At 52.7% G+C, this 47,327-nt stretch carries 39 protein-coding genes and 1 pseudogene (1 of these 40 only partly in view); 26 read left to right on the forward strand and 14 right to left on the reverse strand.

The window, feature by feature from the left end; genetic code table 11:
- Nucleotides 1-14, reverse strand: partial view of a zinc uptake transcriptional repressor Zur gene (zur, locus tag OGX67_RS04510; RefSeq protein WP_003031709.1) — the 5' end (the start) only. 505 nt of this gene lie to the left of the window's left edge; the window shows 14 of its 519 coding nt (coding positions 1-14); it begins with the start codon at nucleotides 12-14; its stop codon lies off the left edge, out of view.
- A 115-nt stretch (nucleotides 15-129) separates the two neighbouring features.
- Here zur and OGX67_RS04515 point away from each other — a divergent pair, with 115 nt between their 5' ends.
- The 3 genes from OGX67_RS04515 (at nucleotide 130) to pspG (ending at nucleotide 2,100) form a co-directional block, all read left to right on the forward strand.
- Nucleotides 130-618 (forward strand): cupin domain-containing protein, encoded by a 489-nt coding sequence (locus OGX67_RS04515; protein WP_003031710.1) that lies wholly within the window; start codon nucleotides 130-132, stop codon nucleotides 616-618.
- Nucleotides 619-725: 107 nt separating this feature from the next.
- Complete coding sequence (gene dusA, locus OGX67_RS04520) at nucleotides 726-1,724, forward strand: tRNA dihydrouridine(20/20a) synthase DusA (RefSeq protein WP_071696324.1); 999 nt, start codon at nucleotides 726-728, stop codon at nucleotides 1,722-1,724.
- Between the two features lie 133 nt (nucleotides 1,725-1,857).
- A complete protein-coding gene (gene pspG, locus OGX67_RS04525) occupies nucleotides 1,858-2,100 on the forward strand; it encodes an envelope stress response protein PspG (RefSeq protein WP_003031713.1) in 243 nt (80 codons plus the stop codon).
- Nucleotides 2,101-2,401: 301 nt separating this feature from the next.
- Here the strand turns inward: pspG and OGX67_RS04530 are convergent, their stop codons facing one another.
- A complete protein-coding gene (locus OGX67_RS04530) occupies nucleotides 2,402-3,385 on the reverse strand; it encodes a quinone oxidoreductase (RefSeq protein WP_257651898.1) in 984 nt (327 codons plus the stop codon).
- A 64-nt stretch (nucleotides 3,386-3,449) separates the two neighbouring features.
- On the opposite strand from OGX67_RS04530, the gene dnaB reads away from it, so the two are divergent.
- The 5 genes from dnaB to OGX67_RS04555 all read left to right on the forward strand — a co-directional run bounded on the left by dnaB (nucleotide 3,450) and on the right by OGX67_RS04555 (nucleotide 8,729).
- On the forward strand, nucleotides 3,450-4,865 hold the full coding sequence (gene dnaB / locus OGX67_RS04535; protein ID WP_003826610.1) for a replicative DNA helicase: 1,416 nt from the start codon (nucleotides 3,450-3,452) through the stop codon (nucleotides 4,863-4,865).
- 16 nt (nucleotides 4,866-4,881) lie between these two features.
- Nucleotides 4,882-5,961: an alanine racemase gene (gene alr, locus OGX67_RS04540; protein WP_003031716.1), complete on the forward strand. Its 1,080-nt coding sequence runs from the start codon at nucleotides 4,882-4,884 to the stop codon at nucleotides 5,959-5,961.
- Between the two features lie 128 nt (nucleotides 5,962-6,089).
- On the forward strand, nucleotides 6,090-7,283 hold the full coding sequence (gene tyrB / locus OGX67_RS04545) for an aromatic amino acid transaminase (RefSeq protein ID WP_257651897.1): 1,194 nt from the start codon (nucleotides 6,090-6,092) through the stop codon (nucleotides 7,281-7,283).
- Nucleotides 7,284-7,531: 248 nt separating this feature from the next.
- Nucleotides 7,532-8,245 (forward strand): acid phosphatase AphA, encoded by a 714-nt coding sequence (gene aphA / locus OGX67_RS04550; protein WP_003826615.1) that lies wholly within the window; start codon nucleotides 7,532-7,534, stop codon nucleotides 8,243-8,245.
- A 127-nt stretch (nucleotides 8,246-8,372) separates the two neighbouring features.
- The gene (locus OGX67_RS04555; protein WP_003031719.1) at nucleotides 8,373-8,729 is read left to right on the forward strand and encodes an MmcQ/YjbR family DNA-binding protein; all 357 of its coding nucleotides are present in this window, start codon (nucleotides 8,373-8,375) and stop codon (nucleotides 8,727-8,729) included.
- Between the two features lie 123 nt (nucleotides 8,730-8,852).
- Here OGX67_RS04555 and uvrA read toward each other — a convergent pair whose 3' ends face one another.
- Nucleotides 8,853-11,675 (reverse strand): excinuclease ABC subunit UvrA, encoded by a 2,823-nt coding sequence (uvrA, locus tag OGX67_RS04560; RefSeq protein WP_003031720.1) that lies wholly within the window; start codon nucleotides 11,673-11,675, stop codon nucleotides 8,853-8,855.
- 251 nt (nucleotides 11,676-11,926) lie between these two features.
- On the opposite strand from uvrA, the gene ssb1 reads away from it, so the two are divergent.
- Nucleotides 11,927-12,451 (forward strand): single-stranded DNA-binding protein SSB1, encoded by a 525-nt coding sequence (gene ssb1 / locus OGX67_RS04565; RefSeq protein WP_003826621.1) that lies wholly within the window; start codon nucleotides 11,927-11,929, stop codon nucleotides 12,449-12,451.
- 66 nt (nucleotides 12,452-12,517) lie between these two features.
- Here ssb1 and OGX67_RS04570 read toward each other — a convergent pair whose 3' ends face one another.
- The gene (locus tag OGX67_RS04570) at nucleotides 12,518-12,799 is read right to left on the reverse strand and encodes a YjcB family protein (protein ID WP_044715249.1); all 282 of its coding nucleotides are present in this window, start codon (nucleotides 12,797-12,799) and stop codon (nucleotides 12,518-12,520) included.
- A 552-nt stretch (nucleotides 12,800-13,351) separates the two neighbouring features.
- On the opposite strand from OGX67_RS04570, the gene pdeC reads away from it, so the two are divergent.
- Complete coding sequence (pdeC, locus tag OGX67_RS04575; RefSeq protein ID WP_048220046.1) at nucleotides 13,352-14,938, forward strand: cyclic di-3',5'-guanosine monophosphate phosphodiesterase PdeC; 1,587 nt, start codon at nucleotides 13,352-13,354, stop codon at nucleotides 14,936-14,938.
- A 2-nt stretch (nucleotides 14,939-14,940) separates the two neighbouring features.
- Here the strand turns inward: pdeC and soxS are convergent, their stop codons facing one another.
- Nucleotides 14,941-15,264, reverse strand: coding sequence for a superoxide response transcriptional regulator SoxS (soxS, locus tag OGX67_RS04580; RefSeq protein WP_003031731.1), 324 nt, complete (start codon nucleotides 15,262-15,264; stop codon nucleotides 14,941-14,943).
- 86 nt (nucleotides 15,265-15,350) lie between these two features.
- Between soxS and soxR the strand changes: the two genes are divergently transcribed.
- From soxR to OGX67_RS04595, 3 genes are all read left to right on the forward strand, one after another.
- Nucleotides 15,351-15,809, forward strand: coding sequence for a redox-sensitive transcriptional activator SoxR (soxR, locus tag OGX67_RS04585; protein WP_003031733.1), 459 nt, complete (start codon nucleotides 15,351-15,353; stop codon nucleotides 15,807-15,809).
- A gap of 724 nt (nucleotides 15,810-16,533) precedes the next feature.
- Nucleotides 16,534-17,883, forward strand: a complete 1,350-nt coding sequence (ghxP, locus tag OGX67_RS04590) for a guanine/hypoxanthine transporter GhxP (RefSeq protein ID WP_044715246.1) — start codon at nucleotides 16,534-16,536, stop codon at nucleotides 17,881-17,883.
- Between the two features lie 157 nt (nucleotides 17,884-18,040).
- A complete protein-coding gene (locus OGX67_RS04595) occupies nucleotides 18,041-19,687 on the forward strand; it encodes a Na+/H+ antiporter (RefSeq protein WP_003031737.1) in 1,647 nt (548 codons plus the stop codon).
- A gap of 83 nt (nucleotides 19,688-19,770) precedes the next feature.
- Here OGX67_RS04595 and OGX67_RS04600 read toward each other — a convergent pair whose 3' ends face one another.
- Nucleotides 19,771-20,661 (reverse strand): LysR family transcriptional regulator, encoded by an 891-nt coding sequence (locus OGX67_RS04600; RefSeq protein WP_286526026.1) that lies wholly within the window; start codon nucleotides 20,659-20,661, stop codon nucleotides 19,771-19,773.
- 101 nt (nucleotides 20,662-20,762) lie between these two features.
- Here OGX67_RS04600 and OGX67_RS04605 point away from each other — a divergent pair, with 101 nt between their 5' ends.
- Complete coding sequence (locus tag OGX67_RS04605; protein ID WP_044715240.1) at nucleotides 20,763-21,173, forward strand: CidA/LrgA family protein; 411 nt, start codon at nucleotides 20,763-20,765, stop codon at nucleotides 21,171-21,173.
- Nucleotides 21,166-21,855, forward strand: coding sequence for an LrgB family protein (locus tag OGX67_RS04610; protein ID WP_061067027.1), 690 nt, complete (start codon nucleotides 21,166-21,168; stop codon nucleotides 21,853-21,855). The genes OGX67_RS04605 and OGX67_RS04610 overlap by 8 nt, the downstream gene beginning before the upstream one ends.
- A 45-nt stretch (nucleotides 21,856-21,900) precedes the next feature.
- Here the strand turns inward: OGX67_RS04610 and actP are convergent, their stop codons facing one another.
- The 3 genes from actP to acs all read right to left on the reverse strand — a co-directional run bounded on the left by actP (nucleotide 21,901) and on the right by acs (nucleotide 26,131).
- Nucleotides 21,901-23,550: a cation/acetate symporter ActP gene (actP, locus tag OGX67_RS04615; RefSeq protein WP_003031747.1), complete on the reverse strand. Its 1,650-nt coding sequence runs from the start codon at nucleotides 23,548-23,550 to the stop codon at nucleotides 21,901-21,903.
- Nucleotides 23,547-23,861, reverse strand: a complete 315-nt coding sequence (locus OGX67_RS04620; RefSeq protein ID WP_003031750.1) for a DUF485 domain-containing protein — start codon at nucleotides 23,859-23,861, stop codon at nucleotides 23,547-23,549. Before OGX67_RS04620 ends, actP begins: the two co-directional genes overlap by 4 nt.
- Before the next feature lie 311 nt (nucleotides 23,862-24,172).
- Nucleotides 24,173-26,131: an acetate--CoA ligase gene (acs, locus tag OGX67_RS04625; protein WP_286526030.1), complete on the reverse strand. Its 1,959-nt coding sequence runs from the start codon at nucleotides 26,129-26,131 to the stop codon at nucleotides 24,173-24,175.
- A gap of 433 nt (nucleotides 26,132-26,564) precedes the next feature.
- Here acs and nrfA point away from each other — a divergent pair, with 433 nt between their 5' ends.
- The 7 genes and pseudogenes from nrfA to gltP all read left to right on the forward strand — a co-directional run bounded on the left by nrfA (nucleotide 26,565) and on the right by gltP (nucleotide 34,862).
- Nucleotides 26,565-28,001: an ammonia-forming nitrite reductase cytochrome c552 subunit gene (nrfA, locus tag OGX67_RS04630; protein ID WP_003844735.1), complete on the forward strand. Its 1,437-nt coding sequence runs from the start codon at nucleotides 26,565-26,567 to the stop codon at nucleotides 27,999-28,001.
- Nucleotides 28,002-28,045: 44 nt separating this feature from the next.
- A complete protein-coding gene (gene nrfB, locus OGX67_RS04635; RefSeq protein ID WP_003031758.1) occupies nucleotides 28,046-28,612 on the forward strand; it encodes a cytochrome c nitrite reductase pentaheme subunit in 567 nt (188 codons plus the stop codon).
- Nucleotides 28,609-29,280, forward strand: a complete 672-nt coding sequence (gene nrfC / locus OGX67_RS04640; RefSeq protein WP_003031761.1) for a cytochrome c nitrite reductase Fe-S protein — start codon at nucleotides 28,609-28,611, stop codon at nucleotides 29,278-29,280. Before nrfB ends, nrfC begins: the two co-directional genes overlap by 4 nt.
- On the forward strand, nucleotides 29,277-30,233 hold the full coding sequence (gene nrfD, locus OGX67_RS04645; protein ID WP_003031764.1) for a cytochrome c nitrite reductase subunit NrfD: 957 nt from the start codon (nucleotides 29,277-29,279) through the stop codon (nucleotides 30,231-30,233). The genes nrfC and nrfD overlap by 4 nt, the downstream gene beginning before the upstream one ends.
- A gap of 8 nt (nucleotides 30,234-30,241) precedes the next feature.
- Nucleotides 30,242-32,468, forward strand: a pseudogene (gene nrfF / locus OGX67_RS04650) (heme lyase NrfEFG subunit NrfF).
- Nucleotides 32,468-33,079, forward strand: a complete 612-nt coding sequence (gene nrfG, locus OGX67_RS04655; protein WP_003031771.1) for a heme lyase NrfEFG subunit NrfG — start codon at nucleotides 32,468-32,470, stop codon at nucleotides 33,077-33,079. Before nrfF ends, nrfG begins: the two are co-directional and overlap by 1 nt.
- 469 nt (nucleotides 33,080-33,548) lie before the next feature.
- Nucleotides 33,549-34,862, forward strand: a complete 1,314-nt coding sequence (gene gltP / locus OGX67_RS04660) for a glutamate/aspartate:proton symporter GltP (RefSeq protein WP_003031773.1) — start codon at nucleotides 33,549-33,551, stop codon at nucleotides 34,860-34,862.
- Between the two features lie 104 nt (nucleotides 34,863-34,966).
- Here the strand turns inward: gltP and yjcO are convergent, their stop codons facing one another.
- On the reverse strand, nucleotides 34,967-35,656 hold the full coding sequence (gene yjcO / locus OGX67_RS04665) for a Sel1 family TPR-like repeat protein YjcO (RefSeq protein WP_003031775.1): 690 nt from the start codon (nucleotides 35,654-35,656) through the stop codon (nucleotides 34,967-34,969).
- Between the two features lie 103 nt (nucleotides 35,657-35,759).
- On the reverse strand, nucleotides 35,760-37,907 hold the full coding sequence (gene fdhF, locus OGX67_RS04670; RefSeq protein WP_080602221.1) for a formate dehydrogenase subunit alpha: 2,148 nt from the start codon (nucleotides 37,905-37,907) through the stop codon (nucleotides 35,760-35,762).
- Nucleotides 37,908-38,194: 287 nt separating this feature from the next.
- Between fdhF and OGX67_RS04675 the strand changes: the two genes are divergently transcribed.
- Nucleotides 38,195-38,926 carry a response regulator gene (locus OGX67_RS04675; RefSeq protein ID WP_071696318.1) on the forward strand — a complete coding sequence of 244 codons (732 nt, stop codon included), beginning with the start codon at nucleotides 38,195-38,197 and terminating at the stop codon, nucleotides 38,924-38,926.
- An 87-nt stretch (nucleotides 38,927-39,013) separates the two neighbouring features.
- On the opposite strand, the gene OGX67_RS04680 is transcribed toward OGX67_RS04675, so the two are convergent.
- From OGX67_RS04680 to OGX67_RS04690, 3 genes are read right to left on the reverse strand one after another with little or no spacing between them, the layout of a single operon-like run.
- Nucleotides 39,014-40,018 (reverse strand): carbohydrate kinase family protein, encoded by a 1,005-nt coding sequence (locus tag OGX67_RS04680; RefSeq protein ID WP_086529675.1) that lies wholly within the window; start codon nucleotides 40,016-40,018, stop codon nucleotides 39,014-39,016.
- Nucleotides 40,015-40,875: a ketose 1,6-bisphosphate aldolase gene (locus tag OGX67_RS04685; RefSeq protein WP_003031787.1), complete on the reverse strand. Its 861-nt coding sequence runs from the start codon at nucleotides 40,873-40,875 to the stop codon at nucleotides 40,015-40,017. The genes OGX67_RS04680 and OGX67_RS04685 overlap by 4 nt, the downstream gene beginning before the upstream one ends.
- 14 nt (nucleotides 40,876-40,889) lie before the next feature.
- A complete protein-coding gene (locus OGX67_RS04690; protein ID WP_003031789.1) occupies nucleotides 40,890-41,573 on the reverse strand; it encodes a D-lyxose/D-mannose isomerase in 684 nt (227 codons plus the stop codon).
- A gap of 549 nt (nucleotides 41,574-42,122) precedes the next feature.
- Between OGX67_RS04690 and OGX67_RS04695 the strand changes: the two genes are divergently transcribed.
- The 3 genes from OGX67_RS04695 to OGX67_RS04705 all read left to right on the forward strand — a co-directional run.
- Nucleotides 42,123-44,663, forward strand: a complete 2,541-nt coding sequence (locus tag OGX67_RS04695) for a type VI secretion system Vgr family protein (protein ID WP_257651894.1) — start codon at nucleotides 42,123-42,125, stop codon at nucleotides 44,661-44,663.
- Entirely contained in the window at nucleotides 44,656-46,752 is a 2,097-nt protein-coding gene (locus tag OGX67_RS04700; RefSeq protein WP_286526038.1) for a T6SS effector phospholipase Tle3 domain-containing protein, read from the forward strand. Before OGX67_RS04695 ends, OGX67_RS04700 begins: the two co-directional genes overlap by 8 nt.
- A 9-nt stretch (nucleotides 46,753-46,761) precedes the next feature.
- Nucleotides 46,762-47,327, forward strand: a 566-nt coding sequence (locus OGX67_RS04705) for a T6SS immunity protein Tli3 family protein (RefSeq protein WP_286526040.1), incomplete at its 3' end; no start/stop codon positions are given.

The following is a 47,327-nucleotide window of genomic DNA, read 5'->3' on the forward strand; positions in this document are numbered from 1 at the left end:
GTGGTTTTGTCCATTTGGCGCCTCGATTTGCGTGGAAGGTTAATCCCTTACTTTAACATGTTCTGCTTAAAACGCCGAGATCCACCGCGGTGTGCTATACCTGACGCATCGCAATACTGGAAAATAACCATGAAAAGACCCGATTGTATTCGACACTGGCGTGAGGTTGAGGGGGCTGATGACTCCACTTATCCCGACAGCGATGAGCTATTTGCTATTGGCGCGCCGCTTGCCCGCAAGTTGGGGTTAGGACGACTCGGCATTCATCATGAACGCCTGCCGCCGGGTCGGCGCACGTCGTACCCGCACGCTGAAAGCGATGAGGAAGAGTTTATCTATGTGCTGGAAGGTTATCCTGAGGCCTGGATTAACGGGTATTTATGGAAGCTAGAACCGGGCGACAGCGTCGGTTTCCCGGCAGGTACGGGCGTGTGCCATACCTTTATCAATAATACCAGCGAAGAGGTGCGTCTATTAGTCGTGGGTGAGGCGAACAAAAAATATAACCGCATTTATTATCCGCTTAACCCGGTCTATGCCGCTACACGCGAGGATCGCTGGGTCGACCATCCGCCGCAGTTTTTCGGATCACACGACGGAAAACCGGGGCGTAAATAGCGTTTGTTGAGGGGCAGAGGGAGTGAGCCGCGAGGATGTGGCTCACTATCGTAACGGTCTATGCTATAGTAGCGCCCCTTTTTTAACCGGATGCTTGAATATTCGCCATGCTGCCTGAATCTCAGTCTACCGCTTTTCCCGCTCATCGTTTTTCTATCGCGCCGATGCTCGACTGGACGGACAGACACTGCCGCTACTTTTTGCGCTTACTGTCCAGCCAGACGTTGCTCTATACGGAGATGGTAACCACCGGCGCGATCATTCATGGTAAAGGCGATTATCTGGCGTATAGCGAAGAAGAGCATCCGGTCGCATTGCAACTGGGCGGGAGCGATCCGGCGGCGCTGGCGCAGTGCGCAAAGCTCGCTGAACAGCGGGGTTATGACGAAATCAATCTCAACGTGGGTTGTCCTTCCGACCGCGTGCAGAATGGCATGTTTGGCGCTTGCCTGATGGGGAATGCGCAACTGGTCGCCGATTGCGTCAAAGCAATGCGCGACGTGGTGTCGATTCCGGTAACGGTGAAAACGCGTATCGGCATTGATGACCAGGACAGTTACGAATTCCTCTGCGATTTCATTAACACGGTATCTGGCAACGGCGAATGTGAGATGTTTATCATTCACGCCCGCAAGGCCTGGCTGTCCGGGTTAAGCCCGAAAGAAAACCGCGAAATTCCACCGCTGGATTATGACCGTGTTTATCAGCTAAAGCGTGATTTCCCGCATCTGACGATGTCGATCAACGGCGGCATTAAATCGTTGGAAGAAGCGAAAATTCATCTGCAACATATGGATGGCGTGATGGTAGGGCGTGAAGCTTATCAAAACCCAGGAATTCTGGCGTCCGTTGACCGCGAGATTTTTGCAGTTACCAGCGAAGATACCGATCCGGTTACCGTGGTGCGCGCCATGTACCCGTACATTGAGCGTGAACTGAGTAAGGGAACCTATTTGGGACATGTGACGCGCCATATGTTGGGGCTGTTTCAGGGGATCCCTGGGGCTCGTCAGTGGCGTCGCTATCTGAGCGAAAATGCGCATAAAGCCGGGGCAGATATTAACGTACTGGAGCACGCGCTGAAGCTGGTGGCAGACAAGCGTTAAGTTTTCACCAAAAGTTAGTTAATTTCACCACGCCCTGCGCTTTGTCGCGGGGCGTTTTCTTTATAAATCAATGCATTATTTTTGGCATGTTTCTTGTAAAACAATGGAGAGAATTTCATTTCGGGAGAGAGCCATGCTGGAACTACTTTTTGTGATTGGATTTTTTATCATGCTGATGGTCACCGGCGTATCTTTGCTGGGCGTTCTGGCCGCATTGGTCGTAGCCACTGCAGTGATGTTTCTGGGCGGACTATTTGCCTTGATGATTAAACTGTTGCCCTGGCTGCTACTGGCTGTTGCCGTGGTGTGGGTTATCAAGGCGATAAAAGCGCCAAAAGTCCCACAGTATCAGCGCAATAACCGTCGATTTTACTAAGGTATTGAGCGGTGCGTCACAACCTGCAACATTGCCTTTAGAACCAAATAGGAATTGATTATCAAATCTGTCACTATTGCCAGGTTAACGAATTCATCGAGCTGTACCCTACATACAGCCGAACTAAAAAAAGAAAGGGCTTCCCACGGGAAGCCCTAATTCTTTACTTCCCCGTCATAATTCAAACCGCAGGTGTGTTGGCTGCTTTCATTCACCCCAGTCACTTACTCCAGTAAGCTCTTGGGGATTCATTCAATTGCCGCCTTCCTGCAATTTGAATTATTTAGGGGAAGTCGAAGCATTATGGGATTAGCAAACTCGATCCCTGCGTTGCCCGGCTTTCCAGTACTTCATGAGCACGCTGTGCATCGTGCAGTGCGAACGTCTGACCAGGCGCGACATCCACTTTGATTACTCCGCTGGCAATTAGCGAGAATAGCTCATTGCTGGCTTCGGTTAATTCGCGGTGATTGGTGATATACCCCTGGAGTGAAGGACGGGTCACGTACAGCGAACCTTTCTGGTTCAGAATACCTAAGTTCACGCCAGTCACCGGCCCGGAAGCATTACCAAAGCTGACCATTAGTCCCCGGCGCTGTAAACAATCCAGCGAGGCTTCCCAGGTATCTTTCCCCACCGAGTCATACACCACCCGTACTTTTTTCCCGCCGGTTATCTCTTTCACTCGCTCAACTATGCTTTCTTCACGATAGTTAATGACCTGCCATGCGCCGGCCTGCAGCGCAATTTGCGCTTTTTGCGCACTGCCGACGGTACCAATCAGCTTCGCGCCCAATGCTTTTGCCCACTGGCAGGCAATCATCCCGACGCCGCCCGCAGCCGCATGGAACAAAAACGGCTCATCAGGCTGAATTTCATAGGTTTTACGCAGCAGATAAAAAACGGTTAACCCTTTCAGGAATGAGGCTGCGGCTTGTTCAAATGAGATAGCGTTGGGTAGGATGGCGGCTTTATCGGCCGGAACGTTATGCACTGAGCTGTAGGCACCAAGGGCAGACTGGGCGTACACCACGCGATCGCCAGCTTTAATGTGTGTCACTTTGCTGCCGACTTTGCTGACTACGCCGGCAGCTTCGGTACCCAGGCCGCTGGGCAGAGATGGCGGCGGATAAAGACCACTGCGGATGTAGGTGTCGATATAGTTGATCCCAATAGCTTTGTTCTCGACCTGGATTTCGTTTTCCGCCGGGTCTACGGGGGTAAACTCCACCGCCTTGAGTACATCAGGGCTACCATGCTTGTGAAATTCAATACGTGTTGCCATGCTTCCTCCAAAAGAAATGTGGTAATCTTTCGACCCAATCATTATCTCGGTAACTCCATTCACTATGGCAGGAAATAAACCCTTCAACAAACAACAGACTGATGCTCGTGAGCGCGATCCCCAGGTCGCCGGGCTGAAAGTACCGCCGCACTCGATTGAAGCGGAACAGTCGGTGTTGGGCGGTTTAATGCTGGATAACGAACGCTGGGACGATGTCGCCGAGCGTGTGGTGGCGGAAGATTTTTATACCCGGCCGCACCGGCATATCTTCACGGAAATGCATCGCCTGCAGGAGATGGGGAAACCCATCGATCTGATTACGCTGGCAGAGTCGCTGGAGGTTCAGGGACAACTGGACAGCGTCGGCGGTTTTGCTTACCTGGCTGAGTTGTCTAAAAATACGCCAAGTGCGGCGAATATTAGCGCTTATGCGGATATCGTCCGCGAACGTGCCGTTGTTCGTGACATGATTTCGGTTGCGAACGAAATCGCGGAAGCCGGGTTTGATCCGCAAGGCCGTTCCAGTGAAGATCTGTTGGACCTTGCTGAATCCCGTGTCTTTAAAATCGCGGAAAGCCGCGCAAATAAAGACGAAGGGCCGAAAAATATTACTGATGTGCTCGACGCCACCGTCGCGCGTATCGAGCAGCTGTTCCAGCAGCCGCACGACGGCGTCACCGGGGTGAACACCGGTTATGACGACCTCAATAAAAAGACGGCGGGTTTGCAGCCGTCAGACTTAATTATCGTCGCCGCGCGTCCGTCGATGGGTAAAACAACATTTGCGATGAACCTCGTCGAAAATGCGGCGATGTTGCAGGATAAGCCGGTTCTTATCTTTAGTCTTGAAATGCCCTCGGAACAGATCATGATGCGTTCCCTGGCCTCGCTCTCACGCGTAGACCAAACCAAAATCCGTACCGGTCAACTGGATGATGAAGACTGGGCACGAATTTCCGGAACAATGGGTATTTTGCTGGAGAAACGAAACATCTATATTGATGACTCCTCCGGCCTGACGCCAACGGAAGTGCGCTCGCGTGCCCGTCGTATCGCCCGTGAACATGGCGGTATCGGACTTATCATGATCGACTACCTGCAGCTGATGCGCGTGCCGTCGCTCTCCGACAACCGTACGCTGGAAATTGCAGAAATCTCCCGCTCGCTGAAAGCGTTAGCGAAAGAATTGCATGTGCCGGTGGTGGCGCTGTCGCAGCTTAACCGCTCTCTGGAACAACGCGCCGACAAGCGCCCGGTTAACTCGGATCTGCGTGAATCCGGCTCCATCGAACAGGATGCCGACTTAATCATGTTTATCTATCGTGATGAGGTTTATCACGAAAACAGTGACTTAAAAGGCATCGCCGAAATTATTATTGGTAAGCAGCGTAACGGTCCGATCGGTACGGTGCGCCTGACGTTTAACGGACAGTGGTCCCGCTTCGACAACTATGCCGGTCCTCAATATGATGATGAGTAATTTCTAAGGAATACAAATGCAAGCGGCAACTGTAGTCATTAACCGCCGCGCTCTGCGACACAACCTGCAACGTCTGCGTGAACTGGCTCCTGCCAGTAAACTGGTTGCGGTCGTGAAAGCGAACGCCTACGGCCATGGTCTGTTAGAGACCGCGCGAACGCTCCCTGATGCGGACGCTTTTGGTGTCGCTCGTCTTGAAGAAGCCCTGCGGTTGCGAGCGGGAGGGATCACGCAGCCCATCCTGCTGCTGGAGGGATTTTTTGATGCCTCCGATCTGCCGACTATTTCCGCGCAGCGTCTGCATACAGCCGTCCATAACCAGGAGCAGCTCGAAGCCCTGGAAGCCGCTAATCTGGTTGAACCCGTTACCGTCTGGATGAAGCTCGACACCGGTATGCACCGCCTGGGCGTACGCCCTGAGCAGGCCGAGGCGTTTTATCAGCGCCTAACGCAATGTGAAAATGTGCGCCAGCCGGTCAATATCGTCAGCCATTTTGCGCGCGCAGACGAACCTGAATGCGGCGCGACCGAAAAACAGCTCGATATCTTCAACAGCTTTTGCGAGGGCAAACCTGGGCAGCGTTCGATTGCCGCATCGGGCGGTATTCTGCTGTGGCCACAGTCTCACTTCGACTGGGCGCGTCCGGGACTGATTCTGTATGGTGTGTCGCCACTGGAAAACCACTCTATCGGCGCCGATTTTGGCTGTCAGCCGGTGATGTCGTTGACCTCCAGCCTGATTGCGGTGCGTGAGCACAAAGCGGGCGAACCGGTTGGCTATGGTGGAACCTGGCAGAGCGAGCGCGACACGCGTCTGGGCGTGGTGGCAATGGGCTATGGTGATGGTTATCCGCGCGCGGCGCCGTCTGGGACGCCGGTACTGGTCAATGGCCGTGAAGTGCCGATCGTCGGTCGCGTTGCGATGGATATGATCTGCGTCGATTTAGGCCCCGAAGCGCAGGATAAAGCCGGCGATTCGGTGATTCTGTGGGGGGAGGGACTGCCCGTTGAACGCATTGCTGAAATGACGAAAGTAAGTGCTTACGAACTTATTACGCGCCTGACCTCAAGGGTGGCGATGAAGTATATCGATTAGCAGAATGATGTGCTGGACAGGCGGTTACGCCGCCTTCCGGCAATATTACCCTCAACATCCTCTCGATCTTCTCCCGCTTCCGGTTTATTGTGTTCTTAACCCTTGCCTGTAAACCTGGAGAACCACACGTGTTTCAGAAAGTTGACGCCTACGCCGGCGACCCGATTTTATCGCTCATGGAGCGCTTCAAAGAAGATTCACGTAGCGACAAAGTGAACCTCAGCATCGGCCTGTATTACAACGAAGACGGAATTATTCCTCAGCTTAAAGCGGTGGCGGAAGCGGAAGCTCGACTTAATGCCAAACCGCATGGTGCTTCGCTGTATCTGCCGATGGAAGGTCTGAACACGTATCGTCATACTATTGCGCCGCTGCTGTTTGGCGCAGATCATCCGGTTCTCCAGCAGCAGCGCGTCGCAACTATTCAGACGCTGGGCGGCTCCGGTGCGTTAAAGGTTGGCGCAGACTTCCTGAAACGCTATTTCCCTGATTCTGGCGTATGGGTCAGCGATCCGACCTGGGAAAACCATATCGCAATTTTTGAGGGGGCAGGATTCGAAGTAAGCACTTACCCCTGGTATGACGACACGACTAACGGCGTGCGTTTCAACGACCTGCAGGCAACGCTGAATACCTTACCGGCGCGCAGCATCGTGCTGCTGCATCCGTGCTGTCATAATCCGACGGGCGCGGATTTAACTCCTGCGCAGTGGGATAGCGTTATTGAGATCCTGAAAGCACGCGATTTGATTCCGTTCCTGGACATTGCTTACCAGGGCTTCGGTGGTGGAATAGAAGACGACGCCTATGCGATTCGCGCCATTGCCAGCGCCGGATTGCCCGCTCTGGTCAGTAACTCATTCTCGAAGATTTTCTCCTTGTACGGCGAGCGTGTCGGCGGACTGTCTGTAGTATGTGAAGATGCTGATACCGCCAGCCGCGTTCTGGGGCAGCTAAAAGCGACGGTGCGTCGTAACTACTCTAGCCCGCCAAACTTTGGTGCGCAGGTAGTTGCCGCGGTACTGGGTGATGACGCGCTGAAAGCCAGCTGGCTGGCGGAAGTCGAAGAGATGCGTACCCGCATTCTGGCGATGCGTCAGGAGCTGGTTAACGTATTGAATGCAGAGATCCCGGGCCGTAACTTTGACTACCTGCTGCAACAGCGCGGTATGTTCAGCTATACCGGGCTTAGCGCAGCCCAGGTTGATCGCCTGCGCGATGAGTTCGGTGTGTACCTGATCGCCAGCGGTCGCATGTGCGTAGCTGGGTTGAATCACGGTAACGTGCAGCGCGTGGCAAAGGCATTTGCCGCCGTCATGTAACCGGCTTTGTATGTTGCCGGATGGCGGCGTAAATGCCTTATCCGGCCTACAAAGGTATATGGATTTTCGTTTGGAGGCCTGATAAGCGTCGCGCCATCAGGCACGCTTTCCTGTGTGATCGTGCTCCTTTTCCAGGGCAAAACCAGAGAAAATCCTTCCTTTCCCTCCCCCTAAGGGGTAAGGTCAGATAGTTTTTTGACCAGTTGTTAATAAAAAAATGATAACTAACTGACTACTTAGGGAAAAATATGCGCAAGTTTACGTTGGCACTGAGTGCCGTTTGTTTATTGTTCACGCTAAATCAGCCAGCCCAGGCACTCGTTTCTTCTCCCTCTCAGCTCAATCCAGGCACCAATGTTGCAAAGCTCGCTGAGCAGGCTCCCATTCACTGGGTCTCCGTGGCACAAATTGAAAACAGCCTGACCGGACGTCCGCCGATGGCGGTCGGGTTTGATATCGATGACACAGTCCTCTTTTCCAGCCCTGGTTTCTGGCGCGGTAAAAAAACGTATTCTCCGGACAGTGAGGATTACCTGAAGAATCCGGCCTTCTGGGAAAAAATGAATAACGGCTGGGACGAGTTCAGTATTCCAAAAGAAGTCGCGCGCCAGCTAATTGATATGCACGTGCGTCGTGGTGACAGCATCTTTTTCGTGACCGGGCGTAGCCAGACGAAGACTGAAACGGTGTCGAAAACGTTGTCTGATAACTTTCACATCCCGGCTGGCAATATGAATCCGGTCATTTTTGCCGGCGATAAGCCGGGCCAGAACACCAAAACTCAGTGGTTACAGGATAAAAATATCCGCATGTTTTACGGTGACTCCGATAATGACATCACTGCCGCTCGCGACGTGGGTATTCGTGGTATTCGCATTTTGCGCGCCTCTAACTCCACTTATAAGCCGCTGCCACAGGCCGGTGCGTTTGGTGAAGAGGTGATCGTCAACTCGGAATATTGAGGACACTGGCTGCGGATTGCTGTTTTTTTAAACAAATTTACATTGCTGGCTTTTACCTTTTGCGGACTTGCTGCACACTGAATAAATGATGTTCTCATTAGGCAATATGCTGGTAAGGGGAATAAAGATGACTAATTCGGAGTTGCTGCAATACTGCATGGCAAAAATGGGCGCGGAACAGAGTGTTCACAGTGACTGGAAGGCCACGCAAATCAAAGTCGAAGATGTGCTTTTTGCCATGGTAAAAGAGGTGGAAGAACGCCCGGCGGTGTCTCTGAAAACCAGCCCAGAACTGGCAGAGTTGTTGCGCCAGCAGCATAGCGATGTTCGGCCAAGCAGGCATCTCAATAAGGCGCACTGGAGTACGGTGTATCTGGACGGCTCGCTGCCGGATTCACAGATTTATTATCTGGTTGACGCCTCTTATCAGCAGGCTGTGAACACGCTGCCTGCTGATAAACGGCGGATACTGACGCAGCCCTGAACGGTCTTGTAGGCCTGATAAGCGTAGCGCCATCAGGCACAACCGTTGCCTGATGCGGCGCAACCGTCTTATCAGGCCTACAAGCTTTACGCCTGTTCTGTGGGCCTGATAAGTGTTGCGTAGTTACAACAGTGGTTTGAGGAAACGTGCCGTGTGTGAGGCTTCACACTCAGCGACCGTTTCTGGTGTGCCGGAGACAAGAATTTCGCCGCCTCCGCTGCCACCTTCCGGACCGAGATCGACAATCCAGTCAGCGGTTTTAATCACGTCCAGATTGTGCTCAATCACCACGATGGTGTTGCCCTGATCCCGGAGCTGATGCAGCACGTCCAACAGTTGCTGAATATCCGCAAAATGCAGACCGGTGGTCGGCTCATCGAGAATATACAGCGTTTGCCCGGTACCGCGTTTTGACAGTTCGCGCGCCAGCTTCACGCGCTGCGCCTCGCCGCCCGAGAGTGTGGTAGCGGACTGACCCAGTCGGATGTACGTCAGGCCAACGTCCATTAGAGTTTGCAGCTTACGCGCCAGCGCCGGAACGGCATCGAAGAACTCGCGTGCTTCTTCAATCGTCATATCCAACACTTCGTGGATAGTCTTGCCTTTGTACTTAATTTCCAGCGTTTCGCGGTTATAGCGCTTGCCTTTACATTGATCGCACGGCACGTAGATATCCGGCAGGAAGTGCATTTCGACTTTGATCACGCCGTCGCCCTGACAGGCTTCACAGCGTCCGCCGCGGACGTTAAAGCTGAAACGCCCCGGGGTGTAACCGCGTGCACGTGACTCCGGCACGCCGGCAAACAGTTCGCGCACTGGCGTAAACACGCCGGTGTAGGTCGCCGGGTTAGAACGCGGCGTACGGCCAATCGGGCTTTGGTCAATGTCGATCACTTTGTCGAAATGTTCCAGGCCCTGAACGTCGCGATACGGCGCAGGTTCCGCCAGCGTCGCACCGTTCAGCGCCGTCTGCGCAATTGGGAACAGAGTATCGTTAATCAGTGTCGATTTACCCGAACCGGAAACCCCGGTAATGCAGGTAAATAAACCTACCGGCAGCGTCAGGGTGACATCTTTCAGGTTGTTGCCGCGTGCGCCGGTGAGCTTCAGCACTTTCTCTGGGTCAGCCGCAACGCGCTGTTTAGGCACTTCAATCTTGCGTTTACCGCTCATGTACTGGCCGGTCAGCGACTCAGGCACTGCCATGATGTCGTCGAGCGTCCCTTCGGCGACGACCTGACCGCCGTGAACACCCGCGCCGGGGCCGATATCGATAACGTGGTCAGCGGCGCGAATCGCATCTTCATCGTGCTCGACTACAATGACGGTATTACCCAGATTACGCAGGTGGATAAGCGTACCCAGCAGACGCTCGTTATCGCGCTGATGCAAACCGATAGACGGTTCATCCAGCACGTACATTACACCGACCAGACCCGCGCCGATCTGGCTTGCCAAACGAATACGCTGGGCCTCACCGCCGGATAGCGTTTCCGCCGACCGCGATAGCGTCAGATAGTTGAGGCCGACGTTGACCAGGAACTTCAGACGATCGCCAATCTCTTTAAGAATTTTCTCGGCAATCTTCGCCCGCTGACCCGCAAGCTTCAGATTGTTGAAGAAATCCATTGCATGACCGATGCTCATGTCAGAAATTGCAGGCAGCGGCGTATTTTCAACAAATACGTGGCGGGCCTCGCGACGTAAACGCGTCCCTTCACAGCTGGCGCACGGTCGGTTACTGATGAATTTGGCTAATTCTTCGCGTACCGCACTGGATTCCGTCTCTTTATAACGGCGCTCCATATTGTGCAGCACACCTTCAAACGGGTGACGACGTACGGAAGTATCGCCGCGATCGTTCATGTATTTGAATTCGATATTTTCTTTACCCGAACCGTACAGCACCACTTTATGCACGGTAGGGCTCAGGCTGGCCCATGGGGCTTCAACGTCGAATTTATAGTGTTCAGCCAGAGACTTAAGCATCTGGAAATAATAGAAGTTACGGCGATCCCAACCACGAATAGCACCACCGGCCAGCGACAGTTCCGGGTTTTGAATCACCCGGTCAGGATCGAAATACTGCTGTACGCCGAGACCGTCACAGGTTGGACACGCGCCCGCTGGGTTGTTAAACGAGAACAGCCGAGGTTCCAGTTCGCGCATGCTATAGCCGCAGATAGGGCAGGCGAAGTTAGCGGAGAACAGCAGCTCTTCCGCTTTCGGGTCGTCCATATCGGCGACCACCGCCGTACCACCGGACAGTTCCAGCGCGGTTTCAAAGGATTCAGCCAGTCGTTGGGTGAGATCGTCGCGTACTTTAAAGCGGTCAATCACCACTTCAATAGTGTGTTTCTTTTGCAGCTCAAGCTTGGGCGGATCGGAAAGGTCACACACTTCGCCGTCGATACGGGCGCGGATATAGCCCTGGCCCGCCAGGTTTTCCAGCGTTTTGGTGTGCTCGCCTTTACGCTCCTTAATTACCGGTGCCAGCAGCATCAGACGTTTGCCTTCCGGCTGGGACAGGACGTTGTCCACCATCTGGCTAACGGTCTGCGCTGCCAGGGGAACGTCGTGATCCGGACAGCGCGGCTCGCCAACGCGGGCAAACAGCAGACGCAGATAGTCGTGAATTTCGGTAATTGTACCTACCGTGGATCGCGGGTTATGGGACGTCGATTTTTGTTCAATTGAGATGGCAGGAGAGAGCCCCTCAATGTGGTCGACATCCGGTTTTTCCATCAGCGACAGAAATTGACGCGCGTACGCGGAAAGGGATTCAACGTAACGACGCTGCCCTTCGGCATATAAGGTGTCGAAAGCGAGCGAAGATTTGCCTGAGCCCGAAAGCCCGGTGACGACAATCAGCTTGTCGCGCGGGATGACGAGGTTGATGTTTTTGAGATTATGGGTGCGGGCGCCCCGAACTTCGATCTTATCCATTCATCTTTCCCGGATTAAACGCTTTTTTGCCTGGCTGCATGGTGCTACCGGCGATCACAAACGGTTAATTATGACACAACCTGACCTGAATGGATATACAGTATTGGAATGCAAAACGCATGTTCCTGTGCAACAATGTCTGGCGGGGGTTGTTTACTGGAATCAACTTCGCAACGTAGTAAAAGCGCTATTGGAAATGCTACAATCCCGCGCTTACACTTATTCAGTAACGTTTTTCAGGAGACACGATCATGGCCAGCAGAGGCGTAAACAAGGTGATTCTCGTCGGTAATCTGGGCCAGGACCCGGAAGTACGCTATATGCCGAATGGTGGCGCAGTTGCCAACATTACGCTGGCTACTTCCGAATCCTGGCGTGATAAAGCGACCGGTGAAATGAAAGAGCAGACTGAATGGCACCGCGTTGTGCTGTTTGGCAAACTGGCGGAAGTGGCCAGTGAATATCTGCGTAAAGGTTCCCAGGTCTATATCGAAGGTCAACTGCGTACCCGCAAATGGACCGATCAGTCCGGCGTAGAAAAGTACACCACTGAAGTTGTTGTTAACGTTGGCGGCACCATGCAAATGCTGGGCGGTCGTCAGGGCGGTGGTGCTCCGGCAGGTGGTGGCCAGCAGCAGGGTGGTTGGGGTCAGCCTCAGCAGCCGCAGGGCGGCAATCAGTTCAGCGGCGGTGCGCAGTCTCGTCCGCAGCAGTCCGCTCCGGCAGCGCCGTCTAACGAACCGCCGATGGATTTCGACGACGATATTCCGTTCTAATCCTTCTGCTTTTCGCTGAAAATTATGGCTACCTCAAGACCGGGGTAGCCATATGCAATTTTGTTATCAGTTCAACACCATCGGCCAGTCTGGCGGTGTGTGGCTCATCACATCAACCATCACGGTTTCAATGTTCTGCCAGATAGTGGACATATCCACCAGGGTTATGCCGAGCAATCCAGTCGCAAACCAGCAGGCAAACACCAGCCCCAAACCGCTGCTAATGACGGCCAGGCCAATATAATCTGATTTACGAAAACGGATATTGAGCGTACTGGCTAAAAACATCAGTACCGCGCTGAGTAGTTGCCACCGCAGAAGAACCACGCCAGTTGTTATTGTTGCCATGAAAAACGTCCTCAGAAAGTCTGGATGCCCAGGACAGCGCGGGGGTGTTCACCGAGGGTGTAGTACTCTGGCTATCGACGGGCAATAACATGAATGAAACATTGTTTCTGTTACATGATTTTTGTGAACTATATCACAAGTGCTCGTTTGTTCACCACTATTGGACGCTATTTTTGTAGACCTAAAGCCACTCTGATTGTGTGGTTTAATTTAATGAAGGGTTGATAATAAATAACCATGTTTTAAACATGTATTTAGTCTGCTTGTTATATTTATCCTAAATTAAACGTTAAAAAACTTTAATGAATTTCTTAAACGCAGCCAGGATAATGCTCATAAAAAATTACTCCGTGGGGATAATAACGTTATGAAATAAGCATAACTTTAAGTTTGCCTTACGGAAAAATAATATCATCATCAACTATTATCAGACTTTTACATAGAGAAGTCTGTTGCTAATACTGATAGATTCATGCAACTTAATCAGTCGGTGTTTATAGCATCCTGCCTTGATGGGTTCTGGCATATACGAAACAGGGAAATAGGGCTGACATGAATCACAGTGCGCGACGCAAGATGCTGAAGTTCCTGGGAACATTCATGGTGGTATTGTTCCCCGTGGTGCTGGCGATTTGGTTTGCACATATCCGGGCGATGACCGAAACCCATAACCAACTCCGCTCTTTTGCTCAACTGGTGTTAAATAAAACAGAATTGGTAATCCTACAAGCCGATTTGGCGCGTGATATGGCCCAGTTGTATCAGGGTAAGATGTGTACCCCGGCACATCAGAAAAGTATGCTGAATATTATTCGCGGTCGTTTATATATCAGTGAGCTAATTTATGCGCAGGGCGATCATTTTTTGTGCTCTACGTCTATGGCGCCGACTGTTACTTATATTATGCCGACAGCCGACTATAAACGTACGCCGGATATCGCCATCTATTACTACCGCGATACCCCTTTTTTCGCTGGCTACAGAATGACGTACATGCAACGTGGGAACTACGTCGCAGTCATAAATCCATTATCCTACAGCGAAGTCATGTCAGATGATCCGGATCTGTCCTGGGGCGTATATGACACAGTAACAGATACGTTTTTCTCTGCCAGCGAAGCGGCAAATATTGCGCAATTCGCGCCTCTCGTGCGAGGTGAAGCCTCGACCTTTCAACAAGACGATCGCTTTTACACCATCGTGCATTCAGAAAAACGCCCAATTGCGATCATTGTGTCGACCTCAGACAACCGCGTAAGTCAGATTTTCTATCACGAGGCGGTATTAACCATTCCCTTCGGGATTATCTGCAGCATCCTGATACTGCTAATGTGGTGGCGCACGCGCCAGGAATACTTATCTCCCCGACGCTTGCTAAAACGCGCGATCAAAAAACGTCAGCTTTGCCTGCATTACCAGCCGATCATTGATATTAAGAATGGACAATGTGTTGGTGCTGAAGCTCTGCTGCGCTGGCCGGGTTGTAAAGGTGAGGTGATGAGCCCGACGGAGTTTATTCCGTTGGCTGAAAAAGAGGGAATGATTGAGCGGATCACGGATTATGTCGTTGAAGAGGTATTCAACGATTTGGGGTATTTTCTTTCGGCGCATCCTCAGCTTTATATCTCGATTAACCTTTCCGCTTCTGACTTTCATTCATCCCGATTGATTGCTCTGATTAACGACAAAAATCGTGAGTACTCCGTGGCGGCCCAGCAAATTAAAGTCGAAGTGACGGAGCGGGGGTTCATAGATGTACATAAAATGACCCCAGTAATCCAGGCGTTCCGCAAGGCGGGTTATGAAGTGGCGTTTGATGATTTTGGCACGGGATATTCCAATCTGCATAATTTATCAGCGCTGAATGTCGATATCCTGAAGATCGACAAATCGTTTATTAGCACGTTGTCCACTAACAGCACCAGTCACTTGATTGCCGAACATATTATTGAGATGGCGCAAAGCTTACACCTGAAGACGATTGCGGAAGGGGTGGAAACGAAGGAGCAAATCGAATGGCTGCTTGAACGCGGCGTACAGTATTGTCAGGGCTGGTATTTTGCGAAGGCGCTACCGTCGCAGGAGTTCATGCACTGGATACAACGGTCGCCCGCCATACTGACGCAGAGCGGGCAATAAGCTTACAGGCGGTGGCGGTAATCGCTGGGGGTACGATCAAACTCGCGGCGAAACACGCGCGAGAAGGTTTGTTGCGATACATAACCAAGATCCATCGCGATATCGAAAATAGGTCGCTCAGTCGTCCTCAGTTCAACCGCCGCCAGCAGAAGTCGTCGCTGGCGGATGTAGTCACCCAGCGTCTGGCGCGTCACCGTGCGGAACATTCTCTGTAAATACCACTTCGAGTAACCTGATTTTTTCGCAACCGCCTCAATGTTCAGCGGCTGATCGATATGTTCATCAATCCATTCAATAAGGGTCTGAATAATCTGCTGATGGGACATAGGGCTGCCTCTTTCTCAGTATTCGATTCGTCGTTTTGTCTGTGGGCGAGTATAATTCCTCAAGTTAACTTGAGGTAAAGCGATTTATGGAAAAGAAATTACCCCGAATAAAAGCGCTGCTCACGCCAGGTGAAGTTGCAAAGCGTAGCGGCGTGGCAGTTTCGACCCTGCATTTCTATGAAAGCAAAGGGTTAATCAGCAGCATGCGCAACAGCGGTAATCAGCGTCGCTACAAACGTGATGTATTGCGTTACGTGGCGATTATCAAGATTGCTCAACGTATTGGGATCCCGCTGGCAACGATTGGCGACGCGCTGGGCGTATTACCTGAAGGACATTCACTTAGCGCTAAAGAGTGGAAACAGCTCTCTTCGCAATGGCGTGAAGAGCTGGACCGACGCATTCATACTTTGGTGTCGCTACGCGATGAGCTGGATGGATGTATTGGTTGCGGCTGCTTGTCGCGCAGCGATTGCCCGTTGCGTAACCCAGGCGATCAGCTGGGCGAGCAAGGAACCGGGGCGCGTCTGCTGGAAGATGATTGATTGGTTTAAATATATGACTGATATATACCCTAAATAATTCGCGTTGTGGGAAGGCGGCAAGAGCACGAATCCCGATGAGCTTAGTAAACTAAGTGATTCGGGTGAGTAAACGCAGCCAACACACCTGCAACGTGAAATATGACGGGTATAAAACTAAAGCGCCACAGAGGGCGCTTTAGTTTGGTTCCGGTCTTCGTCTTTCACTCTATCCCGCTGGTTCACGGGAGGGTTTCCCCCGACATCAACACCCCTCAGTCGAGCACATTAGGGGAGGTTCCGGCCTGTGTTGATAATGTAAGTGTAAGCTACCTCCCTCCATTTGCCAGTCAAATGATGATTTTTTAGCCAAAAAAATTACCGCATCTTCACCGGTTTTCTTGCGCGAGTTTGCGCGAAAAATAAGAACGATTGTTGCGACAATCTGGCGAAATTTGTTACCAGATTGCGCATTGACGATAACGTTTGCGCATCGACTGGTTGTTTATTGTGCGTTATAAGAAGAAATGAGTAAAAAGCGGCAAAGTTCAGTTGAAAACCGGCGTATGATCGCTGGATAATCGTTTGCTTTTTTTTACCACCCGTTTTTTATGCGCGGAGCTAAACGTTTGCTTTTTTGCGACACCCCTAATGACGCAAACCTGGCACATGGAGAAAACGTTTAGCAGGCAGTGGATTGTCCAGCACGCATAATGACGAAAAAATAAACTCTCAGGGGATGTTTTCTATGTCTACGCCTTCAGCGCGTACCGGCGGTTCACTCGACGCCTGGTTTAAAATTTCGCTTCGCGGCAGTACCGTTCGTCAGGAAGTCGTTGCCGGATTAACGACGTTCCTCGCCATGGTTTACTCCGTTATTGTGGTTCCAGGGATGCTGGGTAAAGCCGGATTCCCGCCTGCCGCTGTATTTGTGGCAACCTGTCTGGTCGCGGGCATCGGTTCTATTGTGATGGGCCTGTGGGCAAATCTGCCGCTGGCGATTGGTTGCGCCATTTCTCTGACGGCGTTTACCGCATTCAGCCTGGTATTGGGGCAACATATCAGCGTGCCCGTTGCGCTGGGCGCGGTGTTCCTGATGGGCGTCCTGTTTACCATCATTTCCGCGACGGGTATTCGTAGCTGGATACTGCGCAATCTGCCGCAGGGCGTTGCGCACGGTACGGGAATCGGTATCGGCCTGTTCCTGCTGCTGATTGCGGCAAACGGCGTTGGTCTGGTGATTAAGAATCCGCTGGACGGTCTGCCGGTTGCGCTGGGTGACTTCGATACCTTCCCGGTGATTATGTCGCTGGTTGGTCTGGCGGTGATTATTGGCCTCGAAAAACTGAAAGTACCGGGCGGCATCCTGCTGACTATTATCGGTATTTCCATTGTTGGCCTGATTTTCGACCCGGCCGTGCATTTCTCCGGTATTTTTGCCATGCCGTCTCTGAGCGACGAAAACGGCAACTCACTGATCGGCAGCCTGGATATTATGGGCGCACTGAATCCTATCGTTCTGCCGAGCGTGCTGGCGCTTGTTATGACCGCCGTCTTCGATGCGACCGGCACCATTCGTGCCGTAGCCGGACAGGCGAATTTGCTGGATAAAGACGGACAGATTATCGACGGCGGCAAAGCGCTGACCACCGACTCCCTGAGCAGCGTGTTCTCTGGTCTGGTGGGCGCTGCTCCTGCGGCGGTATACATTGAATCCGCAGCGGGTACGGCGGCAGGCGGTAAAACTGGCCTGACGGCGATCACCGTTGGCGTCCTGTTCCTGCTGATCCTGTTCCTCTCCCCGCTCTCTTATCTTGTACCGGTATACGCAACGGCGCCTGCACTGATGTATGTGGGCCTGTTGATGCTGAGCAACGTTGCGAAAATCGACTTTGCTGACTTTGTTGACGCAATGGCGGGTCTGGTAACGGCCGTATTTATCGTGCTGACCTGTAACATCGTTACCGGCATTATGATTGGCTTTGCTACCCTGGTGATTGGCCGTCTTGTCTCTGGTGAATGGCGCAAGCTGAACATCGGCACGGTGGTTATCGCTATCGCGCTGGTGGCCTTCTACGCGGGCGGCTGGGCTATCTGATTTTTATTCGATAAAGATCCTCAAAACGGGTGGCTTTGGCCGCCCGTTTTTATTTTCAGAACACACTCGTTGTCTTTTGCGTTACTCTCAATTAGATAGAATTGAGGCACGACGCCTCTCATCACCAATCATAAGAAACATCGCAAACAGGGAACGCATGGAAATCTTTTTCACCATACTCATCATGACCCTTGTGGTCTCGCTGTCGGGGGTATTTACTCGCGTATTGCCCTTCCAACTCCCTTTACCCCTAATGCAGATCGCCATCGGCGCCTTGCTGGCGTGGCCGACGTTTGGTTTGCATGTGGAATTCGATCCTGAGCTGTTTTTGGTGCTGTTCATCCCGCCGCTGCTCTTTGCCGATGGCTGGAAGACGCCAACGCGTGAGTTTCTCGAGCATGGGCGAGAGATCTTCGGCCTTGCGCTGGCGCTGGTGCTGGTCACGGTGGTCGGCATTGGATTTATGATTTACTGGCTGGTGCCGGGGATACCGCTTATCCCAGCCTTTGCGCTGGCCGCCGTCCTTTCACCAACCGATGCTGTTGCCCTTTCCGGCATTGTGGGGGAGGGGCGCATACCGAAGAAAATCATGGGCATCCTGCAGGGCGAAGCGTTGATGAACGACGCCTCCGGTCTGGTCTCTCTGAAGTTTGCCGTCGCCGTGGCGATGGGGACGATGGTATTCACCGTTGGTGGCGCAACGCTTGAGTTCTTCAAAGTGGCGATTGGCGGCATCCTGGCTGGTTTTGTCGTCAGTTGGCTGTACGGGCGCTCCCTGCGCTTCCTCAGCCGCTGGGGCGGTGACGAGCCGGCAACGCAAATCGTCCTGCTGTTCCTGCTGCCGTTTGCGTCTTACCTGATTGCGGAACACATCGGCGTTTCCGGTATTCTCGCGGCGGTCGCTGCCGGGATGACGATCACCCGTTCCGGGGTGATGCGCCGCGCACCGCTGGCGATGCGTTTACGTGCTAACAGTACCTGGGCAATGCTGGAGTTTGTGTTTAACGGCATGGTCTTCTTATTGTTAGGGCTACAGTTACCGGGGATTCTGGAGTCTTCTTTAGCGGCGGCAGAGGTCGATCCGAACGTTGAAATCTGGATGCTGTTTACCGATATCGTGCTGATTTACGTGGCGCTGATGCTGGTACGTTTTGGCTGGCTGTGGACGATGAAAAAATTCAGTCTGCGCTTTCTGAAGAAAAAACCAATGGAATTCGGCTCTTGGACAACGCGTGAAATCCTGATCGCCTCCTTTGCCGGTGTACGCGGAGCAATTACCCTCGCCGGTGTGCTCTCCATTCCACTGTTGTTACCGGATGGTAGCGGATTCCCGGCGCGATATGAGCTGATCTTCCTTGCCGCAGGCGTGATTCTGTTCTCGCTGTTTGTTGGCGTGGTGATGTTGCCGATTCTGCTACAACATCTGGAAGTGGCAGACCACTCGCAGCAGCAGAAAGAGGAACGTATTGCTCGCGCTGCTACGGCAGAAGTGGCGATTGTCGCGATCCAGAAAATGGAGGAGCGACTGGCCGCGGACACCGAAGAGAACATCGATAACCAGTTACTCACCGAGGTGAGTTCCCGCGTGATTGGTAACCTGCGTCGTCGCGCCGACGGACGCAACGATGTGGAAAGCTCGATGCAGGAAGAAAACCTCGAGCGACGTTTCCGCCTGGCAGCGTTGCGTTCAGAACGCGCAGAGCTTTATCACCTGCGCGCGACGCGGGAAATCAGCAATGAAACGCTGCAAAAGCTGCTGCACGATCTGGACTTGCTGGAAGCGCTGTTGATCGAGAACCAATAAACGAGAGTGCCTGATGCGCTACGCTTATCAGGCCTACAAAACCGATGTAGGCCGGATAAGGCGTTTGCGCTGCATCCGGCATTTTACGTCGCTTGCGGTAGCCAAAACCCTTCACAGCATTTGAGCCACGCCTGGGCGCTGTGCGACAGATACACGCCTTCGCGCCAAATCATGCCCAATTGCCAGCGTAAATCACTCTCCAGAGGGATCCAGCGCAACGTTTGCTTATCCAGGCGCTGGCAAATCGGCTCCGGTAAAATGGCAATCCCGACTCCGGCTTGTACCATCGCAGCCAGAAAATCCCACTGCCCGCTGCGCACCGCGATGCGGGGCTTGACGTTGTGTTGGCTAAACAGCTCAAGCAATTGGCGGCTCAACGCGAAATCTTCGTTGTAGATCAGTAGCGGATGTTCCGCCAGTGCCTCGGGGGAAATGGATTCGCATGTTGTCCACTGACCGGAGCGGGGGACCAGCACGCAGAGCGGATGACTGAAAAGCGGTAGGGTCGCCAGACCACTCTCTTCTTCAACCGGCAGCGCGGTCATCGCGACATCCAGATCGCCGTTCATCACCGCCTGCTGGACGGTTAAGCCGCCAAATTCAGAGACCTTCAGCTCAACGCCGGGATAGCGCTGGCGAAACAGGCTGATAGGCCCGGCCATCAACATACCGACCATCGGCGGGATACCGAGGCGCAGCACACCCCTGTTGAGGTGATTAATGTCGCTAAGTTCAGCTTCAAGCTGGCGAAACTCAGCGAGGATCGCCAGGCCGCGTTCGAAAACGACCTGCCCGGTGTCGGTTAACAACAACCGCCGCCCGTCGCGGATGAGCAACGTGCAATTAAGCTCGTCTTCAAGGTTCTTCAACATCTTGCTGATGGTGGGCTGGGTGACAAAAAGCTTCTCCGCTGCGCGAGTAAAGCTCTGCTGACGAACCACCTCAACAAAATATCGCAGCGTTCTGATATCCATGATTATTCCTTAAGACTATGCCTGCAATGAGTTTAATTCATTTCAGTCCTGGACGGGGGCTCTCTATACTGGCGCTCTCTATTTTTTAAGGACATACCCTCATGGCTGTGGCGATAAGCCGCGTGACGCCTGCTGTTATTCATCGACTCCAGATCCCCGTTCAGGTTCTGTTGTACGCAGGTCTCTTTGTATTAGCTCAATATCTTGTCTCCTGGCTGCATCTGCCGCTTCCTGCCAACCTGGTAGGGATGGTGCTGATGCTGGCGTTAATTGTCTGCCGGGTTATCCCGCTGAACTGGATTCGCGCAGGTGCTCGCTGGTTACTGGCTGAAATGCTGCTGTTTTTTGTCCCGGCGGTGGTCGCCGTTGTGAACTACACGCAGCTGTTGCTGGTTGATGGCTGGCGTATATTTGCCGTCATTGCGATCAGTACGCTGATGGTGCTCGGCGCAACGGCGTGGGTGGTGGATAAAGTGTATCGCTATGAAATGAGCAGGCTAAACCGTGAGTAATTTCCAGCTAAGCGTGTTGTGTCTGGTGATTACGCTGGGTATCTACTTTGCTAATAAGCGTTTGTATCGCCGTTTTCGTAAATTACCGCTGATGCCATTAGTTCTCACCCCGGCCCTGCTGGTGCTGATGCTAGTCTTCGGCCATATCTCCTGGCAAAACTATATTGGTGAATCGCACTGGTTGCTGTGGTTGTTAGGACCGGCGACCATCGCCTTTGCCGTTCCGGTGTATGACAACCTTGCGGTGATTAAGCGTCACTGGATGTCGCTGACGGCGGGCGTGATAACGGCAACGCTGGTGGCCGTCACCAGTTCCGTGTGGCTGGCGCGTCTGTTTATGTTGCCTGATGAGATCCAACGCAGTCTGGCGGTGCGTTCCGTCACCACGCCATTTGCGCTGGCAGCGGCAGAGCCATTGGGCGGGCAGCCGGACCTGGTGGCCTTGTTCGTGGTGGTGACCGGCGTATTCGGCATGGCGGTCGGCGATGTGCTGTTTTTACGCCTTTCCATTCGTGAAGGAATGGCGAAAGGCGCAGGATTTGGCGCAGCATCGCACGGGGCAGGCACGGCGCGCTCTTATGAGCTTGGTCAGCAAGAGGGCGTGGTTGCCAGTCTGGTAATGATGCTTTCCGGTGTGGTGATGGTATTGGTTGCGCCGTTGGTCGCGAGGCTGATGTTCTAAGAAAGGATGTAATCCTCCGGCCCGAAAGCCGGAGGAGAAGGGATGTTAGTGCGCGCGACCTTGTTCTACGCCGTACCCGGTCTGGGAGCGGATGAACTGAGCACGGAACTGCTCGCGTTCGCGGTTGCCTTCTTCTGAGTTGTCGGTAGCAGAGAAGAACCAGATCCCGAGGAACGCTATGCTGATGGAGAACAGCGCTGGATATTCATACGGGAAAATGGCTTTTTCGTGACCGAGGATCTGGACCCAAATGGTTGGGCCGAGAATCATCAATACTACCGCTGTTAACAGACCTAACCAGCCACCCAGCATTGCGCCACGGGTGGTCAGACGCGACCAGTACATGGAAAGCAGGATGATCGGGAAGTTGCAGCTGGCCGCGATGGCGAACGCCAGACCCACCATGAAGGCGATGTTCTGGTTCTCAAACAGCACGCCGAGCAGGATGGCTATCACACCCAGTACCAGTACGGTGATTTTTGACACCTTCAGCTCTTCACGTTCGGTTGCGCCTTTGCGGAATACGTTGGCGTACAGGTCGTGAGAAACTGCCGAAGCGCCCGCCAGCGTCAGCCCGGCAACCACCGCCAGGATGGTGGCAAACGCCACTGCAGAGATGAAGCCGAGGAACAGGTTACCGCCCACCGCATTCGCCAGGTGAACCGCCGCCATGTTGTTACCACCGATCAGTGCGCCTGCAGCATCTTTGTACTCTGGATTAGCGCCTACCAGCATGATCGCGCCAAAGCCGATGATAAAGGTCAGGATGTAGAAATAACCCATAAAACCGGTGGCATAGAATACGCTCTTACGCGCTTCGCGGGCATCGCTGACCGTGAAGAAACGCATCAGAATATGCGGCAAACCTGCTGTACCGAACATCAATCCAAGACCTAACGACAGGGCGGATATCGGATCTTTTACCAGACCGCCCGGGCTCATAATCGCGGAGCCTTTCGGGTGTACTGCCATCGCTTCGGTGAACAGGTTGTTGAAGCTGAAGCCGACGTGCTTCATTACCATGAAGGCCATAAAGCTGGCGCCGAACAGCAGCAGAACAGCTTTAATGATCTGTACCCAGGTGGTTGCCAGCATGCCGCCAAACAGAACGTACATCATCATCAGTACGCCAACCAGTACGACGGCGATGTGATAGTTCAGACCAAACAGCAGCTCAATCAGTTTACCTGCGCCGACCATCTGGGCGATCAGATACAGAGCGACCACCACCAGGGAACCACAGGCCGACAGAATACGGATTGGACCCTGTTTCAGACGATAAGAAGCAACGTCAGCAAAGGTGTAACGACCGAGGTTACGCAAACGCTCAGCAATCAGGAACAGGATAATTGGCCAGCCGACCAGGAAGCCGAGTGAGTAAATCAGCCCGTCATAACCGGAGGTAAATACCAGCGCGGAAATTCCAAGGAACGATGCCGCCGACATATAGTCGCCCGCAATCGCCAGCCCGTTCTGGAAACCGGTGATGTTACCGCCGGCGGTGTAGTAGTCATTACGCGAACGTACGCGCTTAGACGCCCAGTAGGTAATGCCGAGCGTAAAGATGACGAAAATCAGGAACATAACAATCGCCTGCCAGTTGGTTGGCTGGCGTTGAACTGCACCGCTAATAGCATCCGCCGCGTTTGCGGCGAAGGGCAGCGTGGCGGCAAGCGCCGTCAGGACTCTCTTCATGATGCTTTAACCTCGTGCAAAACCGCATTGTTCAGGCGATCAAATTCACCGTTTGCCCGCCAGATATAAATCCCGGTCAGAATGAAGGAGATAAGGATCACACCGACCCCAATCGGAATACCCCGGGTGACGCTGGTTCCCGCGTGGAGCGGCGTACCCAGCCAGCCAGGCGCAAAGGCAATCAGTAAAATAAAGCTGATATAAACTGCCAGCATGATGATGGACAGAATGGTGGCAAACCGTTGCCGTTTTTCTACTAACTCCCTGAAACGCGCACTGTCTTCTATCCGCTGATAAATTTGGTCATTCATCACAGAGTTCTCCAGAGGCCCCCTTCGTTTTTCACGCCGCAGGTGCGTTGGCCGCACTCGTTACTCGACCCATCCCTGGGTCTCGCCCCAGCGGGGCCGTTACAAGTAACGTTCAAATCTGTTCCGGACAGATTTGTCACCCCAGTCACATAGTGAACTATGCTCCTGGGGATGTGCTCGCTTGCCGCCTTCCTGCAACGCGAAATCCTTTGGGGGAGGGTTTTTATATTTCCCTCCCGGTCAGGGGAGGGGTAGGGATAGGATTTGTAGACCCGATAAGCTGCGCGCCATCGGGCATTTCACAGTTATGGTTATGATGGCATCGCGATGGCCTGCTTCTCTTCGAGCAGTTTCTCCACGACGCCAGGATCGGCGAGAGTCGAGGTATCGCCCAGATTGCTGGTATCGCCCGCCGCGATTTTACGCAGAATACGGCGCATGATTTTGCCGGAGCGGGTTTTCGGCAGTGAGTCGGTCCAGTGCAGCACGTCTGGCGTTGCCAGCGGGCCAATTTCTTTACGCACCCAGTTGCGAACCTCGGCGTACAACTCAGGTGACGGCTCTTCACCGTGATTCAGCGTGACGTAAGCGTAGATCGCCTGGCCTTTAATATTATGCGGAATCCCTACCACCGCGGCTTCGGCAATCTTCGGATGCGACACCAGCGCCGATTCGATTTCAGCTGTTCCCAGACGGTGGCCGGAGACGTTCAGCACATCGTCCACACGTCCGGTGATCCAGTAATAGCCATCTTCGTCACGGCGCGCACCGTCGCCGCTGAAGTACATATTCTTGAAGGTAGAGAAGTAGGTTTGCTCAAAGCGTTCGTGATCGCCAAACAGCGTTCTCGCCTGGCCCGGCCACGAGTCGGTAATCACCAGATTGCCTTCGGTCGCGCCTTCCAGCGGATTACCTTCGTTATCGACAATCGCAGGCTGTACGCCAAAGAATGGACGGGTTGCAGAACCGGCTTTCAGTTCGGTGGCGCCCGGCAGCGGGGTGATCATGAATCCACCGGTTTCAGTCTGCCACCAGGTATCGACGACCGGGCATTTTTCGTTGCCGATCTTCTTCCAGTACCACTCCCATGCTTCCGGGTTGATCGGCTCGCCAACTGAACCCAGGATACGCAGTGACGAACGGTCAGTGCCTTCAATCGCTTTATCGCCTTCCGCCATCAGGGCGCGAATGGCGGTCGGTGCGGTATACAGAATATTGACCTGATGCTTGTCCACAACCTGCGACATACGCGCCGGGGTAGGCCAGTTTGGCACGCCTTCGAACATCAGCGTGGTTGCGCCGCAGGCCAACGGACCGTACAGCAAGTAGCTGTGCCCGGTTACCCAGCCTACGTCAGCGGTACACCAATAGATATCGCCCTGATGGTAATCAAACACATACTTAAAGGTAGTTGCAGCGTAGACCAGATACCCGCCGGTAGTGTGCAGTACGCCTTTCGGCTTGCCGGTTGAGCCGGAGGTATACAGGATAAACAGCGGATCTTCCGCGTTCATCTCTTCCGGCTGGTGTTCTGAGCTGGCCTTCTCGATAAGATCGGACCACCACAGGTCGCGACCTTCCTGCCATTCCGTTTTTCCACCGGTACGTTTGAGAACGATCACATGTTCAACGGTTTTCACATTTGGATTTTTCAGCGCATCATCCACGTTCTTTTTCAGTGGGATAGCGCGCCCGGCGCGTACGCCTTCGTCGGCGGTGATCACCAGGCGTGAATTGGAGTCGATAATACGTCCGGCGACGGCTTCCGGTGAGAAACCACCGAAGATGACCGAATGCACCGCGCCAATACGGGCACAGGCCAGCATGGCGACCGCAGCTTCCGGCACCATCGGCATATAAATGGCCACCACGTCACCTTTTTTAATGCCTAAATCCAGTAGCGTATTGGCGAAACGGCAGACATCGCGATGCAACTCGCGATAGGTAATGTTTTTGCTTTGGGTTGCGTCATCGCCTTCCCAGATGATGGCGGTACGATCGCCGTTTGCCTGCAGGTGGCGGTCAAGGCAGTTTGCGGCCAGATTCAGGGTGCCGTCTTCGTACCATTTAATCGACACGTTGCCTGGTACGAAGGAAGTGTTCTTCACCTGGCTGTACGGCTTGATCCAATCAAGAATTTTTCCCTGTTCGCCCCAAAATGTGTCGGGTTCGTTAACGGATTGCTGGTATTTCTCTGCGTACTGCTCCGGATTTATCAGGCAACGATCCGCAATGTTTGCGGGAATAGCGTGTTTATGTATTTGGCTCATGGCTTTTGTTCTCCTTGTAGGATGTTAATAATATGTCTCATAAACGTTAAATGTAGGGGCTTTGAGAGTTTTGTTTAGTATTTGCGCGGCAGATCACGCAATAAACGAATTGTGCAAATTAGCGACAAACTGAATTTTGAAGGGAGCTAGCAAAATTGACTAAATCTCGCGATAACATGTAGTTATCTAAAGGATTGTTGAAAAGGTGATCTGTATCTGAATTAGACAAAAGAGGGAGCAATCAAAGGGTGTTACTAACTCTAAAGTGGTATTTTACATACACTTACAATTGATTAAAGACAACATTTTCAGTGTGGTTTCTTGTTACAAATAGGGTGGAGCAATGTCATGACAGTATTCGTGTGGTTGCTGTTATGGAAAACAATAAAAGAACCGCCATTGCAGATAATGGCGTCATCTGGATGAGACCCCTATGGCAAGGATAAAATCACGCGTACGCCGTTTCTTCAGCCTGTTAGTACCTTTATTATTTATCTCTGCAGTTCACGCTGAACAAACCCCCGTACCCGCAAAAACCGTCACCGTTGAAGCGAAGAATGAAGTCTTCGCCCCTCAGCATCCCGATCAATATCTCTCCTGGAAAGCCACGTCTGAGCAATCAGCCCGTGAAGATGCGCTGGCAGAAGATCCTCGTCTGGTGATCCTGTGGGCGGGATATCCCTTCTCGCGCGATTACAACAAACCGCGCGGGCACGCGTATGCAGTGACCGATGTTCGTGAAACCTTACGTACCGGCGCACCCAAAACGGCAGAAGATGGTCCGTTGCCGATGGCCTGCTGGAGCTGTAAAAGCCCGGATGTGGCGCGTCTGATCCAGAAAGACGGTGAAGATGGCTACTTCCACGGTAAATGGGCGCGCGGCGGTCCTGAAATTGTTAATAATCTTGGCTGCGGCGATTGCCATAACACCGCGTCACCAGACTTTGCCAAAGGCAAGCCAGAACTGACGCTGTCGCGTCCTTATGCTGAACGCGCGATGGAAACAATCGGCAAACCGTTTGAGAAAGCCGGTCGCTTTGACCAGCAATCCATGGTCTGCGGCCAGTGCCACGTGGAATATTACTTCGACGGTAAAAACAAAGCCGTTAAGTTCCCGTGGGACGACGGCATGAAAGTCGAGAACATGGAGAAGTACTACGACACCATCGCCTTCTCTGACTGGACCAACTCCCTGTCTAAAACCCCGATGCTGAAAGCGCAGCACCCGGAGTATGAAACCTGGAGCGCAGGCATTCACGGCAAGAACAATGTGACCTGTATCGACTGCCACATGCCGAAAGTGCAGAACGCGGAAGGCAAGATTTACACCGACCATAAGATTGGTAATCCGTTCGATAATTTCGCTCAGACCTGTGCGAACTGCCACACCCAGGACAAAGCGTCCCTGCAAAAAGTGGTCGCCGAGCGTAAACAGGCCATTCATGACCTGAAAATCAAAGTTGAAGACCAGCTTGTTCGTGCGCACTTCGAAGCGAAAGCCGCATGGGATGCGGGTGCGACCGAAGCGGAAATGAAGCCGATTCTGGAAGATATCCGTCACGCGCAATGGCGTTGGGACCTGTCTATCGCCTCACACGGTATTCACATGCACGCCCCGGAAGAAGGTCTGCGGATGCTGGGTAGCGCAATGGATAAAGCCGCTGACGCACGTACCAAACTGGTCCGTCTGCTGGCGACCAAAGGCATCACGCATGAAATCCCGTTACCGGATATCTCTACCAAAGAGAAAGCCCAGGCGGCGATTGGTTTGAACATGCAGCAAATCAATGCTGAGAAGCAGGACTTCATCAAAACGGTGATTCCGCAGTGGGAAGATCAGGCGCGTAAAAACGGTCTGTTAAGCCAATAACCCCATTTCGCCCCGCAAGGGGCGGATAACTCAACGGAGTGAATATGAGCGTATTACGTTCGTTATTAACTGCTGGGGTGCTGGCGTCAGGCTTGTTATGGAGCCTGAGTGGAATCACTGCCACGCCAACGCCGCAGGAGTCGGATCAACGCTGGACGGTTACCCAACAGCGTAATCCGGATGCCGCCTGTCTGGACTGTCACAAGCCGGATACCGAAGGTATGCATGGTAAGCATGCGGAAGCCATCAACCCGAATAACAAACTGCCTGTCACCTGCACCAATTGTCACGGCCAGCCGTCACCGAACCACCGCGAAGGGGTGAAAGATGTGATGCGCTTTAATGAGCCGATGTACAACGTGGAGCAGCAGAACAGCGTCTGTATGTCCTGTCACCTGCCTGAGCAGTTGCAAAAAGCGTTCTGGCCGCACGATGTCCACGTAACCAAAGTGGCGTGTGCCAGCTGTCACTCACTGCATCCGAAGCAAGACACGATGCAGACGCTGAGCGATAAAGGACGGATCAAGATTTGCGTCGATTGCCACAGCGATCAGCGTAACAATCCGAACTTTAACCCGGCGTCGGTTCCGTTGCTTAAGGAGCATCCATGAGTTGCTCTCGTCGCCAGTTTATCACCGGCGTCGGCGCGCTGGTGGCAGTGAGCGGGACGGCGGGGCGCGTTGTGGCGAAGACGCTGAACATCAATGGCGTGCGTTACGGTATGGTTCATGATGAGTCTTTATGCATTGGCTGTACGGCCTGCATGGATGCTTGTCGGGAAGTTAACAACGTGCCGGAAGGCGTATCGCGTCTGACGATTATTCGCAGCGAGCCGCAAGGGACATTTCCTGATGTGAAGTATCGCTTCTTCCGTCACTCGTGCCAGCATTGCGACCACGCTCCCTGCGTTGACGTCTGTCCGACGGGGGCATCGTATCGCGATGCCGCCAGCGGTATTGTGGATGTGAACCCGGACCTTTGCGTTGGCTGCCAGTACTGTATCGCCGCGTGTCCTTATCGCGTGCGGTTTATCCATCCGGTGAGCAAAACGGCGGATAAATGCGATTTCTGCCGGAAAACCAACCTGAAAGCGGGCAAACAGCCCGCCTGCGTTGAGTCATGCCCGACGAAGGCGCTGACGTTTGGTAATCTGGACGATCCCAACAGTGATATATCCCGTTTGTTGCAGCAGAAAACTACCTACCGTTACAAACTGGCGTTGGGTACAAAACCGAAGGTCTACCGCGTTCCCTTTAAATTTGGGGAGGTGAGCCAATGACATCCGCTTCTGCATTTCATTTTGAATCACTGGTGTGGGACTGGCCCATTGCCATCTATCTGTTCCTGATAGGTATCTCTGCCGGACTGGTCACGTTGGCGATTCTGCTGCGTCGCTTCCATCCGGAGGCGGGCGGTTCAGACAGCACGCTGCTGCGCACCACGCTGGTGTTAGGGCCGGGGGCAATTATCCTCGGTTTGCTGATTCTGGTGTTCCACCTGACGCGTCCATGGACTTTCTGGAAACTGATGTTCCACTACAGCTTCACTTCGGTGATGTCGATGGGGGTCATGCTGTTCCAGTTGTACATGGTGGTGTTAGTGCTGTGGCTGGCAAAAATCTTTGAAAAAGAGGTAATTGCCCTGCAACAGCGGTTCGTGCCGCGACTGACGATTGTGTCAAAACTCCTGACGCTAATCACGCCGTTCCATCGCGCACTGGAGACATTGATGCTGGTGCTGGCGGTCCTGCTCGGGGCGTATACCGGGTTCCTGCTGTCGGCGCTGAAATCCTATCCGTTCCTGAATAACCCGATCCTGCCGGTGCTGTTTCTGTTCTCCGGGATCTCCTCCGGTGCGGCAGTGGCGCTGATCGCCATGGCGTTACGTCATCGTAGCAATCCGCACAGTACGGAAGCGCACTTTGTGCATCGTATGGAAGTCCCGGTCGTATGGCTGGAGATCTTCCTGCTGGCGGCGTTCTTTGTTGGTCTGGCGCTGGGCGATGACGGAAAAATGCGTGCGCTGGCGGCGGCATTGGGCGGCGGATTCTGGACCTGGTGGTTCTGGCTTGGCGTGGCCGGGCTTGGGTTGATACTGCCGATGCTGCTAAAACCCTGGGCCAACCGCAGTTCGACGTTTCATGGTGTGCTGGCAGTGTGCGGCGCCAGCCTGACCGGCGTACTGCTGCTGCGCTTTTTTATCCTCTATGCGGGTCAGCTAACCGTTGCGTAAGGTGATATCTGGACGTTCTCCTTCCTGAAGCCGGTTTTCTGGCGCTGTTATTAAGCCTCGGGGTCAACGTGTTGACCCCGCTTGCCGTGTTGGTAGGTGTCCGCCAGCGCTGGCAGGGGATGATGCGCCTGGCAAGCGTGGGCGTGTGGACACAATTTGCCCTGCTGCTACTGGCCTTTACCATTCTGGTATTCTGCTTTTTGACCAGCGATTTTTCGGTGGTCTACGTTGCCCAGCACAGCTACAGCCTGCTGCCGTGGGGATTAAAACTGGCGGCGGTGTGGGGCGGTCATGAAGGATCGCTGCTGCTGTGGGTGCTGTTTCTTTCAGCCTGGAGCGCGCTGTTTGCTCTTCGCTATCGGCGTAATACCAACGCGCTGTTTCCGCTGACGCTCTGCGTCCTTTCAATGATAACGGCCCTGCTGCTGCTGTTTGTGGTGGTATGGTCCGATCCGTTCGTGCGTATCTTTCCGCCAGCCATTGAAGGGCGCGACCTTAACCCGATGCTGCAACATCTTGGGTTAATCCTCCATCCACCGCTGCTGTACCTGGGTTACGGGGGGTTAATGGTGGCGGCAGGCGTAGCGCTGGCCTCGCTGCTGCGCGGTGACTTTAATGCGCAGAGCGCCTGGGTGTGCTGGCGCTGGGCGCTGCCCGGCTGGTGCGCGCTGACGCTGGGGATTATCCTCGGCTCCTGGTGGGCCTACTGCGAGCTGGGTTGGGGCGGCTGGTGGTTCTGGGACCCGGTAGAAAACGCCTCCTTATTACCCTGGCTTTCCGCCAGCGCGCTGCTGCATAGCCTGTATATCACGCGCCAGCGCGGGATCTTCCGCCACTGGTCGCTGCTGCTGGCGATCGTCACGCTGATTTTATCGCTGCTGGGGACGCTGATTGTGCGTTCCGGCATTCTCGTTTCGGTGCATGCTTTCGCGCTGGATAACGTTCGTGCCGCGCCGCTGTTTGCGCTGTTTACCGTGTTGAGTCTGGCGTCGCTCGGGCTGTACGCCTGGCGGGGCCAGCAAGTCCGGCAGAATGCTCGTTTTGGCGGTTGGTCACGCGAGATGCTGATTCTGGTTGCGCTGCTGCTCTTTAGTGCGGTGCTGCTGATTGTGCTGATTGGCACGCTCTACCCGATGATTTACGGGCTGTTCGGCTGGGGGCGGCTTTCTGTGGGCGCACCGTACTTTAACCGCGCTACGCTGCCCTTTGGCCTACTGATGCTGCTGGTTATTGTGCTGGCAATGGTCAGAAGCCGCAAAGTGTCTTTCCGCATCCAACTTCCGGCACTGCTGGCGCATGCCGGGGTGCTGGTGTTTGCGGCGGGGATCGTCTTTTCCAGCGGTAGCCGTCAGGAGATAAGCCTGAACCTGAGCCCTGGGCAGCAGGTTGAACTGGCGGGTTACATTTTCCGTTTTGAGCGTCTCGACCTGGAAGCCAAAGGTAACTACACCAGTGAAAAAGCGCAGATCACGCTGTGGCACAATGAGAAACGCATTGGCAGCCTGCAACCTGAAAGGCGCTTCTATGCCGCGCGTCGTCAACAGATGATGGAGCCGGGGATCCGCTGGAACCTGATGCATGACTGGTATGCGGTAATGGGTGAAAAAACCGGACCAGACCGTTATGCCATGCGCTTGTACGTGCAGACCGGCGTGCGCTGGATTTGGGGTGGGGGACTATTAATGGTCTTTGGCGCACTGCTGAGCGGATGGCGAGGGAGGAAGCGTGATGCGTAAATTAATCACAGCGTTGCCGGATGGCGGCGTAAACGCCTTATCCGGCCTACAAGGTGCGCAAACCGTAGGCCGGATAAGCGCAGCTCCATCCGGCAGAAAGTTATTACTCTTAACGCTCGTCCTGTTTTTCATTACTTTCGCTACGCATGCCCAGGTTGTGGATACCTGGCGCTTTGAAAATCCGCAACAGCAAGAACAAGCGCTGTCTATTGCCAGCCAACTGCGTTGTCCACAGTGCCAAAACCAAAATTTGCTGGAATCAAATGCGCCGGTAGCGGTCAGTATGCGCCATCAGGTTTACAGCATGGTGGCGGAAGGGAAAAGTGAAGCCGAGATAACCACCTGGATGACCGAGCGTTACGGTGATTTCGTTCGTTATAATCCGCCGCTGAATGAGCAAACGCTGCTGCTGTGGGCGTTGCCGTGCCTGTTGTTGTTGCTGGTAGGTGTAGTGGTCTGGCGAGTGAGAAGACGTCAGCATACGGAGGAAGGTGAATAATGAGCCAGTGCGAGCCGCTGTTACGCCCAATGCCCGTGAAGCGGTTGACCGCTGCGGTGGTACTGATGGTTGTGGCCTGCATTGGAGGCTACCTGTTGACGCCAAAATGGCAGGCGGTTCGTCAGGAGCAGACGCGACTGGCGGACCCTTTACATGCTTTCTCTGATGAAAATATTCAGGAAAAACAGTTGCTTTTGCTGCAATCGCAGATTCGAGCCAATCCACAGGACGGCGTGAAATGGGCGCAACTCGGGGAGTACTATCTTTGGCAAAACGCGTATCATAATGCGCTGCTGGCCTACGAGCAGGCGCTGCGTGTCGGCGGTGAAAATGCTGAGATCTATTCAGCGATGGCAACGGTATTGTATTACCAGGCCGGACAACATATGGCGCCGCCCACTCGCGAGATGATTGATAAGGCCTTGGCGCTGGACCCGGCAGAGGTCACCGCGCTGATGTTGTTAGCCTCAGATGCGTTTATGCAAGCAGACTACGCCCAGGCTATTTCAGTTTGGCAAAAAGTTATGGATTTAAACTCGCCGAGGGTGAACCGGGCACAGCTCGTTGACTCTATTAATATGGCGAAGTTGTTGCAGAATCGGCAAAAATAAATTTGTTTTATTTGTGATTTGTATCATTTTGCCTGTTTAAAAAACAGGCAAACGAACAGGTGAGCGAAAAAAACTCACGCTATGACTTCTTCATTTTTGAACATATTAAAATTCTTTTATAACAAAAAGTTATTCATCAATACCGCGATAAAATTGCATTTTTATGCATAAATTCAGCCAAAAGCCCTGTTCTTAGAGGGTTGCGCTGAATGCCATGCAGATGATAATGATAATATACCCGTCATACTTCAAGTTGCAGGTGTGTTGGCTTTCCTCGCTCACCCCAGTCACTTACTGGCGTAAGCTCCTGGGAATTCGCTGCGTCGCCGCCTTCCTGCAACTCGAATTATTTAGGGCATAAGCGTTAAAAAACTCCATAAACGAACGCAACACAATTCATACCCTTTCAGTATGTACTATTCCCACACACCGCATGTGGAATAGCGCTCCATCGAGGAAGTCCGTTGTTATGAAAAATTTGAAAGTCAGCCTGGCATGGCAGATTCTAATCGCCATGGTGCTGGGCATTCTGCTAGGGAGTTACCTGCATTACCATAGCGACAGCCGCGAATGGCTGGTGGTCAACTTGCTGTCTCCGGCGGGCGATATCTTTATCCATCTGATCAAAATGATCGTCGTGCCGATTGTTATCTCCACGCTGGTGGTTGGTATTGCCGGGGTGGGTGATGCAAAACAGCTGGGCCGTATTGGCGCCAAAACCATTCTCTATTTCGAAGTGATCACCACCGTAGCGATTATTCTTGGCATCACGCTGGCGAATGTGTTCCAGCCGGGTTCCGGGATTGATATGTCGCAACTGGCGACCGTGGATATTTCGAAATATCAAAATACGACCGCAGAAGTGCAGAGCCACGCGCATGGCCTGATGGGCACGATTGTGTCGCTGGTGCCGACTAATATCGTCGCGTCGATGGCGAAAGGCGATATGTTGCCGATTATCTTCTTCTCGGTGCTGTTTGGTTTAGGCTTGTCTTCACTACCAGCAACCCACCGCGAGCCGCTGGTGACCGTGTTCCGCTCGATTTCAGAAACCATGTTTAAAGTGACCCACATGGTGATGCGTTATGCGCCAGTCGGTGTTTTTGCGCTGATTGCTGTGACCGTCGCGAACTTCGGTTTTGCCTCCCTGTGGCCGCTGGCGAAACTGGTGCTGTTGGTGCATTTTGCCATCCTGTTCTTCGCGCTGGTGGTGCTGGGGATTGTGGCGCGTATCTGCGGTTTGAGCATCTGGATCCTGATCCGCATTTTGAAAGATGAGCTGATTCTGGCTTACTCTACCGCCAGTTCCGAGAGCGTACTGCCGCGTATTATCGAGAAGATGGAAGCCTATGGCGCACCGGCTTCAATCACCAGCTTTGTGGTGCCGACCGGCTACTCATTCAACCTTGATGGTTCAACGCTGTACCAGAGTATTGCCGCGATCTTTATTGCGCAGCTGTATGGTATCGACCTGTCGCTGTGGCAGGAAATCGTGCTGGTGTTGACGTTGATGGTGACCTCGAAAGGGATTGCGGGCGTGCCGGGCGTCTCCTTCGTGGTACTGCTGGCTACGCTTGGCAGCGTGGGGATCCCGCTGGAAGGCCTGGCGTTTATCGCCGGTGTTGACCGTATCCTCGACATGGCGCGTACCGCGCTGAATGTGGTGGGGAATGCGCTGGCGGTGCTGGTTATCGCCAAGTGGGAGCATAAATTTGACCGCAAGAAGGCGCTGGCTTACGAGCGCGAGATGCTGGGTAAATTTGATAAGACCGCTAATCATTAATTAATGAAAGATTGCCGGATGGCGCTGCGCTTATCCGGCCTACGGAAGACGGTGAACTGTAGGCCGGATAAGGCGTTTATGCCGCCATCCGGCAATGCAAACCATTACCCGTTTGTTAACTTTTCAAACTCTTCACAGCCGGTATCGAACCCTTCCATACAGCTCAGATTCAGCCAGTGTAGCGCCTTCTGTTTATTCTTCACGATAAAACCCTGCTCGCCGTTTAAGAACATCATTCCGGCCCAGTACTCGGAATAACCGGTGCGGGAGATGGCGGAGCTGCGTTTGAAATACCACGTCGCTTTTTCATCGTCTGCGGGGATCCCCACGCCGTTGGCGTAAATCAGCCCGAGCAGCATTTGCGCGTCGACGGCTGAGTCATTTTCCAGATCTTCAGAGGCGTTTTGCAGCAAGGTAATGGCTTTGGGGTAATCTGTGTGTCCTGCCTGGGTGTTGACCAGAATCCGCGCCAGGGTGAGTTCTCCTGCTTTACTGCCCGCTTTGGCTGCCTTTTCCGCCAGCGTTTTGGCCTGGGGGTAATCCAGACTGACCGGATTCGTAATTTTGATTTGCGCCAGGAGCGCGCAGGCGTCGGCATCGCCATTGTCGGCGGCTTTTTGCGCCCAATACTCGGCTTTGCTCAAATCGCCCGAACTGAACCAGGTATCGGCAAGAAAGTACTGTGCACGACGGTCCCCTGCCTCAGCGGCCTGTAAGTACTGGCTTCCTGGCTCAGTATCACTGGCATGGGCAAAGAATGTCATAAAGAACATCAATGCAATGAGTTGTTTCATTTTGAGTTTTATTTAGGGTACGGAATGAACAGTATAAAGAGATCGTATGGATAAAAAAACAGCCTCCGGGCGGAGGCTGTTGCAGAACAGGTACGTAAACGGACTAACCCATCGCGCTTTCGCGCAGACTGGCTTTCAGCTTGTTGTACTCATCAATAACATACTGCTCGGCAGCGCGCTGATCGGCAATGCGTTCAACGTTAACGGCACAGTACTTATACTCTGGCGTTTTGGTAATCGGGCTTAAGTTCTCGGTTACCAGTTCATTACATGCGCCAATCCACCACTGGTAGGTCATGTAAATCGCGCCTTTGTTTGGACGATCGCTGACTGCCGCACGGGTAATGACCCGACCTTTACGCGAGTTAACCCACACCAGTTCTTCGTCCTGGATGCCCAGGCGTTCTGCGTCGGCGGTGTTGATTTGGGCATAGCCCGGTTCATCTGCCAGCGCGGCCAGCGCCGCACAGTTACCGGTCATCGAACGGCAAGAGTAGTGGCCGACTTCACGCACCGTAGACAGTACCATTGGGTACTCTGGGGTGAGTTTGTCGATTGGCGCTACCCAGTCGCAGGTGAAGAACTGCGCCAGGCCGTTCGGGGTGTCGAACTTCTCTTTAAAGAGATAAGACGTCCCCTGATCGGCTTCTGAGGTGTCGCGGCAAGGCCACTGGATATAACCCAGTTCGCCCATTTTCTCGTAAGTGGCACCGTAGAAATCCGGGCACAGATGACGCAACTCGTCCCAGATTTCCTGGGTGTTGTTGTAGTGCATCGGATAGCCCATACGGGTGGCGATTTCACTGATAATCTGCCAGTCCGTTTTCAGATCCCACTTCGGCTCAACGGCTTTAAAGAAGCGCTGGAAGCCACGGTCAGCCGCGGAGAATACGCCTTCATGCTCACCCCATGACGTAGACGGTAAAATAACGTCTGCGGCAGCGGCGGTTTTGGTCATGAAGATATCCTGCACGATGACCAGTTCCAGATCCTCAAAGCCTTTGCGCACTGCGGAGAGTTCAGCATCGGTCTGTAATGGATCTTCACCCATGATGTACGCCGCGCGTACTTCGCCATGCGCAGCACGGTGCGGCAGTTCGCTGATGCGATAACCGGTATGTGCAGGCAGACTTTCCACGCCCCAGGCTTTAGCGAATTTCTCGCGATTTTCCGGGAACTTAACGTACTGGTAACCCGGATAGGTATCCGGCAGCGCGCCCATGTCGCATGCACCCTGAACGTTGTTCTGGCCACGAACCGGGTTAACGCCCACGCTTGGCTTACCGAGGTTGCCGGTCAGCATTGCGAGGCTGGTCAGTGAACGCACGGTTTCCACGCCCTGATAGAACTGGGTAACACCCATGCCCCACAGGATAGCCGCGCTTTTTGCCGTGGCATACATACGTGCAGCCTGACGAATATCCTGCGCGCTAACGCCAGTGATATCTTCGACGGACTCCGGCGTGTAGCCTTCGACAATCTTGCTGTACTCTTCGAATCCTTCCGTACGGGAGGCGACGAACGCCTGGTCGTACAGTTTTTCTTCGATGATGACATGACCCATGGCGTTGAGCAGCGCGATGTTCGAGCCGTTTTTCAACGCGATGTGCATGTCGGCAATACGCGCGGTTTCAATTTTGCGCGGATCGCAGACGATGATTTTCGCCCCGTTACGTTTAGCGTTAATCACGTGATTCGCCACGATCGGGTGGGAATCCGCCGGGTTATACCCGAAGATGAACACTAAATCTGTGTTATCAATTTCATTGATAGCATTACTCATTGCGCCGTTACCGACCGATTGGTGCAGACCTGCAACCGATGGGCCGTGTCAGACGCGAGCGCAGCAGTCAACGTTATTGGTACCAATAACGGCGCGCGCGAATTTTTGCATTACATAGTTGGTTTCGTTACCCGTACCGCGAGATGAACCGGTCGTCTGAATAGCGTCCGGGCCATACTTCGCTTTGATGGCGCTCAGACGAGTGGCGACGTAATCAAGCGCTTCATCCCAGGAAACAGATTCCAGTTTGCCGCCACGCTGGCGACGGATCATTGGGGTTTTCAGACGAGGGGTCAGGATCTGGGTATCGTTGATAAAATCCCAGCCATAGTAGCCCTTCAGACACAGAGTACCCTGGTTGGTTTTCCCCTGCGCCGCTTCAGCCCGGACGATTTTGCCGTTATCGACCACCAGGTTGATTTTGCAACCTGATGCGCAATATGGGCAAACCGTGACGACTTTTTTCATCGGTCTCGCTCCAGTTAATCAAATCGCGCATACGCGCTGTCGCCCTCAGTATGCATCTTCTATGCCACTTTTTTATTGTGGGCATTCCCTGATATTACGGGTGATTTTTGGTCAAAACCCTGACGAAAAACAGGCTGTCGTCATATTTGACGTGTCGAATCTCCAATACGTGACGCCCCGGCAGTGTGACCGAGGTTATGTTTCCCACATATCCTTGTGCCTTATCGCTGTCACTCTGGGCAGAATCAATCACACTCATTTAAGTTGGCCAGAAATGGGGAAAAACAATGAAGCCAGCCATACTGGTTGTGGATGATGACGTGGCAGTCTGCTCGCTTTTACAGGATGTGCTGAACGAACACGTCTTTGCGGTGACCGCTTGTCACACCGGGCAGGAGGCGTTGCGCTGCATTGAGACTCAGCCGGAGATCGCGCTGGTATTGCTGGATATGATGTTGCCCGACATCAACGGTCTGATGGTGCTGCAGCAGGTGCAAAAGATGAGGCCCGGATTACCGGTGGTAATGCTGACCGGGCTTGGTAGCGAGTCGGATGTGGTGGTCGGGCTGGAAATGGGCGCTGACGACTATATCGGTAAACCGTTCAATGCGCGGGTGCTGGTGGCTCGGGTAAAGGCGGTGCTCAGACGCGTTGGCGTGTTAACGGCAGAAAGCGGCGGCCCACAGACCACGGGGCTTTCTTTCAATGGCTGGCATCTCGATACCGCCGGTTGCCAGTTACATAATCCCCAGCAGTTGAAGGTGGAGTTGACGCAGGGGGAATACAGCCTGCTGTTGGCGCTGGCCCAAAATGCCCGCCGGGTGCTGAGTCGGGAACAACTGCTGGAGCTGACGCGTAGCGACAGTGTTGAGGTGTTTGACCGCACTATTGACGTGTTAATCATGCGCTTGCGGCGAAAAATAGAGATTAACCCGCATCAACCTATGTTGATCAAAACCCTGCGCGGGTTGGGTTATGTGTTTGCCGCCGACGTGCAGCATCACGATAAGGCGGCGTGATCGTGTGCAGTTGCCGGATGCGGCGTAAACGCCTTATCCGGCCGACAAAAGCGACAACGACCGCGTAGGCCTGATAAGCGCAGCGCATCAGGCGTCAACCATTTCTGCTTTTAACTCTGCCAGCGTCTTCGCGCCGTCTATCGCATTGGCGCACAGCAAGCTTGCCCGCGCACATGCGTGTGCCAACCTGACGCTGTCCGTCAGCGACCAGCGCTCATGACAGCCATACAAAAATCCGGCGCAAAACGCATCACCCGCCCCGACGCTGCCAACGATCTCCTCCTGTGCCAGGTACTGCGATGGGATCCAGACGCCCGGCAGATCCGGCGCTTCACCCCAGGCACCTTCCGGACAGTGAATAACCACCCGCTGGCGTACGCCTGCATCCAATAATTCGCGCGCGGCGGTAGCGATATGCGGGATATGCAGCTCGCCGTTGGGCTGTCGGATCTCCAGCCCGCTAAATTCTCCGGCTTCCAGCTCGTTAATCACCAGATAATCGAGATGGCGCAAGGCTGGCATCACCAGTGGTTGGTAGCGCGGGTCGCCCTTGCGTGAGACCAGATCCAGCGATGTTTCAAAGCCGTTGTCGCGCATTTGCGCTAGCAGCCTTGCGCTACGCGTCCCGTACTCCTTATCCGGCATGTCCAGACTGTCGAGCAGCAGCAGATATCCCAGATGGAAGATTTTCATCGAGGTATCCAGTTGCTCAAAAGCGGGCAAATCCAGCAGTCTGTTGGCGCCCGGCGAGTGGAAAAAGGTGCGCTGACCGCTGGGATCGGTCATCACCTGCGACATTGACGTGGGCGCGAATGTCGTGCGCTGCACGTGTTGGCGATTAACGTGATACTGCTCCAGCATCGCCATGATGTAGTCGCCATCGCTGTCCTGACCGATTAACCCCACCGCCTGCAACGGCAGCCCAGTGTGCATTTTTGCCAGCGTCAGCAGCACATTAAGCGGCGCACCGCCCGTGGCGCGTTCGCTACGGGTGATTTCCGCCAACCAGCCGCGTTCCGGCCACTGCACAATTTGATGCACATGATCGACCAGCATGTTGCCTGCGGCGATAACGCCTTTGCGTTCCATCAGACCCGTCCCGCGCTGCCAAAAATGCGCATCTGTTCTGAAACGGTATCGGTAATGGCTTCCTCAATGCCGAGCAGCAGTTCGGCGAATTCGTCGTATAAGGGCTGACGATTCGCCATCCGCGTCTCCACTGCCGACAGCGCCGCCTGCGACATGCCGGTATAGAAGTTGATTTTGTGAATGCCGAGTTCAATTGCGCGCTTGAAATCGTCGTCGCTGATGCCGGAGCCACCGTGCAGTACCAGCGGGATTGCCGCCTGCTGGCGAATGGCGTCTAGACGCGGGAAGTCGAGCAGCGGTTCGCCTTTATATTTGCCGTGGGCATTGCCAATGGCGACCGCCAGCGCGTCAATCCCGGTTCTGTCAACGAAATCACGCGCCAGCATTGGGTCGGTAAACAGTGATTCGTCGGCATGACCGTACAGCGCACCGCCTTCATCGCCACCGACTGCGCCCAACTCAGCTTCCACCGACACGCCGACGGCGTGGCACATCTTCACCACTTCGCGGGTCTGACGGATATTTTCTTCGTACTCCAGCGTGGAGCCATCGAACATCACTGAGCTGAAACCTAAGCGTAACGCTCGCACCACCGACTCAAAGTGCAGGCCGTGGTCAAGATTCAGCACTACGGGAATGTCATGTCTGGCGGCTTCGAACTTGACCGCTTCGACCAGAGAATCTAGCGAGATATATTTAAAATGCACCTCGGCAATGTTGATAATAAACGGCGAACGTTCCTGCTTTGCCGCGGCAAACAACGCGCGCAGGAAATGTGAATCCAGAACGTTAAACGCCCCTAAGGCATAGCGGTGCTCGCGGGCATGGGCAAGGCCATCAGCGAGTGAGATCAACGGCATAATGTGCTCCTTGGTTAGCGGAACAGGCGATATTCGTTACACAGCACCAGCAGCGCCGGTTCGTCTTCTTCAATGTCGTTGTAGCGGGAAATCGGTTGCAGAAAATGGTTGTCGTGGTCGTCGTCATTAACAGAAGAGACCTCGCCAACCAGCACGTCACCAAAACCTTCTTCCGCCCAGAAGCTGTGATACAGGCCCGGCGGCAGGCAGATGCTTTCACCCGGCGTCAGGCGCAGTTGACTGCCTGCGGCATGGGTTTGCCGACAGCCGTCAATTACCACGCTAACGTCGCTGTCTTCCGTTTGCTCGCGGATCCCTGCATTCCACAGTTCTACAATGAGATTGCCGCCGCCGCGATTGATAATGTCTTCGCGTTTGCGCCAGTGAAAATGCATCGGCGTGACCTGTGCATCGCGAACATGCATGATTTTCTCGGCGTAGCATTTCTCGTAAGGCATGCCTTTCGGCGAACCATTACGCAGGGTGAACAGCGTTAATCCTTGCGCGGCGAAATTGTTGCCGCCAAACGCAGTGACATCCCAACCGAGCTTAAGGTCGAACACTTCGCTCCAGGCAGCGGCATCAAGCTTGCGCCATTGGGTCGGGGGGAAGCTGGCAAAAGGGGGGAGATGCACGTCGTGCTGAGAGAAAAACTGGCGCGTGTGGCCAAGGATCTCGTTTATTGCGGAGCGTTTCATTGATTCTCCTGTGGCTGATAAGATGACCTTTATGCGGCCCTCTCTCAAAGGGAGAGGGAGAAAATCAAAAGCTTTCCCATGGATCAAATGGGATACCATCCGGTTACCTCTCCCTCACAGCAGAACAGGGAATCGTTATATTTTATTGTGTTTTTTTATGGGGTGGTGTGATTCATTCAATAAAATGATAAATGAAAAGAATATTTTCATAAATGTTATTGTAAATCATTGGGTTAATGCGTTCGTTTTTTTAGTCATATCTCAGTTTTCTGGAACCATTTGGATATGAACGCTGGATTGTTGCCTCGCGGTGAAAAAACGAATGCGGCGTTTTATAAATCTTTTTGTTAAAAAATCAATTTCATTGAATATAAAATCTCGCCAGTTAATCGTTTATTTATATTCCAGGGTTATATTACGTGTTTGACTAATAATAATTAAATCACTTCCAGATTTTTTCAATAAAAAATAACCTTTTTTAGTTATTATTGATATGCTGACTGGACTTTATTTCTTATGTATTACTTTCTTTTGGCAAGGGATGCGATAATGAAAAAAGGTTCAGGGTTCTATAATCTGGAAGGTATAGTTTCAGAGGAGAGTATAAATGAATATTTATTCTCCGTAAGGGGCGAAGGTAAGTTAGGGTGGCTTGATGTTGAAACAATTGAAGGTCATGAAAATTTAAGTAAACCATACAGTTATAAGATTACATTTACATCAAAACTAAAAAACATCCCTCCTGATTCACTTCTAAATATTGAAGGCTCGCTGAAAATCAGAGCACCTAATCATAATTGGAGTAAATATATTCAGGGTTCTGAAATGTGGCTATATGAACGACAAATTGAAGGCGTCATTACATCATTTTCGCTTATTAGCACATCAGCGGATGAATCACTGTACGAAATCAGGCTGGAGCATAAGCTTGCATTACTCTCTCGACGCAAGCGATCGGCTATTTACCTGAACATAAATGTGCCGAATTTGGTCACGCAGATCCTCAAAGAACATGCTTTTGCCGATTATGAAATCGACTTTGATAATCTTGTTTGTATGTATCCTAACCGGGAAATGATCGTCCAGTGGGATGAGTCAGATTTAGCGTTTATCAGCCGCATCCTGTCAGAAGTTGGGATCTGGTTCAGAATTGAAAATCATCATGCCGTTCCGCACATTATGGTGCTTATCTTCAGCGATTCACAAAGCCGGTATATCTTCGATCAAAAGATTATGCATGCATCTCATGCGGGTCTGACAGCAAATGATTATTCGATCGATAAGCTGGTATCAAAGCACAACGTTGTTTCCGCAGCCGTTAAAGCAAAGAACTTTGACTATCGGCTTGCCAATTCGCTAATACTCAATGTTGATGCCGAGGGAGCTGAACAAACGTCGACGACGTATGGAGTGGATTATCGTTATGCGGATATTCATCACCAGCCGGGATCGAAATTTGCGGAGGAACAACCAGGCGAATCAAGCTGGTTCTACGCCAAACTGCATCACGAAATTATTCTTAATAATCAGTCCGTTTTAAGCGGCGTGACCACCAGTCCATCGATCGTGCCAGGTATGGTGCTTAAAATCGACGGTACCATTCCGCAGGCGTTCACTTCGGGCTTTGTGGTAACGGCAATGCGAGTGACGGGCAGGCGTGATGCAGCCCTGCAATCCCAACTGTTCGGTATTCCCTACAATGAGCGCGTTTGCTTTCGACCGCAGCCGCTACCCAGACCGCGTATCGCGGGTACGGTTCCGGCAATTGTTTCATCTCGAATAGACAATGACCAATATGCCCACATCGATCTGCAGGGGCGCTATTGGGTGAAGTTTGATTTTGACCTCGACCAACATAGGCAAGGCTATGAAAGTATGCCCGTCCGTCTGGCGCGGATTTATGCCGGCGATACTTATGGTCATCACTTTCCACTCATTCAGGGTGCGGAGGTTGCCATTGCGTTTGAAGGTGGCGATCCGGAAAGACCTTTCATTGCCCATGCGCTGCATCATGCGCCAAAACCTGACCCCGTTACCAGCCGCAATAATACCCGCAATGTCATCCGCACTGCGGGTCTCAATAAGCTGCGGATGGAAGATCGGCGCGGGCAGGAACACGTCAAGCTGAGTACCGAGTACGCTAAAACGCAGCTGAACATGGGACATCTTGTTGATGCAGGTGGTAAGCCGCGCGGTGAAGGCGCAGAACTGCGCACCGATGACCGGGCTGTTTTGAGGGCTGCAAAGGGAATATTGCTGACGACAGAGGCGCAGCCAAAAGCCCAGGGCCAGCAGCTCGACATGAATGCAGTCGTTCAACAGCTACAGGCAGCCCTTGTGCTGGCAACTTCTCTTCAGCAAAGCGCCCTGACGGCGCAAGCGTTAAACGTTGAAATGGAGCAACAGCAGCAGCTTAACGCCGCGCTTCAACAGCTCACCCGCTCGGGGCTGGTGGCCTATGCCGATCACGGTATGGCTCTGCTTACACCGGAAACCATGGCGCTGTCGGCAAACAAAGATCTGTCGCTGAACGCGGCCAATAACGGCAGTTTTAACGTTTTTAAGAAACTCTCCATGGCAGTCGGGCAGGGCTTATCGCTTTTCAGCAGAGCTATCGGGATCAAAATTATCGCCGCAAAAGATGATATTTCCGTCCAGGCACAGCGCGGGGAAATGGGCCTGCTTTCGGATAAGCATTTTCATATTCAAAGTATGAACGGCAATGTGACCATCAGCGCCAAAAAGAATATTCAGTTGCTGTGTGGAGGGGGCGGTATTCGAATAAATGAAGATGGCTCAGTAAAAATATTCTCTCCCGCAAAAGTGCAGCTCAAAGGCACCACCCTTGACTGGAGCGGGCCGGAATCCGTTAAAGATAAATCCCCCGTTTTTCAGGAAGACCAGTTTCACCGCCGCATTAAATTACATGGTTATGGAAATACGGACGATGTTCTGAAAAAAACAAAATTCAGACTGACTAAGGCCTCCGGTGAAATCATTGAAGGTGTTACCGACGATGAAGGCATGACGCCGTTACTGGATATGACGGAAATGGATGAAATGAAAATGGAGATTTTGCCAAATGAGTAACAGTCCCTTTAATCCGCGAGTCGTGGCGACAGGTGTACAAGGCGTACCTAAATCCACCGGCGGAAAAATGGCCGTCTGCGAAGTGGCGGTTAAAAACCCTATGCCCTGTATTGTGATCCTTGTTCATGGCGTCAACGATGTGGGTGAGGCGTATCAAAATCAGGAGCAGAGGATCATTGCTGGCTTGAATGAACGTATGGGCCGCACGGATATGTATCCGCATGAGTGGCATCAGTACAAAATGGATATGGGGGATGGCGAGCAGCAGCAGGTGAAAATGCCCGGACGCAGCCCGGTGATCCCATTTTACTGGGGATATAAACCTGTTGACCATGCAACGTATATTGACGATCAGCGGCGTTATCGCGATGAGCTGGCTAAATCAGGAGACGCCGCAAAACTGCCTTACAACGCCTATCAGGAAAATGACAACGCAACGCTGGTAAAGTTAGGACACATTCCTCAAACCACGTTGAAATTTCAGAATGATAATTTCGGCAACGTGCTGGACGATGTGTACGCCAAAGGCGGGGGGACCTTTGCCAATGCGACAACCACTATTCCGGATATGCTAGGCCCTGGCTCCGGCGGCCCTGCGAACGCTACGGCAGGATTTGCTTCATTTCATCTGAATGGCGGGGATTTTACGCACCCTATTTATGATAACCCGCACCGAATTTATCAGTTTTTTGCCGCGCAGCGGCTGGCCGATTTAATCCTGATGATTCGAAGAGAACCGGCAACAAAATTCGATCCCATTAATATTATTGCGCACTCCCAGGGAACGATTATTACCATGCTCGCCAATATGCTGGTCAAAGCAGCAGGTGCCGATCCTGCCGATTGTGTGATCCTCAACCATTCTCCCTACGCCCTGGAAAAAACGGCTGCTGAAGGTATGACGCCCGGACATCACCAGACGGATCGCGCCCGCCAGCAGACGTTTAAAAATTTCTGTCATTTGATGGCGACAAACGGCAGATATGGCAAGGGGGAATATCACACGCAGGCCGAGATTGATGAATTAGAAGGCGCAATTTGTCTGAGTAAAACCAATTCTCAATGGCGCAAGAATAAACTTTATACCCGTAATAACTTTGGCAAGGTATATAACTATTTTTGCCCTAATGACAGCGTGGTTTCATTACTTAACGTGCAGGGTTTGGGCTGGCGGGGAGTCCCCCATGACATTGCCAGCGGCATAGACAATCTGCGCCAGCGGGTTTTCTGCGAAAATGGTCCGGAAATAGGCGGCAGCCCACTGAGCGTGCCTTTTGAAATGCCGGCGTTAAAAAAGGATTGTTTTGATCAGGATACGCTGGCGACCAGACAATATACGTTTGCGGATGTGGTTGTGAATGGTGAGCAGCTCCCCGTCACCTTCAGACACCAGTTACAGGGCGCGGGAAGTCAGTATAAATATTCGATAGTACCGGGTTCACCCGATCAGAACATCTCATTTTCGGCAAAAGCCACGGTTATTGCGCGCACTGAGACAGATTTCAAAAATCTCAGCGGCGCAGGTTTCGATTATTTACAGCCGGGGCAAGAGTTAACGCCCGCAGAACTCGCGATGTTCGCCAAAAAATATGCTAAGCCTTATACCAAAGGCGTTGTCCTGGGCGGGGGATACAATAAGACCGTGCAGCTTATTTATGAAAAAACGCCGGATGAGCTGGAAAAAGAATGGATGAAATCAGAGCAGGTTGGTTACAGCCAGCATTCCTCTATTGTTATGTCGAAAGATGCCCCCGCGAAAGCGATGGCCTTCGATCTGGCGGTGGGGATATGCGGGGCATTTGATTACGAAAATGGTGAGTTCTGGGTAAAACTACTTCGCCGTGGGGACTGGCGTATGAAGCTTAATGGTCTGCCAAGGACTGTTGATTATTATAATACAGGGATATTGAATAAAGCTGACACAAAAGATTATATGAACAGGCCGGATGATATTTTACCAAAGGGTCAATTTGGTGTGGTTAACGAATATTATCATTCAACAACGGTTCAACCTGCCAGACATAATGAAATATACAATACCGATACTCCCAATCTGCAATGGGATATGCCCAAACCGCTTAACGTTTAAGGATAAATCATGAAACCAGGAAATACGGTAAGAGTAATTGTTGGAGCCATTTCGCTATGCGCTATCGCTGCCTGTACAAAAAAAATACCCTCACAGGTTATTTATCGGTTTGATGATAATCGCTACCTGGAGTTGATCGGATATGATTGTGAAGGATATGTTGTTTACCATGACATAAAAAGAAAAATCCACAAATCAATTTATGGCAATCCAATCTATAGAGTGTTCTCGGGTGAGTTTATCCATCCCTCAGAACAGTACGTTCTGGTGCCTGAATGGGAACCCGGGGCATATAAAATATCTAAAGATTATGGGCAAACATGGCAGGTCGCAAACTATATGGCTTCTTCCCGGGCGCTGGAGAGAAACTCCGATGGGGTTATGCGTGACTATCCTGAAGGAAAAGAAATAAAAAAAGTGGTGGTGGTCAATAACCAGGCGTTTATTACCACCTCGAAAAATCATTTGTATATGAGTTCATACCCTTTTGACGACCCGCGTTTAAAGCCGGGTGGTCCGGGTATAGATTATCAATACTTCGATGATACCGACTATCTCTCTATATATACAGACGG

The organism is Citrobacter sp. Cf118 (genome assembly GCF_030334095.1).
Classification (GTDB): domain Bacteria; phylum Pseudomonadota; class Gammaproteobacteria; order Enterobacterales; family Enterobacteriaceae; genus Citrobacter; species Citrobacter freundii.

Coding starts and splice junctions, on each gene's coding strand:
- OGX67_RS04515 (WP_003031710.1), top strand. CDS start 130: ATGAAAAGACCCGATTGTATTCGACACTGGCGTGAGGTTGAGGGGGCT.
- dusA (WP_071696324.1), top strand. CDS start 726: ATGCTGCCTGAATCTCAGTCTACCGCTTTTCCCGCTCATCGTTTTTCT.
- pspG (WP_003031713.1), top strand. CDS start 1,858: ATGCTGGAACTACTTTTTGTGATTGGATTTTTTATCATGCTGATGGTC.
- OGX67_RS04530 (WP_257651898.1), bottom strand. CDS start 3,385: ATGGCAACACGTATTGAATTTCACAAGCATGGTAGCCCTGATGTACTC.
- dnaB (WP_003826610.1), top strand. CDS start 3,450: ATGGCAGGAAATAAACCCTTCAACAAACAACAGACTGATGCTCGTGAG.
- alr (WP_003031716.1), top strand. CDS start 4,882: ATGCAAGCGGCAACTGTAGTCATTAACCGCCGCGCTCTGCGACACAAC.
- aphA (WP_003826615.1), top strand. CDS start 7,532: ATGCGCAAGTTTACGTTGGCACTGAGTGCCGTTTGTTTATTGTTCACG.
- OGX67_RS04555 (WP_003031719.1), top strand. CDS start 8,373: ATGACTAATTCGGAGTTGCTGCAATACTGCATGGCAAAAATGGGCGCG.
- uvrA (WP_003031720.1), bottom strand. CDS start 11,675: ATGGATAAGATCGAAGTTCGGGGCGCCCGCACCCATAATCTCAAAAAC.
- ssb1 (WP_003826621.1), top strand. CDS start 11,927: ATGGCCAGCAGAGGCGTAAACAAGGTGATTCTCGTCGGTAATCTGGGC.
- OGX67_RS04570 (WP_044715249.1), bottom strand. CDS start 12,799: ATGGCAACAATAACAACTGGCGTGGTTCTTCTGCGGTGGCAACTACTC.
- pdeC (WP_048220046.1), top strand. CDS start 13,352: ATGAATCACAGTGCGCGACGCAAGATGCTGAAGTTCCTGGGAACATTC.
- soxS (WP_003031731.1), bottom strand. CDS start 15,264: ATGTCCCATCAGCAGATTATTCAGACCCTTATTGAATGGATTGATGAA.
- soxR (WP_003031733.1), top strand. CDS start 15,351: ATGGAAAAGAAATTACCCCGAATAAAAGCGCTGCTCACGCCAGGTGAA.
- ghxP (WP_044715246.1), top strand. CDS start 16,534: ATGTCTACGCCTTCAGCGCGTACCGGCGGTTCACTCGACGCCTGGTTT.
- OGX67_RS04595 (WP_003031737.1), top strand. CDS start 18,041: ATGGAAATCTTTTTCACCATACTCATCATGACCCTTGTGGTCTCGCTG.
- OGX67_RS04600 (WP_286526026.1), bottom strand. CDS start 20,661: ATGGATATCAGAACGCTGCGATATTTTGTTGAGGTGGTTCGTCAGCAG.
- OGX67_RS04605 (WP_044715240.1), top strand. CDS start 20,763: ATGGCTGTGGCGATAAGCCGCGTGACGCCTGCTGTTATTCATCGACTC.
- actP (WP_003031747.1), bottom strand. CDS start 23,550: ATGAAGAGAGTCCTGACGGCGCTTGCCGCCACGCTGCCCTTCGCCGCA.
- OGX67_RS04620 (WP_003031750.1), bottom strand. CDS start 23,861: ATGAATGACCAAATTTATCAGCGGATAGAAGACAGTGCGCGTTTCAGG.
- acs (WP_286526030.1), bottom strand. CDS start 26,131: ATGAGCCAAATACATAAACACGCTATTCCCGCAAACATTGCGGATCGT.
- nrfA (WP_003844735.1), top strand. CDS start 26,565: ATGGCAAGGATAAAATCACGCGTACGCCGTTTCTTCAGCCTGTTAGTA.
- nrfB (WP_003031758.1), top strand. CDS start 28,046: ATGAGCGTATTACGTTCGTTATTAACTGCTGGGGTGCTGGCGTCAGGC.
- nrfC (WP_003031761.1), top strand. CDS start 28,609: ATGAGTTGCTCTCGTCGCCAGTTTATCACCGGCGTCGGCGCGCTGGTG.
- nrfD (WP_003031764.1), top strand. CDS start 29,277: ATGACATCCGCTTCTGCATTTCATTTTGAATCACTGGTGTGGGACTGG.
- nrfG (WP_003031771.1), top strand. CDS start 32,468: ATGAGCCAGTGCGAGCCGCTGTTACGCCCAATGCCCGTGAAGCGGTTG.
- gltP (WP_003031773.1), top strand. CDS start 33,549: ATGAAAAATTTGAAAGTCAGCCTGGCATGGCAGATTCTAATCGCCATG.
- yjcO (WP_003031775.1), bottom strand. CDS start 35,656: ATGAAACAACTCATTGCATTGATGTTCTTTATGACATTCTTTGCCCAT.
- OGX67_RS04675 (WP_071696318.1), top strand. CDS start 38,195: ATGAAGCCAGCCATACTGGTTGTGGATGATGACGTGGCAGTCTGCTCG.
- OGX67_RS04685 (WP_003031787.1), bottom strand. CDS start 40,875: ATGCCGTTGATCTCACTCGCTGATGGCCTTGCCCATGCCCGCGAGCAC.
- OGX67_RS04690 (WP_003031789.1), bottom strand. CDS start 41,573: ATGAAACGCTCCGCAATAAACGAGATCCTTGGCCACACGCGCCAGTTT.
- OGX67_RS04695 (WP_257651894.1), top strand. CDS start 42,123: ATGAAAAAAGGTTCAGGGTTCTATAATCTGGAAGGTATAGTTTCAGAG.
- OGX67_RS04700 (WP_286526038.1), top strand. CDS start 44,656: ATGAGTAACAGTCCCTTTAATCCGCGAGTCGTGGCGACAGGTGTACAA.